This is a genomic window from Teichococcus rhizosphaerae (genome assembly GCF_002631185.1).
GTDB lineage: Bacteria > Pseudomonadota > Alphaproteobacteria > Acetobacterales > Acetobacteraceae > Pseudoroseomonas > Pseudoroseomonas rhizosphaerae.
The window spans coordinates 55,260-109,768 of sequence record NZ_PDNU01000017.1 but is presented as its reverse complement, the minus strand read 5'-3'; the positions used below and the strand labels follow the sequence as shown (position 1 = coordinate 109,768).

General features: G+C 73.3%; 54 protein-coding genes and 1 pseudogene (2 of these 55 cut by a window edge). 26 read left to right on the top strand and 29 right to left on the bottom strand.

Annotated features, from left to right (window positions below):
* The 11 genes from pth to rfaD form a co-directional block, all read right to left on the bottom strand.
* Positions 1-353 carry the 5' portion of an aminoacyl-tRNA hydrolase gene (pth, locus tag CR162_RS11080; protein ID WP_099095614.1) on the bottom strand. It extends 220 nt beyond the left edge of the window, so the window shows 353 of its 573 coding nt (coding positions 1-353); it begins with the start codon at positions 351-353; its stop codon lies off the left edge, out of view.
* A gap of 15 nt (positions 354-368) precedes the next feature.
* Positions 369-1,019 (bottom strand): 50S ribosomal protein L25/general stress protein Ctc, encoded by a 651-nt coding sequence (locus CR162_RS11075; protein WP_099095613.1) that lies wholly within the window; start codon positions 1,017-1,019, stop codon positions 369-371.
* A 196-nt stretch (positions 1,020-1,215) separates the two neighbouring features.
* The gene (locus tag CR162_RS11070) at positions 1,216-1,806 is read right to left on the bottom strand and encodes a histidine phosphatase family protein (RefSeq protein WP_099095612.1); all 591 of its coding nucleotides are present in this window, start codon (positions 1,804-1,806) and stop codon (positions 1,216-1,218) included.
* Positions 1,806-2,426, bottom strand: a complete 621-nt coding sequence (locus CR162_RS11065; protein ID WP_099095611.1) for a glutathione S-transferase family protein — start codon at positions 2,424-2,426, stop codon at positions 1,806-1,808. Before CR162_RS11065 ends, CR162_RS11070 begins: the two co-directional genes overlap by 1 nt.
* 145 nt (positions 2,427-2,571) lie before the next feature.
* The gene (locus tag CR162_RS11060) at positions 2,572-3,099 is read right to left on the bottom strand and encodes a GNAT family N-acetyltransferase (protein WP_099095610.1); all 528 of its coding nucleotides are present in this window, start codon (positions 3,097-3,099) and stop codon (positions 2,572-2,574) included.
* 8 nt (positions 3,100-3,107) lie between these two features.
* Positions 3,108-4,040, bottom strand: a complete 933-nt coding sequence (locus tag CR162_RS11055) for a ribose-phosphate pyrophosphokinase (RefSeq protein ID WP_099095609.1) — start codon at positions 4,038-4,040, stop codon at positions 3,108-3,110.
* Positions 4,041-4,203: 163 nt separating this feature from the next.
* Entirely contained in the window at positions 4,204-5,190 is a 987-nt protein-coding gene (locus tag CR162_RS11050; protein WP_099095608.1) for a hypothetical protein, read from the bottom strand.
* An 83-nt stretch (positions 5,191-5,273) separates the two neighbouring features.
* On the bottom strand, positions 5,274-6,044 hold the full coding sequence (pgeF, locus tag CR162_RS11045) for a peptidoglycan editing factor PgeF (protein WP_099095607.1): 771 nt from the start codon (positions 6,042-6,044) through the stop codon (positions 5,274-5,276).
* Complete coding sequence (locus tag CR162_RS11040; RefSeq protein ID WP_099095606.1) at positions 6,041-7,066, bottom strand: class I SAM-dependent methyltransferase; 1,026 nt, start codon at positions 7,064-7,066, stop codon at positions 6,041-6,043. Before CR162_RS11040 ends, pgeF begins: the two co-directional genes overlap by 4 nt.
* On the bottom strand, positions 7,063-7,869 hold the full coding sequence (gene lgt, locus CR162_RS11035) for a prolipoprotein diacylglyceryl transferase (RefSeq protein WP_099095605.1): 807 nt from the start codon (positions 7,867-7,869) through the stop codon (positions 7,063-7,065). Before lgt ends, CR162_RS11040 begins: the two co-directional genes overlap by 4 nt.
* Positions 7,870-7,884: 15 nt before the next feature.
* Positions 7,885-8,877, bottom strand: a complete 993-nt coding sequence (gene rfaD, locus CR162_RS11030; protein ID WP_099095604.1) for an ADP-glyceromanno-heptose 6-epimerase — start codon at positions 8,875-8,877, stop codon at positions 7,885-7,887.
* A gap of 143 nt (positions 8,878-9,020) precedes the next feature.
* Between rfaD and CR162_RS22815 the strand changes: the two genes are divergently transcribed.
* A complete protein-coding gene (locus CR162_RS22815; RefSeq protein ID WP_245870273.1) occupies positions 9,021-9,632 on the top strand; it encodes an accessory factor UbiK family protein in 612 nt (203 codons plus the stop codon).
* Between the two features lie 161 nt (positions 9,633-9,793).
* On the opposite strand, the gene CR162_RS11020 is transcribed toward CR162_RS22815, so the two are convergent.
* The gene (locus tag CR162_RS11020; RefSeq protein WP_176559814.1) at positions 9,794-10,105 is read right to left on the bottom strand and encodes a hypothetical protein; all 312 of its coding nucleotides are present in this window, start codon (positions 10,103-10,105) and stop codon (positions 9,794-9,796) included.
* 149 nt (positions 10,106-10,254) lie between these two features.
* Complete coding sequence (purB, locus tag CR162_RS11015; protein ID WP_099095602.1) at positions 10,255-11,592, bottom strand: adenylosuccinate lyase; 1,338 nt, start codon at positions 11,590-11,592, stop codon at positions 10,255-10,257.
* Positions 11,593-11,801: 209 nt separating this feature from the next.
* Between purB and CR162_RS11010 the strand changes: the two are divergent.
* Both CR162_RS11010 and CR162_RS11005 read left to right on the top strand, forming a co-directional pair.
* Positions 11,802-12,431, top strand: a pseudogene (locus tag CR162_RS11010) (TerC family protein); the annotation flags it as partial.
* Between the two features lie 485 nt (positions 12,432-12,916).
* Positions 12,917-13,540, top strand: coding sequence for a hypothetical protein (locus tag CR162_RS11005; RefSeq protein WP_099095601.1), 624 nt, complete (start codon positions 12,917-12,919; stop codon positions 13,538-13,540).
* A 52-nt stretch (positions 13,541-13,592) separates the two neighbouring features.
* Here CR162_RS11005 and CR162_RS11000 read toward each other — a convergent pair whose 3' ends face one another.
* From CR162_RS11000 to CR162_RS10985, 4 genes are all read right to left on the bottom strand, one after another.
* Positions 13,593-14,006 carry a hypothetical protein gene (locus tag CR162_RS11000; protein WP_099095600.1) on the bottom strand — a complete coding sequence of 138 codons (414 nt, stop codon included), beginning with the start codon at positions 14,004-14,006 and terminating at the stop codon, positions 13,593-13,595.
* A 4-nt stretch (positions 14,007-14,010) separates the two neighbouring features.
* Positions 14,011-15,018, bottom strand: a complete 1,008-nt coding sequence (moaA, locus tag CR162_RS10995) for a GTP 3',8-cyclase MoaA (RefSeq protein ID WP_099095599.1) — start codon at positions 15,016-15,018, stop codon at positions 14,011-14,013.
* Positions 15,019-15,106: 88 nt separating this feature from the next.
* Complete coding sequence (locus CR162_RS10990; protein ID WP_099095598.1) at positions 15,107-15,862, bottom strand: sulfite exporter TauE/SafE family protein; 756 nt, start codon at positions 15,860-15,862, stop codon at positions 15,107-15,109.
* Complete coding sequence (locus tag CR162_RS10985) at positions 15,859-16,035, bottom strand: DUF3553 domain-containing protein (protein ID WP_099095597.1); 177 nt, start codon at positions 16,033-16,035, stop codon at positions 15,859-15,861. The genes CR162_RS10990 and CR162_RS10985 overlap by 4 nt, the downstream gene beginning before the upstream one ends.
* Before the next feature lie 84 nt (positions 16,036-16,119).
* Here CR162_RS10985 and CR162_RS10980 point away from each other — a divergent pair, with 84 nt between their 5' ends.
* The 6 genes from CR162_RS10980 to CR162_RS10955 all read left to right on the top strand — a co-directional run bounded on the left by CR162_RS10980 (position 16,120) and on the right by CR162_RS10955 (position 22,515).
* Positions 16,120-16,710 (top strand): histidine phosphotransferase family protein, encoded by a 591-nt coding sequence (locus CR162_RS10980; protein WP_099095596.1) that lies wholly within the window; start codon positions 16,120-16,122, stop codon positions 16,708-16,710.
* 72 nt (positions 16,711-16,782) lie between these two features.
* On the top strand, positions 16,783-19,458 hold the full coding sequence (locus tag CR162_RS10975; protein ID WP_099095595.1) for a hybrid sensor histidine kinase/response regulator: 2,676 nt from the start codon (positions 16,783-16,785) through the stop codon (positions 19,456-19,458).
* A 14-nt stretch (positions 19,459-19,472) separates the two neighbouring features.
* Positions 19,473-19,955, top strand: coding sequence for a chemotaxis protein CheW (locus CR162_RS10970; protein WP_099095594.1), 483 nt, complete (start codon positions 19,473-19,475; stop codon positions 19,953-19,955).
* Positions 19,956-19,967: 12 nt separating this feature from the next.
* Positions 19,968-20,360: a response regulator gene (locus CR162_RS10965; protein ID WP_099095593.1), complete on the top strand. Its 393-nt coding sequence runs from the start codon at positions 19,968-19,970 to the stop codon at positions 20,358-20,360.
* Positions 20,361-20,407: 47 nt separating this feature from the next.
* Positions 20,408-21,703 (top strand): chemotaxis-specific protein-glutamate methyltransferase CheB, encoded by a 1,296-nt coding sequence (gene cheB / locus CR162_RS10960; RefSeq protein WP_099095592.1) that lies wholly within the window; start codon positions 20,408-20,410, stop codon positions 21,701-21,703.
* Positions 21,700-22,515: a CheR family methyltransferase gene (locus CR162_RS10955; protein WP_099095591.1), complete on the top strand. Its 816-nt coding sequence runs from the start codon at positions 21,700-21,702 to the stop codon at positions 22,513-22,515. Before cheB ends, CR162_RS10955 begins: the two co-directional genes overlap by 4 nt.
* Before the next feature lie 53 nt (positions 22,516-22,568).
* On the opposite strand, the gene ctrA is transcribed toward CR162_RS10955, so the two are convergent.
* From ctrA to CR162_RS10940, 3 genes are all read right to left on the bottom strand, one after another.
* Positions 22,569-23,333: a response regulator transcription factor CtrA gene (gene ctrA / locus CR162_RS10950; RefSeq protein WP_099095590.1), complete on the bottom strand. Its 765-nt coding sequence runs from the start codon at positions 23,331-23,333 to the stop codon at positions 22,569-22,571.
* 357 nt (positions 23,334-23,690) lie between these two features.
* A complete protein-coding gene (gene cydB, locus CR162_RS10945; RefSeq protein ID WP_099095589.1) occupies positions 23,691-24,755 on the bottom strand; it encodes a cytochrome d ubiquinol oxidase subunit II in 1,065 nt (354 codons plus the stop codon).
* A 13-nt stretch (positions 24,756-24,768) separates the two neighbouring features.
* Positions 24,769-26,214 carry a cytochrome ubiquinol oxidase subunit I gene (locus tag CR162_RS10940; protein WP_099095588.1) on the bottom strand — a complete coding sequence of 482 codons (1,446 nt, stop codon included), beginning with the start codon at positions 26,212-26,214 and terminating at the stop codon, positions 24,769-24,771.
* Between the two features lie 179 nt (positions 26,215-26,393).
* Between CR162_RS10940 and CR162_RS10935 the strand changes: the two genes are divergently transcribed.
* The 3 genes from CR162_RS10935 (at position 26,394) to CR162_RS10925 (ending at position 29,724) form a co-directional block, all read left to right on the top strand.
* Positions 26,394-27,170 (top strand): SDR family NAD(P)-dependent oxidoreductase, encoded by a 777-nt coding sequence (locus CR162_RS10935; RefSeq protein ID WP_099095587.1) that lies wholly within the window; start codon positions 26,394-26,396, stop codon positions 27,168-27,170.
* A gap of 192 nt (positions 27,171-27,362) precedes the next feature.
* Positions 27,363-28,649: a histidinol dehydrogenase gene (gene hisD / locus CR162_RS10930; RefSeq protein WP_099095586.1), complete on the top strand. Its 1,287-nt coding sequence runs from the start codon at positions 27,363-27,365 to the stop codon at positions 28,647-28,649.
* 52 nt (positions 28,650-28,701) lie between these two features.
* Entirely contained in the window at positions 28,702-29,724 is a 1,023-nt protein-coding gene (locus CR162_RS10925; protein ID WP_176559813.1) for a LacI family DNA-binding transcriptional regulator, read from the top strand.
* A gap of 64 nt (positions 29,725-29,788) precedes the next feature.
* On the opposite strand, the gene CR162_RS10920 is transcribed toward CR162_RS10925, so the two are convergent.
* From CR162_RS10920 to CR162_RS10910, 3 genes are all read right to left on the bottom strand, one after another.
* Positions 29,789-31,174, bottom strand: a complete 1,386-nt coding sequence (locus CR162_RS10920) for a GntP family permease (RefSeq protein WP_218014878.1) — start codon at positions 31,172-31,174, stop codon at positions 29,789-29,791.
* A gap of 183 nt (positions 31,175-31,357) precedes the next feature.
* On the bottom strand, positions 31,358-32,299 hold the full coding sequence (locus tag CR162_RS10915; protein WP_099095584.1) for a 3-hydroxyacyl-CoA dehydrogenase: 942 nt from the start codon (positions 32,297-32,299) through the stop codon (positions 31,358-31,360).
* Positions 32,284-33,369, bottom strand: a complete 1,086-nt coding sequence (locus CR162_RS10910; protein WP_099095583.1) for a LacI family DNA-binding transcriptional regulator — start codon at positions 33,367-33,369, stop codon at positions 32,284-32,286. Before CR162_RS10910 ends, CR162_RS10915 begins: the two co-directional genes overlap by 16 nt.
* 218 nt (positions 33,370-33,587) lie before the next feature.
* Here CR162_RS10910 and CR162_RS10905 point away from each other — a divergent pair, with 218 nt between their 5' ends.
* Together CR162_RS10905 and CR162_RS10900 are read left to right on the top strand one after the other, a co-directional pair.
* On the top strand, positions 33,588-34,499 hold the full coding sequence (locus CR162_RS10905) for a Tll0287-like domain-containing protein (RefSeq protein ID WP_099095582.1): 912 nt from the start codon (positions 33,588-33,590) through the stop codon (positions 34,497-34,499).
* Positions 34,496-36,016, top strand: a complete 1,521-nt coding sequence (locus tag CR162_RS10900; protein WP_176559812.1) for a mechanosensitive ion channel family protein — start codon at positions 34,496-34,498, stop codon at positions 36,014-36,016. Before CR162_RS10905 ends, CR162_RS10900 begins: the two co-directional genes overlap by 4 nt.
* A gap of 49 nt (positions 36,017-36,065) precedes the next feature.
* Here CR162_RS10900 and purN read toward each other — a convergent pair whose 3' ends face one another.
* On the bottom strand, positions 36,066-36,722 hold the full coding sequence (gene purN, locus CR162_RS10895; RefSeq protein ID WP_099095580.1) for a phosphoribosylglycinamide formyltransferase: 657 nt from the start codon (positions 36,720-36,722) through the stop codon (positions 36,066-36,068).
* Positions 36,719-37,801 (bottom strand): phosphoribosylformylglycinamidine cyclo-ligase, encoded by a 1,083-nt coding sequence (purM, locus tag CR162_RS10890; RefSeq protein ID WP_099095635.1) that lies wholly within the window; start codon positions 37,799-37,801, stop codon positions 36,719-36,721. The genes purN and purM overlap by 4 nt, the downstream gene beginning before the upstream one ends.
* 76 nt (positions 37,802-37,877) lie before the next feature.
* Here purM and CR162_RS10885 point away from each other — a divergent pair, with 76 nt between their 5' ends.
* From CR162_RS10885 to CR162_RS10850, 8 genes are all read left to right on the top strand, one after another.
* The gene (locus tag CR162_RS10885) at positions 37,878-38,738 is read left to right on the top strand and encodes a hypothetical protein (RefSeq protein ID WP_099095579.1); all 861 of its coding nucleotides are present in this window, start codon (positions 37,878-37,880) and stop codon (positions 38,736-38,738) included.
* A gap of 124 nt (positions 38,739-38,862) precedes the next feature.
* Positions 38,863-39,423: a CDP-alcohol phosphatidyltransferase family protein gene (locus CR162_RS10880; protein WP_245870270.1), complete on the top strand. Its 561-nt coding sequence runs from the start codon at positions 38,863-38,865 to the stop codon at positions 39,421-39,423.
* Positions 39,420-40,598, top strand: coding sequence for an AI-2E family transporter (locus CR162_RS10875; RefSeq protein WP_245870268.1), 1,179 nt, complete (start codon positions 39,420-39,422; stop codon positions 40,596-40,598). Before CR162_RS10880 ends, CR162_RS10875 begins: the two co-directional genes overlap by 4 nt.
* Positions 40,599-41,402: an HdaA/DnaA family protein gene (locus CR162_RS10870; protein WP_141563133.1), complete on the top strand. Its 804-nt coding sequence runs from the start codon at positions 40,599-40,601 to the stop codon at positions 41,400-41,402.
* 9 nt (positions 41,403-41,411) lie between these two features.
* A complete protein-coding gene (locus CR162_RS10865) occupies positions 41,412-43,628 on the top strand; it encodes an RNA degradosome polyphosphate kinase (protein WP_099095576.1) in 2,217 nt (738 codons plus the stop codon).
* A gap of 16 nt (positions 43,629-43,644) precedes the next feature.
* Positions 43,645-45,162, top strand: a complete 1,518-nt coding sequence (locus CR162_RS10860) for a Ppx/GppA phosphatase family protein (protein WP_245870267.1) — start codon at positions 43,645-43,647, stop codon at positions 45,160-45,162.
* A 59-nt stretch (positions 45,163-45,221) separates the two neighbouring features.
* Positions 45,222-45,695: an AAC(3)-I family aminoglycoside N-acetyltransferase gene (locus CR162_RS10855; RefSeq protein ID WP_099095575.1), complete on the top strand. Its 474-nt coding sequence runs from the start codon at positions 45,222-45,224 to the stop codon at positions 45,693-45,695.
* Positions 45,696-45,760: 65 nt separating this feature from the next.
* Complete coding sequence (locus CR162_RS10850; RefSeq protein ID WP_245870266.1) at positions 45,761-46,204, top strand: DUF805 domain-containing protein; 444 nt, start codon at positions 45,761-45,763, stop codon at positions 46,202-46,204.
* Positions 46,205-46,210: 6 nt separating this feature from the next.
* Here CR162_RS10850 and rnd read toward each other — a convergent pair whose 3' ends face one another.
* A complete protein-coding gene (rnd, locus tag CR162_RS10845) occupies positions 46,211-47,395 on the bottom strand; it encodes a ribonuclease D (RefSeq protein WP_099095573.1) in 1,185 nt (394 codons plus the stop codon).
* Positions 47,396-47,692: 297 nt separating this feature from the next.
* On the opposite strand from rnd, the gene aspS reads away from it, so the two are divergent.
* On the top strand, positions 47,693-49,495 hold the full coding sequence (aspS, locus tag CR162_RS10840; RefSeq protein WP_099095572.1) for an aspartate--tRNA ligase: 1,803 nt from the start codon (positions 47,693-47,695) through the stop codon (positions 49,493-49,495).
* Between the two features lie 86 nt (positions 49,496-49,581).
* Positions 49,582-50,577, top strand: coding sequence for an EipB family protein (locus CR162_RS10835; RefSeq protein WP_245870265.1), 996 nt, complete (start codon positions 49,582-49,584; stop codon positions 50,575-50,577).
* Between the two features lie 55 nt (positions 50,578-50,632).
* On the opposite strand, the gene CR162_RS10830 is transcribed toward CR162_RS10835, so the two are convergent.
* The 3 genes from CR162_RS10830 to CR162_RS10820 all read right to left on the bottom strand — a co-directional run bounded on the left by CR162_RS10830 (position 50,633) and on the right by CR162_RS10820 (position 53,622).
* On the bottom strand, positions 50,633-51,643 hold the full coding sequence (locus CR162_RS10830; RefSeq protein ID WP_099095571.1) for an asparaginase: 1,011 nt from the start codon (positions 51,641-51,643) through the stop codon (positions 50,633-50,635).
* Between the two features lie 75 nt (positions 51,644-51,718).
* Positions 51,719-52,189 carry a hypothetical protein gene (locus CR162_RS10825; RefSeq protein WP_099095570.1) on the bottom strand — a complete coding sequence of 157 codons (471 nt, stop codon included), beginning with the start codon at positions 52,187-52,189 and terminating at the stop codon, positions 51,719-51,721.
* A 53-nt stretch (positions 52,190-52,242) separates the two neighbouring features.
* Complete coding sequence (locus CR162_RS10820; protein ID WP_099095569.1) at positions 52,243-53,622, bottom strand: MATE family efflux transporter; 1,380 nt, start codon at positions 53,620-53,622, stop codon at positions 52,243-52,245.
* A 288-nt stretch (positions 53,623-53,910) separates the two neighbouring features.
* On the opposite strand from CR162_RS10820, the gene CR162_RS10815 reads away from it, so the two are divergent.
* Positions 53,911-54,216 carry a hypothetical protein gene (locus tag CR162_RS10815; RefSeq protein ID WP_099095568.1) on the top strand — a complete coding sequence of 102 codons (306 nt, stop codon included), beginning with the start codon at positions 53,911-53,913 and terminating at the stop codon, positions 54,214-54,216.
* 117 nt (positions 54,217-54,333) lie between these two features.
* Positions 54,334-54,509, top strand: the 5' end (the start) of a protein-coding gene (locus CR162_RS10810; protein WP_099095567.1) for an alpha/beta hydrolase. It continues 883 nt past the right edge of the window; 176 of the gene's 1,059 nt are visible here — the first part of the coding sequence; its start codon is at positions 54,334-54,336; the stop codon falls past the right edge of the window.

Here is a 54,509-nt window from a genome sequence, read left to right as displayed (position 1 = left end):
TCCATGTCGCGCAGCCCGTTATGCCCGGCCGCGCCGCCGCCCTTCTTCACCCGGATGCGGCCGGGGGCGAGGTCCAGCTCGTCGTGGAAGGCGGTGATGCCGGCGGGCGGTATCTTGTGGAAGGCGCTCGCGGCCTGCACCGAATCGCCCGAAAGGTTCATGTAGGTCTGCGGCTTCAGCAGCAGCAGCCTTTGGCCGGCGATGCCGCCCTCGGCCAGCAGGCCCTTGTAGCGTTGCCGCCACGGCGTGAAGCCGTGGCGGCGCGCGATGGCGTCGAGCGCCATGAAGCCGATGTTGTGGCGGTGCCGCGCCTGACCCGGTTCGGGATTGCCGAGGCCGACCCAGAGCAGCACGCCAGAACCCCTGCCTTACTTCTTGCCCTTGGCGGCCTTGCCCTTGGCGGGCGCGGCCGGGGTCGCGGCGGGGGCCTGGATCACCACCTCTTCCTCGACGGTCGGCGGCGCGATGGTGACCACCACGAAGTCGCGGCCGACGATCACCGGCTTGGTGCCCTTGGCGTCGGCCACGTTGGACCAGCGCAGGCTGTCGCCGATGGTGGCGGAGGCCATGTCGATCTCGAACTGCTCCGGCACCTGGTCGGGGTCGGACAGCACCTCCAGCTCGCGGCGGACGACGTTCAGCACGCCACCCTCCTTGATGCCCGGCGCGCTCTCCTCGTTGAGGAACACCACCGGCACCTTCACGCGGATCATCTGGCCCGGGGCCAGCCGCTGGAAGTCGACGTGCAGGGGGATGTCCTTCACGGGGTGGAACTGCACCTCGCGCATCAGGCAGCGCTCGGTGGGGCCGCCGGCCACCGCCACCTCGTAGAGGTGCGACTGCCAGCCGCCCTTGTGCAGCTCCTTCATCACGTCGCGCGGGTCGAGCGACAGCAGCGTCGCCTCCTGCTTCGCGCCGTAGATGACCGCGGGGACGCGCCCCGTCTTCCGAGTCGCGCGCGCCGCCCCCTTACCGGCCAACTCGCGCGCCTCGGCCTCGATCCGAATGGTCTGGACCATGTGTCCGTGCTCCGCTTGCTCTGTGGCGCCGCGCCGGCCATGCCGGGGCGCCTGCCAATCCCGCCTCCGGGCCCATGCCCGAAAACAGTTGCGCCGGCCTCCAGGGGTGCCAGCGCGGGGCGGGGCATAGGGCATTTGCGGCCGGGAGGCAATCATTAGCGGGCGCTCTCCCGCCCGCTCGCGGCGCGCGCGCCGCTCAGGGCAGGGGCAGGGGCTCGAACCGCCAGGCAGCCTCGCCGGCGGCGGGGGGCGTCACCCACATCGGCAGGGCGTTGGGCGTGCGCACATTGGCCGGCAGCCCCGCCTCGGCGCGGAAGGCGCGCCACAGCGCGCCATGCGCCACCACCAGCACCGGCCCGGGCCGCGCCAGGCAGTGGTTGATGGCGGCCACCGTGCGCTCCCGCAGCCGGGCGAAGCTCTCGGCCCCCTCGGGCGTGAAGCGGCCCTCGACCCAGTCGTCGAACCAGTCGGCCATGGGCTGGCCTTCCTGCACGCCGAAGGAGACCTCGCGCAGCGCGTCGTGGATCTCGACCGGCAGGCCGAGCAGCTTCCCCACCGCCGCGGCCGTGTCGCGCGCGCGGCCGAGGGGGGAGGCCACGATGGTGGCGATCTGCCGCCCCGCCTGGCCGTCCAGCAGCGCCCGCGCCGCGCGCTCCGCCTGGGCGATGCCGATGGCGTTCAGCGGGATGTCCACATTGCCCTGGGACAGGCCGCGTGCGTTCCAGTCCGTCTCGCCGTGGCGGAGGAACCAGAAGGGCGCGCGGCTCAGGCGGCCGTCACCCCCCATCAGGCCAGCCCCTCGGTGGCCAGGGCGCGCTGCACGGCGGGGCGGGCCAGCATCCGCTCGAAATGCGCCTGCAGCCGCGGCGGCAGCGACATCCCCATCCGCTTCACCGCCCAGAATTCCACGAAGAACAGCGCCGCGTCGGCGACCGAGTAGCCGGAGGGCAGGGCCCAGTCGCCGCCCTTCCACATCCTGTCCACATCGGCGAAGCCCTTGGCGGCGAGGGCCGCGCCCTGCTCCTTCACCTTCGGGTGGTCGGCCTCGCTGGGGGCGAAGCGGGCCTGGTTGAACAGGCGGGAGAAGCCCTGCATGTGGATGCTGCCGGTGGCGAAGTCGACGATCTCCAGCGCCCGCGCCTGGCCTTCCGGGTCGGCCGGCAGGAGGCCGGCGCCGGGGTTGGCGGCGCCCAGCCAGAAGGCGATGGCGGTGAACTGCGTCAGCACCGAGCCGTCGTCGCGCACCAGGGTGGGCACCTTGCCCTTGGGGTTCAGCGCCTGGAACTCGGGCGTCTGCAGCGCGCCTTCCTTGATCGGCGAGCGCACCGCCTCGAAGGGCCGGCCGATCTCCTCCAGGATGACATGGATGCCGAGCGAGCAGGCGCCGGGGGAATAGTAGAGCTTCATGAGGGCGGGGTTCCGGTCCGTGGAAGGTCGGGCCGGAGGATCGGCGGGGCGGCGGGGGGCGCGCAAGCGGGGCGGCGGATGAATTCTCCGGGGCGGCCGGGTTTTCCGGCGGGCGGGCCCGCGCCGCCCCTCCCGGCCCCTGCTTTCAGCCCAGCCGCCGGATCATGGTGTGGCTGTAGGGGACGAAGCCGGCGCGGCGATAGGTGGCCTCCGCCCCGTGATTGCCCGCCACCAGCCCGATCAGCAGGCGCCCGAGGCCCCGCGCGCGGGTCAGCCGTTCCGCCTCGGCCAGCAGGGCGCGGCCGATTCCCTGGCCGCGCCAGGGCTCGCGCACGAACAGGTCGGCCACCAGGCCATGGTCGCGCTCGGCCACGAAGGGCGGGTGCCGCTCGAAGCACAGCACCATGTGGGCGATGATGGCGGCCGTGCCGGCGGCCTCGGCCACCAGCACATGGCCGCCCGTTTCCGCCGCGCGGGCGAGGACGGCGCCGAGCGATTCGCGGGCGCCCTCCAGCTCCGTCCGGCGGTCGCCGGCGATGGCGTGCTCGAAGCGGTTGAGGCCCAGCATCTGCTCCAGCAGGGCCTCGCGGTCCGCCGCCGTGGCGGGGCGGATCGCGAAGCCGCCGGCGGGCGCCGGCGGGGCTTGCCGGGGGGCTCGGGGCGGCGCCTCCACGGGCCGGCTCAGTTGAACAGGGTGGAGACCGAGCTTTCCTCGGAGATGCGGCGCACCGCCTCGGCCAGCAGGGGCGCGATGGTGAGCTGGCGGATGTTGGAGGAGACGCGCACCGCCTCGGTCGCCTGGATGCTGTCCGTCACCACCATCTGCTCGATGCTGGCGGCGCCGATGCGGGCCACCGCGCCGCCCGAGAACACGCCATGCGTGACATAGACGCTGACCGACTTGGCGCCGTTCTTCAGCAGCGCGTCCGCCGCGTTGCACAGCGTGCCGCCCGAATCGACGATGTCGTCCACCAGGATGCAGTCGCGGCCGTCCACGTCGCCGATGACGTTCATCACCTCGGAGACGCCGGCGCGGGGGCGGCGCTTGTCGATGATGGCGAGGTCGGTGTGCAGGCGGGCGGCGATGGCGCGGGCGCGGACCACGCCGCCGACATCGGGGCTCACCACCATCAGGTCGCGGCCCTTGTAGCGCTCCAGGATGTCGCGCGCGAAGAGCGGGGCGGCGAAGAGGTTGTCCACGGGGATGTCGAAGAAGCCCTGGATCTGCCCGGCATGGAGGTCGAGCGTCAGGACGCGGTCGGCGCCCGCCTCGGTGATGAGGTTGGCCACCAGCTTGGCGCTGATCGGCGTGCGGGGGCCGGACTTCCGGTCCTGCCGCGCATAGCCGAAATAGGGGATCACCGCCGTGACGCGCCGCGCCGAGCCGCGCTTCAGCGCGTCGAGCGTGATCAGCAGCTCCATCAGGTTGTCATTGGCGGGGTAGGAGGTGCTCTGCACCACGAACACATCCTCGCCGCGGACGTTCTCGTGGATCTCCACGAACACCTCCATGTCCGCGAAGCGGCGGATGGAGGCCTGTGTCAGCGGCAGGTTCAGCGCGGCGGCGACCGCCTCGGCGAGGGGGCGGTTGCTGTTGCAGGCGACGATCTTCATGGGGCGCGGCATCTCCGGGCAGCGGACCCAGGGAGAAGTCGGGCCCGGCGAGGAACGGGCGCGTGGTAGCAACGTGACAGCCTCGTGTCTATCGCCGCCGGGCCTTTGGCATGGCTGGCGTGCAATTCCTCACGGCGCGGGGGCCCGGCGGCCCATGGCCCGCTCAGCGCGCGGGCGCCTCCGCCCGTGCCGGGGCCGGGGTTGGAGCCGGGGCCGGGGCCGATGGGGCGGCTGGCGGGGCGGCCACGTCCAGCTCCGGCTGGGCGGCGTTCTGCAGCACCTCGCGGATGCCGCTGGCCGCCTGCTCGGCCGCCACATAGGCCACGTCGCCCCACAGCCCGTTCAGCGAGCCGCGCGGCACCTCGTTGATCTGCACCACCCGGCCGAGCTCATAGCCGTCGCGCCGGCTGACGATCCATTGCAGCTCGATGCGCTGCTTGTTGTCCGGCGCCGGCACCGCCTGCACCTCGGCATGGACGGCATAGGTGGCGCCCTCGGCACCGTCCTGCGGCAGGTAGCCGAGGCGGGTGAGGAACTCGCCCAGCCGGTCGCGCAGGCTCTTGTTGCCGTCGCCCGGGGCGCCCGTCACGCCGGCCAGGCGGACGCGCAGGGGGCCGCGCCCGGCCAGCGCCGCCGGGTCGCTGGCCTTGCGGGAGGCTTCCACCGCCTCCAGCAGCGCGGCCACGCCGGGGGCGTCGCGCGTCGCCACCTCGCGGAACACCGCCTCCTCCTCCATGCCCCAGCCCCGCAGGGGGGCGGGCTTGCCCTCGGTGGCGCCGAGCGAGGCGCCGTCGGCGTCGAACAGCTCGTAGCGGGGCAGCACGCGGCCGCCCTCGCGCCGGGCGGTGACCACCAGCGGCCAGTCCAGCGGCTGGGCGGGGTTGGCCGAGGCCGGCACCTCCGCCCCCCGCAGCGCCTCCGCCAGCGCCCCCGCGAAGCGCTCCGCCCCCGCATCGGTCAGCAGCGCGCCCGTGGGGGTGGGCACGGCGATGCGGTAGGCGGGCGGCAGCGCCAGCCGGCGCGCCTCGCCCCCCGGATTGCCCCTGTAGGGCCGCAGGTCGGCGCAGGCGGCCAGGAACAGGAGGGGCAGCAGCAGGAAGGGCAGCCACCGGAAGGCGGCGCCGGGGCGGCCGCGGTCAGAGCAGCGCAAAACAGGACACCAGCATGGTCAGGACGAGGAGCAGCAGGAAGATCACCATGTAGGGCATGAGGTTGGCCCTCCGGTTGGGCGGATCAGGCCGGCAGGGCGATGGCCGAGAGCTGGTGGCCGATCGGTCCCTCGCCGGCCAGGGTGCGGCGGCGGTGGCTGAAGAAGCGGTCCGGCTCGGCGCAGGTATCGGCCGGGATCACGGCCACGCGGCCGGTTCTTGCCGCCACCAGCCGCGCGGCGCAATAGCCGGCGAGGTCGAACTGCCAGTGCGCCTCGCGCCGGCCGGCGACGAAGAAGCGCGCATCGGCCGCCTCGCGCGCCAGCACCGCGTCGCGCAGGTCGTCCCCCACCTCGTAGGAATCCTGCCGGATGCAGGGGCCGACCACGGCGGTGATGGCGTGGCGGCTGGCGCCCAGCCGCTCCATGGCCAGCAGCGTTTCCTCCAGGATGCCCGCCAGCGCGCCGCGCCAGCCGGCATGGGCGGCGCCCACCACCCCCGCCGCGCGGTCGGCGAACAGCACGGGGCCGCAATCGGCGGTGACGACGCCGAGCGCCAGGCCCGGCCGGCTGGTCACCAGCGCGTCGGCGGTGGGGCGGGCCTCGTTCGGGATGGGCGCGTCCACCACCGCCACGGCCGCGCCGTGCACCTGGTGCGCGCCGGACAGGGCGGCGGCGGGCAGGCCCAGCGCCGCCATCGCGCGGGCGCGGTTGGCGGCCACCGCCCCGGGGTCGTCCTGCCCCGAGAGCGAGCAGTTCAGCGTGGCGAAGCCGCCCTGCGAGACGCCGCCGCGGCGGGTGAAGAAGCCGTGCGGCAGGCCGGCGAGAAGGTCGGTGGAAAGGTATTCGGCGGTCATGCGGCCTCGAAGCCCGGCGGGGTGGGCAGGTCAGGGTGGCAGATCGCCAGCGCCTTGAACAACCGCCCCATTCCTTCCGGGGCGATCAGCCGCTGCGCGGCGGAAAGCTGGTGGCCCGCCGTGGCGGGGGCGGCGCGGGCCAGCATGGCGGCCCGCGTCACCAGCCCCAGCGCCTGCAGGAACAGCCCCTGCGGCACTGGGCCATGGGCGGCGGCGCCGGCCGCGCGGGCGGCGGCGGCGAGGGCGGCGAAATCGACATGGGCGGTGATGTCCACCTCCCCCGGATCGGCCAGCGGGTCGGCGGCGCGGTGGCCCCGGAGGGCCTGCAGCGAGTCGCCGAAGCCGCTCGCGGCCGGGCCGTAGTCGAGGAACAGCGCGGCGCCGCCCTGTGCCGCCAGCCGCGCCGCCAGCGCCGCCACCAGCCCGCGCGCCGCCTCGGAGACCTCCTGCACCGCGCCATCCGGCGCCGCCGCCGGCAGGGCGGGACCCGCGACGTCCCCGGCGGGCTGTTCCACAAAGGCGCCGGCCTGCACATACCGCTCCATCCATGCCCCGCCCCGGCGGACGAACTGCCGCACCGGCAGCGCGTCCAGGAACTCGTTGCCGAGCAGCAGCAGCGGGCCGTCCGGCAGGGTGGAGAGGTCCTCGTGCCAGGTGGCGCCGTCCTGGTCCAGGAGGGGCTCCACGGCCTGGGCCTGGGCGGCGCGGAGCACCGGGCTCTGTTCCACCAGATGCACCCGCAGCGCGGCGCGGAAGGCGGGCATCACCTGGCCGATGGCGCGCAGCGCGTCGGCCATCAGCGTGCCGCGCCCGGGGCCGGCCTCGGCCAGCAGCACCGGCGCGGGGCGGCCCATGGACTGCCACGCCACCGCCGCCCACAGCCCCAGACACTCGCCGAAGGCCTGGCTGATCTCGGGGGCCGTGGTGAAGTCGCCGCGCGCGCCGAACGGGTCGCGCCCGCCGTAATAGGCGGCGGCGGCGCGGGCCATGAAGCGGTCCAGCCGCTCCGGCGCCTCCGTCATGCCGGCGTCCCGCGGTCCCGCGGGGCGAGCAGCATCAGGGCGAGGCCGGCCAGGATCATCGGGACCGAGAGGAGCTGGCCCATGGTGGCGCCGCCCCACAGGAAGCCGAGCTGCGCGTCCGGCTGGCGGAACAGCTCGCCGATGACGCGCGCCACGCCGTAGCCGGCCAGGAAGGCGCCGGCGGTGAAGCCGCGCCGCTCCCGGATGGCGGGGATGCGGACCAGCACCTGCAGCAGCACGAACAGGCAGAGCCCCTCCATCGCCGCCTGGTAGAGCTGGCTCGGGTGGCGCGGCTCCGGCCCGCCATGCGGAAAGACCATGGCCCAGGGCACGTCCGTGACGCGGCCCCACAGCTCGCCATTGATGAAGTTGGCCAGCCGGCCGAAGAACAGGCCGATCGGCACCACCGCCGTCAGCCGGTCGCCGAAGCGGCGGAAGCTGAGGCCGTGCTTCCGGCAGAACAGGAACATGGCCAGGATCACCCCCGCCGCGCCGCCATGGAAGGACATGCCGCCGCGCCAGAGGTAGAGCGCCTCCCAGGGGGCGGACAGGTAGTGGTCCGCCTGGTAGAACAGCACATAGCCGAGGCGGCCGCCCAGGATGACGCCGAGCACCGCCCAGGTGACGAAGTCGTCCACCTGCTCCGCGCTGGCCGCCACCGGCCGCAGCGCCACCAGGCGGCGCATCAGCCGCCAGCCCAGGATGATGCCGGCGATATAGGCCAGCGCGTACCAGCGGACCGCCAGCGGGCCGAGCTGGATCAGCACCGGGTCGATGGCGGGGAAGGGCAGGGCGAGGAGCATGCGGGGCGCGCGCCTTCAGCGATACGGGTCGGGGCGGGTGAGGAAGTCCTGCACGTAGCGCCGCACCCCGTCCTCCAGGCTGGTGGCGGCGCCGGTGAAGCCGGCCGCGCGCAGCCGCTCCATCCGGGCCTGGGTGAAGTACTGGTACTTGCCCGCCAGATCGACCGGCATCTCGATGAAGGCGATCTCCGGCGTCTTGCCCAGCGCGGCATAGACCGCCCGCGTCAGGTCGAGGAAGGAGCGCGCCGTGCCGGTGCCGACGTTGAACAGCCCGCTGGCCTGCGGGTTGTCCAGCAGCCAGAGCATCACCTCCACGCAGTCGTCCACATGCACGAAGTCGCGCAGCTGCTCGCCATCGGCGATGCCCTCGCGGTCCGAGCGGAACAGGGTGGCGGGGGTGCCGGCCATGATCTGGCGGAACTTGTGCAGCGCCACGCTGGCCATGCGGCCCTTGTGGAATTCATTGGGACCGTAGACGTTGAAGAACTTCAGCCCCGCCCATTGCGGCGGCGCCGCGCGGCCGCGCGCCAGCAGGTCGGCGATGCGCCGGTCCGTCGCGTGCTTCGACCAGCCATACAGGTTGAGCGGGCGCAGCGCGGCCAGGGCGGCGGGGCTCGCATCGTCGTCGAAGCCCAGCGCGCCGTCGCCATAGGTGGCGGCGGAGGAGGCGTAGATGAGGCGCACCCCGTGCTCGGCGCACCAGGCGTAGAGGCGCAGCGTCAGGGAAAGGTTGTTCTCCGCCACCAGGTCGCCGTCGCGCACCGTGGTGTCGCTGATGGCGCCGAGGTGGAAGATCGCCTCCGGCCGGGGCGCGTCCTCCAGCCAGTCCCACAGCTTCTCGGGCGGCAGGATGCCGGCGATGGGGTGGTGGGCCAGGTTGCGCCACTTCTCCCGCCCCGGCTCGCCGCCGCGCAGCCGGTCGCAGACCAGGACTTCCGCGCCCCGCTCGCAAAGTGCCGCGACGAGGTTGGAGCCGATGAAACCGGCGCCGCCAGTGACCAGATACATGCGCGAGCCTTCCGCGACGATGGACAAGCGGGAGGGAATGGTCGCCCGCCGGGCGGGCCGGGTATAGGCGGCGTGCGCCGGCCCCGGCAACCGCCCCCGTTCGAGCCGCCGGCCCACAGGTGCCGCAACAAGGAGAGTTCATGATGGAATCGGGTTCTGAGAGCGGTGCCGGCAATGGCCCTGGCCGCCGCGGCCGCCTTTTCGACGATCTGGCCGGCCTGGCCGGCGGCGCCTTCTCCATGGTCTCGGGCCTGCGCGCCGAGGTGGAGGCGATGGCCCGCTCCCAGGTGGAGATGATGGTGCAGCGGCTGGAGCTGGTGCGGCGCGAGGACCTGGACGCCGCTCTGGAGGTGGCCCGCCGCGCCCGCGAGGAAAGCACCGCGCTCGCCGCCCGCGTGGCCGCGCTGGAGGCGAAGCTGGGCGGCGGGAATGGCGGCACCGGCTCCGCCGGCGGGACTTCCGAGCCCGGTGCCCCGGGCGCGGTCTTTGGCGCCGGCTCCGCCGAGGGGATCCTGGGCGCCGGCCCCACCACCGGGGCTTCCGCCGGCGCCTCGGCCAGCCCGGCCGGCGCGGCGCCGCTCACGCCCGCGCCGGAGCCCACCCAGTCGGCCGAGCCGCCCCTCCATGCCGGCGGCCCTCGCCTGGCCGACGAGGCGGCGGACAAGGGCGGCGAGGGCGCGCCGCCGGCCGGCACCGAGCCGGGCCGGGCCGCGGGCTCCGGTGGCGGCGACTCGCACCCCGCGAAGCCGCTCTGACCCACGGCCCCGCTTCCGGGGCGGCCAGGCGGCCGCTCCGGGCATGACTGAGGGCCGGCGTGGCGAAACGGAAAAGGGCCGGGGGAAGGCATTCCCCCGGCCCTTTCGCCATTGGCGGCGGGCGCGCCGTTCTGGGCACGCCGTCTCGGGCGCCCGGAAGATCAGAACCCGAAATAGATGCCGGCGCGCGGCGGCGGGCGGTAATAGCGGGGCGGCGGCGGCGGATGGTAGTAGCGCACCGGCGGCGGGTGGTAATAGCGCGGCGGCGGCGCGTAATAGCGCGGGCGCGGCGGCGGGCCGTAGTAGCGCGGGTGATGGCCGCGATGGTGGCGCCAGCCGCGATGGTCATGCACCAGCACCACCTCCTCCGCCCGGACGGGCGCGGGGGCGGCGGTGAGGCCGAGCATCAGCCCGATGGCGGCGAGCCCGGCCAGGACCAGTCGGCGCGGAGCCAGTCGATGCAAGCCTGGCATGGTTCGGTCCCTCCTCGACATGGCGCGAGTGTCATGCCGGCATGGGGCAGAACCATGGCGAGGGGCGGGCGGCGATGTGGCCGCCCTACACCTTCCTGTGTGCCGCGCCGCCCGCCCCGGCACAGGGCGGGCGGCGCCGCGCGGGTGCCTCAGCCGGCGGCGAAGACGCGGGCGAAGATGGTCTCCACATGGCGGAAGTCGCGCTGCGGGTCGATCACCTGGTCCAGCGCCGCGGCATCCAGCTTGCCGGCCACCTCGGCATCGGCCAGCAGGTTGTCGCGGAAGCCGCGCGCGTCGGGGCGGCCCAGCGCCTCCCAGGTGGCCATGGCGGCGCGCTGCACGGCGCGGTAGGCGCCCTCGCGCGACAGGCCGGCCTGGGTGAGGGCCAGCAGCACCTTCTGGCTGTGCACCACGCCGCCCAGGCTTTCCAGGTTGGCGGTCATCCGCTCGGGATAGACGGTGAGCTTGTCCATCATGCCCGTCAGCCGCGCCAGGGCGAAGTCCAGCGTGATGGTGGCGTCCGGCCCGATCACCCGCTCCACCGAGGAGTGGCTGATGTCGCGCTCATGCCACAGCGCCACGTTCTCCAGCGCCGGCATGGCGTAGCCGCGCACGACCCGCGCCAGGCCGGTGAGGTTCTCGCTCAGCACCGGGTTGCGCTTGTGGGGCATGGCGGAAGACCCCTTCTGGCCGGGGTGGAAATACTCCTCCGCCTCGCGCACCTCGCTCCGCTGCAGGTGGCGCACCTCGGTGGCCAGCCGCTCGATGCCCGAGGCGATGACGGCCAGGGCGCAGAAGAAGGCGGCGTGGCGGTCGCGCGGGATGACCTGGGTGGAGACCGGCTCCACCTTCAGCCCGAGCCTGGCGGCGACGAACTCCTCCACCCGGGGGTCCACGGCGGCGAAGGTGCCGACGGCGCCGGAAATGGCGCAGGTGGCGATCTCGTCACGCGCGGCCACCAGCCGGGCGCGGTTGCGCATGAATTCTGCGTAATGTCCCGCAAGCTTGAGACCGAAGGTCGTGGGCTCGGCGTGGATGCCGTGGCTGCGGCCGACGGTGGGGGTGTATTTGTGCTCCTCGGCGCGCCGCTTCAGCGCCGCCAGCAGCCGGTCCAGCTCGGCGATCAGCAGGTCCGCCGCGCGCGCGAGCTGCACGGAAAGGCAGGTGTCCAGCACGTCCGAGCTGGTCAGGCCCTGGTGCATGAAGCGCGCCTCGGGCCCGATGCCCTCGGCCATCCAGGTGAGGAAGGCGATGACGTCATGCCGCGTCTCGCGCTCGATCTCGTCGATGCGGGCGATGTCGGCGGCGGAGATGGCGGCGGCGCGGGGCGCGCCCTTCTCGCGGATGACGCGGGCCGCCTCGGCGGGGATGGTGCCGAGCTGGCCCATCGCCTCGGCCGCCAGGGCCTCGATCTCGAACCAGATGCGGTAGCGGGATTCGGGCGACCAGATGGCCGTCATCTCGGGGCGGCTATAGCGCGGAACCATGCGCGATCCTCCTGCGGGGGCGCCAGCGGGGGCGCCGGCGGGAGCGAAGGCCGGCACGCGGACGGCCCGGAAGGCGCCGGGAATGGCGGCAGAGGCCAACCGCGTCAACCGCCTGAACATGTCAAAAAAGTAACCCGAGCGACACAGATGTTGTGTCATGCCAAGTGTCGCTCTATGCGCCGCTTTCCACCGGGAATGGGAACGGGTTCATGGATTTGGCTGCCTTCATGCCAGAGTTGATCGCTCTCGGTCAGGTTCTCTTCATTGACCTCGTGCTGGCGGGCGACAATGCCATCGTGGTCGGCATGGCCGCTGCGGGCCTGCCGTCGGACCAGCGCCGCAAGGCGATCTTCTGGGGCATCGTGGCCGCCACGGTGATGCGCATCGGCTTCGCGGCCATCACGACGCAGCTCCTGGCCATTGTCGGCATCACCCTGGCGGGCGGCGTGCTGCTGCTGTGGGTCTGCTGGAAGATGTTCCGCGAGCTGCGCGAGGGCGCCGGGCATGGCGACCAGGAAGAGGGCGTGGAGGCGATCGAGGCCGCCAATACCGACGCCGCCGCTCCGGGCGCTCCCCGCAAGACGCTGCGCCAGGCCATCATCCAGATCCTGGTGGCCGACATCTCCATGTCGCTCGACAACGTGCTGGCCGTGGCCGGCGCGGCCAAGGACCACCTGTGGGTGCTGGTCGTCGGCCTCGCCGTCTCGGTGGTGCTGATGGGCGTCGCCGCCACGCTGATCGCGCGGCTGCTCGACCGTCACCGCTGGATCGCCTGGCTGGGCCTGCTGGTCATCCTCTACGTCGCCATCACCATGATCCTGGGCGGCACGGCGGAAGTGACCCAGGCGGTGCCGGAGGCCTACATGTACCTGGCCCTGCCGCTCGGCTACCTGGCGCTGCCGGGGGTGTTCCCCACCTGGCTGTGGGTCGGCGCCACGCTGCTGCAGCTGGTGGTGGTGACGGTGCTGGTCGCGGCCATCGGCACCAGCATCCGGCAGGCGCTGGAGCGCCAGCGGACGCACTGAGCCGCGCGCCGCGCGGAGCTTCCGGGCGCCCCGCCTCGCGCGGGGCGCCCTTTTTCGTGCCCATGCGGCGGGCCTGGCCATCCCGCCGCCGCACGCCCCCCCCCCGCATCGCCTGTGGCGCCGCCCGCTGGCGAAGCCGTGCGGCGAGGTTCCGGCCAAGCTGCTGGATTGCTTCAGGATCATCGCCTATGTCGGCGGGTGCTGACCGCCGCGCTCGGCGTACAACTGCTCTGGGAGGTCCTGATCATGGCGAATGCGACGCTCAACCCCGCTTCCGGCCGGCCCGGGGTGAGCCATTGATGCGCGCCGGACTCGGCTTGGCGCTGGCCGCCCTGCTGGCCGGCTGCGCGGCGCAGCCGGAGGGCGCGGGCGGCCCCCTGGCGGCGCGGCCGAGCCTGGATGCGGTGCTGGCCCGGCTGCCCGAGGAGGCGGCCGGCTTCACCCGCGGCCTGACGGCCGACCTGGAGGCCTCCCAGCCCGGCCAGGGGCGCGCGGTGGACTATGCCACCCCCGCCTATGCCGGCGTGGCGGCGCGGGCCGCCATCGCCTCCGTCATCGTCTATGACAGGGGCCTGCCGCCGCTGCCGCCCGAAACCCCGCCGGCGGTGGTGGACGCCCAGCTGAACGAGGGCGTGGCCGAGGCGCTGGCGCCGGCCCCCGGCCGCCAGATGGCCGAGGCTGGCCGCCGCGTGCTGGAGGTGCCGGGCGGCGCGCCACTGCAATGCGCGGTGCTGGACGGCACCTATGGCCGCACCGAGATGTGGCAGCAGCTCTGCGTCGGCATCGCTGCGGGGCGCTTCCTGAAGGTGTTCGTCGCCGTGCCGGTGCGCCAGCGCGACCTGCTGGCCATGGATGCGGACGGCTTCACCCGCGCCATCGCCCAGGCGGCGCGCAACGCCGGCCCGGTGCCGCCGCCCCGCTGAGCGTCCGGAAAGGGAGGAAGGGCCGGGGAGATCCTTCTTTCCGGCCTTTTGCTTATCGCTGGCGCGGCCAGTCCAGCTTCGGCTCGGCCCGCGCCGGGCCGCGCGCGCGGCCATCCGGATAGGCGGCCGGCGGCGGCACGGGCGGCACGATGCGCGGCGCGGCGTCGCGCCCGGCCGGGGGGCGGGCGGCCAGGGCCGGCGGCTCGGCCCAGTCGTCCGACACGCTGGCGGGGCGGCGCGTCATGGCCGGGTCCTGCAGCCGGAGCGCCAGGCTGCGGATCTCGTGCTGGATCTCGTCGAGCTGCACCTCCAGCGCCTCCAGCCGCGGCTTCACCCCGAACACGCTGAAGGGCATCAGCAGGAAGGCCGCGGCGCAGAGCAGCACCAGCGCGAGCAGCAGCAGCCCCGTCCATTCCGGAAAGCCCGGCAGGGACAGGGCGGCGATCAGGGTGCGCATCTCGTTCATGGGATCAGCCGCCTGTCACGCTCATGTGGCGCCCGACCGCCGGGCGGTTCTGCCGCCGGTCGATGACGAAGTCATGGCCCTTCGGCTTGCGCGCGATGGCGGCCTCGATGGCCTCGCGCAGCCCCGCCTCGTCCACCGCCGGGTCGCGCAGCACGGCGCGCAGGTCGGCCGCGTCCTCCTGGCCCAGGCACATGTAGAGGGTGCCGGTGCAGGTGAGGCGCACGCGGTTGCAGCTTTCGCAGAAATTGTGCGTCATCGGCGTGATGAAGCCGAGGCGCCGGCCTGTCTCGCGGATCGTCATGTAGCGGGCGGGGCCGCCCGTCGCGTAGTCGGTCTCCTCCAGCGTCCAGCGCTCGCGCAGGCGGCGGCGGACCACGGAAAGCGGCAGGTACTGGTCGGTGCGGTCCTCGTTGATCTCGCCGAGCGGCATGGTCTCGATCAGGGTGAGATCGAAGCCGTGCTCGCCGCACCAGGCGATCATGCGGTCGAACTCGTCCTCGTTGACGCCCTTCATGGCCACCGCGTTGATCTTGACCGCGAGGCCGGCGGCGCGGGCGGCGAAGATGCCGTCCAGCGTCTTCTCGATGTCGCCCCAGCGGGTCAGCGCCTTGAAGCGGCCCGGGTCGAGCGAGTCGAGCGAGACGTTGATGCGCCGGACGCCGGCGGCATAGAGCCCCTCGGCGTGCTTGGTGAGCTGGGTGCCGTTGGTGGTGAGGGTCAGCTCCTTCAGCCCGCCCCCCTTTTCCCCCTGGTTTCCCAGCCGCTCGCCGAGCGAGCGCACGAGGCGCATCACGTCCTTCCGCACCAGCGGCTCGCCGCCGGTCAGGCGGATGCGCTCCACGCCCAGGCCGACAAAGGCGCCGCACAGGCGGTCCAGCTCCTCCAGCGAGAGGATCTGCGCCTTGGGGAGGAAGGTCATGTCCTCCGCCATGCAGTAGACGCAGCGCAGGTCGCACCGGTCGGTGACGGAAACGCGCAGGTAGCTGATCCGCCGGCCGAACGGATCGATCATGCGGGCAACTCCCTTGCTCAGGCGGTGAACGGCGTGACCCCCATTTGGGCCGCCGCCCCCCTGGCGCGCAAGGGCCTGCCGCGGCGGCTCAGCCCAGCAGCGCGAATCCGCCGGCGCCCATCAGCGCCAGCAGCGCCAGCCGCCGGTACCAGGCGACGGGCAGCACATGGAACATCCGGGCGCCGACCGGCACGGCCAGCAGCAGCACCGGCAGCATCAGCGCCGTCATCACCAGCGCCGGCAGGCCGATCAGCCCGCCCCAGAGCGGCGGGATGACGGCGACGATGCCGATCAGCCCGAAATAGAGGATGAGGTTGGCGCGGTGCTGGGCCACCGCCTCCGGCCCCGAGAGCAGGTAGAGGATGACCGGCGGGCCGGACATGCCGGTGGCGCCCTTCATCAGCCCCGAAACGGTGCCGATGGCCAGGTTCAGCCCCAGCGGCCGCCGCCCGTGATAGCGCCAGGGCGACATCAGCAGCAGGCCGAACACCAGCACCAGCAGCCCGATCGCCCGCCGCAGCGTGGCGCCATCCGCCACGAACAGGATGTAGGCGCCGAAGGGCGTGGCCAGCATGGCGGCGCCGCCGAGGGAGAAGATGACGCGGCGGTTGGCGAGTGCCACCGCCTTGGGCAGCAGGTAGGCCGAGACGAACAGCTCCATCAGCAGCATCACCGGCACGCCGACCTTGGGCCCCCACAGCGTGGAATAGACCGGCGCCAGCAGGATGGCGGTGCCGAAGCCCGAATAGCCGCGCATCAGCCCGGCGATCAGCGTGGCCAGCACCGCCACCCCCACCTCCCAGGCGCCGAGCAGCCCGAGCGCCTGCTGCCAGGCGGCGCTCATGGCGCCTCGTCCACCGGCTCCAGCGCCACCTGCGCGGCGTTGATCAGCAGCTTGCCGGCATGCTCGAAATTCACCGTCACCCGGCTGCCGACGACGGACTGGACCTGGCCGATGCCCCAGTCGGGGCGGCCGGGGTGGCGGACATGCATGCCGGGCTCGAGGGGATTGAACATCTGGACGCCAGGGTGGCCGCAGGACGGCTTCCGGGCTAGGCTGCGTCGCGATCACGGATTCGTGAACTGACCTGGAGGGCGGCGATGGAAGGCGAGACGAGCCTGGCACAGGACCTCTGCGCCCGGCTGTGCCACGACATGGTGGGGCCGCTCGGCACCATCGGCACGGCGCTGGAGCTGCTGGAGGATGAGCCGGACGCCCCCGGCCTGGCGCGGGACGCGGCGGCGGAGCTGCGGCGGCGGCTGCGGTTCTGGCGCGCCGCCTGCGGCGCCGGCACCGGGCCGCTTTCGCCTGCGGAGCTGGCGGCGCTGCTGGATGGCATGCTGTCCGGCGGCCGGGCGGCCCTGCTGCTGGAGGCGATGCCGGCCGACCGGGTGCTGCCCGCGCCGGTGGCGCCGCTGCTGCTGCTGGGCGCCCTGCTGGCGGGCGATGCGCTGCCGCGCGGCGGCACGGTGGCGCTGGCCCCGCTGGCGGAAGGCTATGCGCTGCGGCCGGCGGGGCCGGTGCTGGCCTGGCCGCCGGCGCTGCCGGCCCTGTTGCGGGGCGAAAGGCTGGAAGGCGCCCGCCTCGCGCCCGCGCAACTGCTGCTGCGGCTCGCCGGTGCGGCCGGGTGGCGGGTGACGCTGGAGGACGGCGCCGCGCCCGCCGCCCTGCGAGTCGCGCCAATGGCGTGACGGCACCGGATTTACCTTTCCTTCGCCCCGCGGCCCCCAGGCTGAGCCGAACCCAGCCTGCCGGGGACCGCGATGGACGATCTTCTCGCCGACTTCCTGACTGAAACGAACGAAGGGCTGGCCGCGCTCGATGGCGCGCTGCTGAAGCTCGAGAAGGCCCCGGACGACCGGCAGACGCTGTCGGAGATCTTCCGCAACGTCCACACGATCAAGGGCACCTGTGGCTTTCTCGGCCTGTCGCGGCTGGAGAAGGTGGCGCATGCCGCCGAGAACGTGCTGGGCAGGTACCGCGACGGGTCGCTGAAGGTGACGCCCGCGGGCATCACCCTGATCCTGTCCGCGCTGGACTGCCTCAAGGGCATCGTCTCGGGGCTGGAGGGCACGGGCAGCGAGCCGGCGGGCGACGACACGGCGCTGATCGCGGCGCTGGACGCCGCCTGGCGCGGCGCGGCGCCGGGGACACCCGCCGCCGCCCCTCCCGCCGCGCCGCCGGAGGCCGACCCCTTCGAGCTGCCGGCCGGGGAGCCGGTGGCGGCCGCGCCCCCCGCGCCGCAGGCTGCCGCCCCCGAGCCGCCGCCCGCTGCCAGCGCGCCTTCCGCCAGCGCGCCGCCTGCCGCGCCCGCCCACGCCTCCCGCGGCAGCGACCACGAGGGCGAGGCCGCCGGCGCAAGCGGCGGTGGCGGCGCCAGCGGCCCGATCACGCCGGCGCAGACCATCCGCGTCTCGGTCGATGTCCTGGAAGACCTGATGACGCTGGTGAGCGAGCTGGTGCTGACCCGCAACCAGCTTCTGCAGCTCGTCCGCGCCCGCAGCGACGCGGCGCTGACCGTGCCGCTGCAGCGCCTCTCGCACATCACCTCCGAATTGCAGGAGGGCGTGATGAAGACGCGCATGCAGCCCATCGGCAATGCCTGGCAGAAGCTGCCGCGCATCGTGCGCGACCTCGCCAACGAGCTCGGCAAGAAGATCGAGCTGGTGATGAAGGGCGCCGACACCGAGCTGGACCGGCAGGTGCTGGAGCTGATCAAGGACCCGCTGACGCACATGGTGCGCAACAGCGGCGACCACGGGCTGGAAACGCCCGAGCAGCGCCGGCAGAGCGGCAAGCCCGAGACGGGCCGCATCCTGCTCAACGCCTATCACGAGGGCGGCCACATCATCATCGAGATCGGCGATGACGGGCGCGGCCTGCCGGCGGAGAAGATCAAGCAGAAGGCGCTGGCCCAGGGTCTGGCGACGGAAGCCGAGATCGCCGGCATGGGCGAGCGGGAGATCCAGCACTTCATCTTCCGCGCCGGCTTCTCCACCGCCGCCGCCGTCACCTCCGTCTCGGGGCGCGGCGTCGGCATGGACGTGGTGAAGACCAATGTCGAGAAGATCGGCGGCACGATCGAGCTGCGCTCGGTCGAGGGCCGCGGCACCACCTTCTACATCAAGATCCCGCTGACGCTGGCCATCGTCTCGGCGCTGATCGTGGAAGCCGGCGGCGAGCGCTTCGCCATTCCGCAGATCGGCGTGGTGGAGCTGGTGCGGGCGGGCGGCAGCGCCGAGGGCGCCCAGATCGAGCGCATCCACGACACGCCGGTGATGCGGCTGCGCGACCGGCTGCTGCCGCTGGTCTCGCTGTCCCGCCTGCTGGAGCTGCCGCAGGCGGCCGATGAGGGGCGGCGGGACGCGGGCTTCGTGGTCGTCACCCAGGTCGGCGCCAACGTGTTCGGCATCATCGTGGACAAGGTGTTCGACACGGAGGAGATCGTGGTCAAGCCGGTGGCGCCGATCCTGCGCCACGTCGCCATGTTCAGCGGCAACACCATCCTGGGCGATGGCAGCGTCATCATGATCCTCGACCCGAACGGCATCGCCCGCGCCACGGGCGTCGGCGCCGACGGGCCGAGCGAGGACGCGGCGCGCGGGCCGGAGGGCCTGCGCGGCCACCGCTCCACCGAGCGGACGGCGCTGCTGCTGTTCCGCGCGGGCGACGGCACGCCCAAGGCGGTGCCGCTCGGGCTGGTGGCGCGGCTCGAGGACCTGCCGGGCGAGAGCATCGAGCATTCGGGCGGCAAGACGCTGGTGCAGTACCGCGGCAAGCTGATGCCGCTGGTGGCCATGGCCGGCGGCTGGGCGCCGCCCGAGCCGGGCCGGCGGCAGGCGGTGCTGGTGTTCAACGACCGCGACCGCGCCATGGGCCTGATGGTCGATGCCATCCTGGACGTGGTGGAGGAGCACCTGCTGATCGAGGGCGCCAGCGAGCAGCCGGGCTTCCTCGGCAGCGCCGTGATCTGCGGCAAGGTGACGGACGTGATCGACTGCGCCTGGTGGCTGCACCAGGCGGGGGACGACTGGTTCCGCGGCAACGGCCAGGATGCCGTGCGCCGGCGCGTGCTGCTGGTGGAGGACAGCGCCTTCTTCCGCCACCTGCTGGTGCCGGGCCTGACCGCCGCCGGCTACGACGTGACGGCGGTGGACACCGGCATGCAGGCGCTCAGGCTGCGCGAGCAGGGCGCGGCCTTCGACGTCATCATCTCGGACATCGAGATGCCGGACCTCGACGGCATCGGGCTGGCGCGGGCGGTGCGCGAATCCGGCGCCTGGCAGCCCCTGCCGATGATCGCCTTGAGCGGCAAGGTCGAGGCGGAGCAGGTGCGGCGCGCGCGTGAAGCGGGCTTCAACGAATATGTGGGCAAATCGGAGCGCGAGGCGCTGCTCGCGGCGCTGAGCGAATGCCTGGCCACGCCGGCCATCAACTGAGGACAGGGAAGGCCATGCAGACCGAAATGCGCCCCAGCACGCAACGCGCCGTCGCCGTGGTGACGGAAAGCGCCGCCGCGATGTTCCTGACCCTCACCGTGGCGGGGCAGCTCTGCGGCGTGCCGGTCCTGGCGGTGCGGGACATCCTGGCCGCGCAGGCCATCACGCGCGTGCCGCTGGCGCCGCGCGAGGTGGCGGGCAGCCTCAACCTGCGCGGCCGCATCGTCACCGCGATCGACCTGCGCCGCCGGCTCGGCCTGCCGCCGCGCGAGGCGGGCGCGCCGCCGCCGATGAGCGTGGTGGTGGAGCAGAGCGGCGAGCTCTACAGCCTGCTCTCGGATTCGGTGGGCGAGGTGCTGGCGCTGCCCGAGGAGGGCTTCGCCGCCAACCCGCCGACGCTCGACCCGGTGTGGCGGGACGTCTCGCGCGGGGTCCACAAGGAGGATGAGCGGCTGCTCATCGTCCTCGACGTGGACCGCATCCTGGCGATCGGCTGAGGGGAGGGGACGATGGGCGAGGCCGTGAGCTGCCTGGTGGTGGATGACAGCCGCGTGGTCCGCAAGGCGGCGCGGCGCATCCTGGAGCGCCATGGCTTCGAGGTGCGCGAGGCGGAGGACGGGCGGAAGGCGCTCGATGCCTGCCGCGAGAGCCTGCCCCGGCTGGTAATGCTGGACTGGAACATGCCGGTGATGGACGGGCTGGAATTCCTCCGCGCCGCCCGCGCCGAGTTCGGGCCGGACGAGCCGCTGATCATGCTCTGCACCACGGAAAGCGAGTTCGACCGCATCGTCACCGCGCTGGCTGCGGGCGCGCAGGAATACATCATGAAGCCCTTCGACGACGAGATCGTGACGGGCAAGCTGGTGCAGCTCGGCCTCCTGGGCGAGGACGCCGAGCCGTGAGGAGCCTGCCGCCCAGCGGGGCGGCGGGCAACCGGAGGGTCCGCGTCATGCTGTGCGACGACAGCACGACCGTGCGCTCGGCCTATGCCCGCATCCTCGAATCCGATCCGGACCTGCAGCTCGTCGGCGGCGTCGGCGACGGGCGGCAGGCGCTCGACGCGCTGATGGGCCTGCCGCGCGAGGCACGGCCGCACGTGCTGCTGCTGGACCTGGAGATGCCGGTGATGGACGGGATGACGGCGCTGCCCCTGCTGCTGCGGACGCACCCCAACCTGGCGGTGATCGTCTCCAGCGCGCAGAACGAGAGCGGCGCGGCGGCGGCCATGGCGGCGATGCGCGCGGGTGCCGCGGACTACGTGCCAAAGCCCAGCGCCGCCGCCGGCGGCATGAACGATGCGGGCTTCCGCGCCGATCTGGTGGCCAAGGTGAAGGGCTGGGCGCGGATGCGCGGCTTCGCGCCGGGGGGCGCGCCGCCCCCGGAGGCAACAAGAGCCCCGCCGGCATCGCAGCAGCCGGCGCCATCGCCCGCCCCGGGCGTGCCCGCAGCACCCCTGGCGGGAATGGCGGCCGCCCCCGCACCCGCCCCTGCGCCCCTGTCCGCCCTGGTTCCGCCGCCCCTGCCGCCTGCGCAGGCGCGTGCCAGGAGCGCCGGCCCCGTGGCGCCCGCAACCGCAACAGCGCCTGGACCCTCGCTCCTGTCGGGGCCGGTGGTGCTGCGGCCGGTGCCGGCGGTGGTGCCGCGGCCGCGCCTGCTGGCCATCGGCTCCTCCACCGGGGGGCCGCAGGCGCTGGCCGCCTTCGTGCGGCGGCTGAAGGCGCCCCTGCCGGTTCCGGTCGTGGTGGTGCAGCACATGCCGGCGGGCTTCACCGCCATGCTGGCCGACCATCTGGGACGGCTGGGCGGGCCGGCGGCGGAGGAGGCGCGGGAAGGGGAGGTGCTGCGGCCCGGCCGGCTCTACGTGGCGCCCGGCGACCGCCACCTGCGGGTGGAAGGCGGCGGCGGCGGGCTGGTCGCGCGGCTCAGCGCCGATCCGCCGGAGAATTTCTGCCGCCCCGCCGTGGACCCGATGCTGCGCAGCGCGGTGGCGGCCTGCGAGGGGCGGGTGCTGGCGGTCATCCTCACCGGCATGGGGCAGGACGGCATGCTGGGCTGCAAGGCGGTGGCGGCCGCCGGGGGGCTGGTCCTGGCGCAGGACGAGGCTTCCAGCGTGGTCTGGGGCATGCCCGGCGCGGTGGCGAAGGCGGGGTTCGCGCAGTTTCTCGCGCCTCCCGGGCCGCTGGCCGACAAGGCTTTGGCGTATCTTGGAAAGGCGGGCCACGTCCCGGCCGGAGGAGTGGCATGAACACGGAAAGCTTCGCCGCGATCGCGGGCCTGGTGAAGGCGCGGTCCGGCATCGTGCTGACGCCGGACAAGGGCTACATGCTGGAAACCCGCCTGGCGCCGCTCCTGAAGCAGGAAAGCATCCCCTCGCTCGACGCGCTGGCCACCCGGCTGCGCGACCCGCGGGTGGAAAGCCTGGCGCGGGCCGTGACCGAGGCGCTGACGACCAACGAAAGCAGCTTCTTCCGCGACGGCAAGCCCTTCGACCATCTGCGGCGGCTGCTGCCCCGGCTGCGGGCGGCCCGCCCGGCCACGCACCGGCTGCGGATCTGGTCCGCCGCCTGCTCGACGGGGCAGGAAGCCTACTCGGTGGCCATCATCCTGCGCGAGCTCGGCATCCAGAACGCCGAGATCCATGGCAGCGACCTGTCGCGCGAGGTGGTGGAGCGGGCACGCGAAGGCAGCTTCACCCAGTTCGAGGTGCAGCGCGGCCTGCCGGTGCAGATGCTGGTGAAGCACTTCCGGCAGGAGGGCAGCCGGTGGCGCGTCTCGCCCGAGTTGCGCGCCATGACGCGGTTCGAGGAGCGCAACCTGCTGGCCGACCACCGCTCGCTGGGGCGCTTCGACATCATCTTCTGCCGCAACGTGCTGATCTATTTCGACCCGCCCACCAAGGGGCGGGTGATGAACGCCCTGGCGGCGCAGCTCGCGCCGGACGGGGTGCTGTATCTGGGCGGGGCGGAGACGGTGCTCGGCCTGACGGACCGGCTGGTGCCGGTGGCGGGCGAGCGGGGCGCCTATGCGCTGGCCGGGGCGGCCGGGGCGGCCAGTTGAGCAGGGCGGGCGCGGGCCGGGGCATCATGGCCCCGGCCCGCATGCTCGCCCTCTCAGGCCGGCACCACGCTGCGCGGCCGGGCGATGGCGGCCTGGGTGGCGGACGGCTGCGCCAGTTCCGGCAGGGAGAAGCGGGTGCCCATGCCCACCGGGTCGCGCAGCACATAGCCGCGGCCCCACACCGTGCCGATCAGCTCGCCCGCGCCGGCCTGGGCCAGCTTCTTGCGCAGCTTGCAGATGAAGACGTCGATGATCTTGGCCTCCGGCTCGTCGATGCCGCCATAGAGGTGGTTCAGGAACACCTCCTTGGTGAGCACCAGCCCCTTGCGGAGCGTCAGCAGCTCCAGGATGGCGTATTCCTTGCCGGTCAGGTGCACCTCGCGCTCGTTCACGCGCACCTCGCGGGAGCCGAGGTTCAGCATCAGGGGGCCGACGGAAAGGGTGGGCTGGCTGAAGCCCTTGGCGCGGCGGATGATGGCCTGGATGCGCGCCATCAGCTCCTGCTGGTCGAAGGGCTTGGTGATGAAGTCGTCGGCGCCCATGCCGAAGGCGCGCACCTTGGCCTGGGGGCGGGACAGGCCGGACAGGATCAGCACCGGCGTCTCCACGCGGTTGCCGCGCAGCCGGCGGACCACCTCGTAGCCCTCCATGTCCGGCAGCATGATGTCCAGCACGACGATGTCGTAGTCGTAGAGGGCGGCGAGCTCGAGCGCTTCCTCGCCGGTGCCGGCCACATCCGCGATCATGGACGAGGCCTTCAGCATCATGGCGATGCCGCGGGCGGTGGTCAGATCGTCCTCAACCAGAAGCACGCGCATCCTTTGGTCCTCCGCAATCTATGCGTGCATTCTTACCACTTATGCGCGAGTGCGGAAGATGTTTTTCATCTTTGAGACGTATCAAGAAGCGATCTACCGTTTAAAAAACAGAGAACGCCGTGCCGCTTTCCGTGCCCCGCCACAAGGCTGCAGGATTAAGTTATTGATAAATCTTGCAAAAAATTGCCGCCAGAGAAGGAAAAGATTTTCCCGGCCAGGTGGCGCTGTGCGCTCAGCCCTGCCCCAGTGCCCAGCGGATCAGCCCGGCAACCACTGTCAATGCCGCCACCCCTGCAACCCAAAGTAGCATGAACCAGCCGAGCTGGCGCAGCAGGGGCCGGCGGGGCGGGGGCGGCATCAGTGATAGCCCGCGCCCACGCGCACCTTGCCGCGGAACAGCCAGTACACATAGGCCGTGTAGGACAGGATGATCGGGATCAGCACCGCGGCGCCGACCAGCAGGAACTTCTGCGAGGCGGGCGAGGCGGAGGCCTCCCAGATGCTCACCGAGGGCGGCACGATGTTGGGCCACAGGCTGATGCCCAGGCCTGTATAGGACAGGAAGAACCAGCCCAGGACGCACAGGAAGGGCGCGCCGTCCCGCCAGCGGAAGTTGCGCCCCGTGGGATCGTGGGGGGCGGACGCCTCGCGCGCCTCGGTGGCGGGAATGGCGCGGAAGAACAGCCCGGCCAGCACCGCCAGCAGCACCGGCACGGGCGCGGCGTAGAGCATCCAGGGCAGGGCCAGCCAGCGCTCGCGAAAGGCGGATTGCAGGAAGGGCATGATCAGGCTGATGGCCGCGATGCAGGCCAGGGTGCCGATGCCGAGCAGCCAGGCATGGCGCCGCGCCTTGCGCGCCAGCGCCCCCTCCGTGCGCCAGATCAGCCAGCAGGCGCCGAGCAGCCCATAGCCCACCAGCAGGGCGAGGCCGGTGAGCAGCGAGAAGGGCGTCAGCCAGTCCCACCAGCCGCCGGCATAGGCGCGGTTCTCCACCCGGATGCCCTGCACCAGCGCGCCGAGCGCGATGCCCTGGCAGAAGCCCGCCACGTAGCTGCCCCAGCAGAAGGCGCGGTCCCACCAGAGCTGGGAGCGGGCGTTGTGCGCCTTGAACCGCATCTCGAAGGAGACGCCGCGGAAGATCAGCGCCAGCAGCATCAGGATCAGCGGCATGTAGAGGGCGGGGAAGATGGTGGCGTAGGCCAGCGGGAACACGGCGTAGAGCCCGGCGCCGCCCAGCACCAGCCAAGTCTCGTTGCCGTCCCACATGGGCGCCACCGAGTTCACCATCACGTCGCGCTCGTCCTTTTCCGGGAACCAGGGAAAGAGGATGCCGATGCCGAGGTCGAAGCCGTCCATCACCACATAGAGGAACACGGCGGTGGCGATCAGGACGGCCCAGATCAGGGGCAGGTGCTGTTCCATCGCGCGTCCCTCCTCAGTGCCGCTTCGCGGGGTCGCCATGGGTCGCGCCATGCGGCCCGGCATGGTGCATGGCGGGGCCGGGCGTGATGCCGCTGGTGCGGATGGGCTCCATCTCCTCCGGCCCTTCCTCGGCCATGTGCGGCGGCTGGGAGAACAGGCGGAACAGGAACCAGATGCCGGCGCCGAACACGACGAAATAGACCAGGATGAAGGCCAGCAGCGAGGCGCCCACCGCTGGCGCTGCGATCGGCGAGACGCTGTCCGCCGTGCGCAGCAGGCCGTGCACGGTGTAGGGCTGCCGCCCCGCCTCGGTGGTGATCCAGCCCGCCGTCACCGCCACCAGCCCGGCCGGGCCCATGAGCAGGGCGGCGCGGAGGAACCAGCGCGTGTCGTGGAGCCTGCCGCGCCAGCGCAGCCAGAGCGAGAGCAGGCCGAGCGTCGCCATCGCCGTGCCCAGCCCCACCATCACGCGGAAGGCCCAGAACACCAGCGGCACGTTGGTCGGGCGCTCCTCCGGCGGCACGTCCTTCAGGCCAGGGGTCTCGCCATCCCACTCATGCGTCAGGATCAGCGCGGACAGGCGCGGGATCTCCAGCAGCACATGCGTCTCCTCCGCCGCCATGTCCGGCTGGCCGAGCAGGATCAACGGCGCGCCGCGCTGCCGCTCCCAGTGGCCCTCCATGGCCGCCACCTTCTGCGGCTGGTGCTCCAGCGTGTTCAGCCCGTGGAAGTCGCCGATGACGATCTGGACCGGCGCCACGATCGCGGCCATCCACATCGCCATGGAGAACATGGTGCGGCTGCGCTCGTTCCGGCTGTCGCGCAGCAGGTGGAAGGCGGCGACGCCGCCGACGATGAAGGCGGTGGTCAGGTAGGCGCCCGTGACGGTGTGCGCGAGGCGGAAGGGGAAGGAGGGGTTGAAGACGATCGCCCACCAGTCCTCCGGCATGAAGCGGCCATCGGGCAGGATGCTGTAGCCGGCGGGCGTGTGCATCCAGCTGTTGGCGGACAGGATCCAGAAGGCCGAGATCAGCGTGCCGATGGCGACGAGGCAGGTGGCGGCGAAGTGCAGCTTCTTGCCGACGCGCTCCAGCCCGAACAGCATGATGCCGAGGAAGCCCGCCTCCAGGAAGAAGGCGGTCAGCACCTCGTAGCCCATCACCGGCCCCAGCACGTTGCCCGTGCGGTCGGCGAAGACCGACCAGTTGGTGCCGATCTGGTAGGACATCACCACGCCCGAGACGACGCCCATGGCGAAGGCGATGGCGAACACCTTCAGCCAGTACCGGAACACGTCCAGGTAGACGGCGCGGCCGGTGTAGAGCCACAGCGCCTCCAGCACCGCCAGGAAGCTGGCCAGCCCGATGGTGAAGGCGGGAAACAGGAAGTGGAAGGTGATGGTGAAGGCGAACTGGAAACGTGCCAGGTCAAGCGCGCTCGGCAGGAAGTCCCAGGTCATCACCGATCTCCATCAGGCCCCGGCGGGGCAGGGGTGCCGCGGCCTCAACCGCGGCCATGGCCGCGCGTTCCGCGCCGCCGCTCCGGCCGGCCGAGTTTGCTCCAGGAAGCGGCGGGAGGCTAGCAAGAACGGCCGAGCGTTCCTGGCGCCTTGCGGGCGCCTTCCGGAAGGAGAAACGAATGACCCAGCCCCTTACCCTGCCGCGCACGCCCTCCCTCAGGCTCGAGGGGCGGCGCGCCCTCGTGACCGGCGCCGGGCGCGGCATCGGCCTGGCCGCCGCCGCCGCTCTGGCCGAGGCGGGGGCGCATGTGGCGCTGGTGGCGCGCAGCGGCGGCGAGATCGAGGCGGCGGCGGAGGCCATCCGCGCGGCCGGCGGCAGCGCCGAGGCGCTGGCGCTCGACGTTTCGCGCCCCGAGGCGCTGGAAGCCGCGCTGGCGGCGCGCGAGCCCTATGACATCCTCGTCAACAACGCCGGCACCAACCGCCCCGCCCCCTTCCTGGAGGTGACGCCGGAGGATTTCGACGCGGTGATGGCGCTGAACCTGCGCGCCGCCTTCTTCGTGGCCCAGGCGGTGGCGAAGCGGCTGGTGGCGGCGGGCCGCCCGGGTTCCATCATCCAGCTTTCCTCGCAGATGGGCCATGTCGGCGGTCCGCGCCGCAGCGTCTATTGCGCAAGCAAGCACGCCATGGAGGGCATGACCAAGGCCATGGCCATCGAGCTCGGCCCGCACAACATCCGGGTGAACACCCTCTGCCCCACCTTCATCGAGACGCCGCTGACCCGGCCCTTCCTGGAGGACGCCGACGTGCGCGACTGGGTGCTCTCCAAGATCAGGCTCGGCCGCGTGGGCCAGGTGGAGGACCTGATGGGCGCCGTGCTGTTCCTCGCCTCCGACGCCAGCGCCCTGATGACCGGCAGCGCCCTGGTGGTGGACGGGGGCTGGACCGCCGGCTGATCCACGCGGCGGCAAGCCCTTCCGCACCAGGCACCCCGCACCAGGGCCCCCGCACCAGGGCCCCCGTACCAGGGCCGCGGCAGCGCCCGGGGCAGGGACGCTCGCCAGCCTGTGTTGCATACGGATGCAGAAGCGCTCTTGCATCCGTATGCACATGCTTCCACTCTCCGCCGCCGCAGAAGGAGGGACGCGATGATCCGCTATCTGAAGAAGGGCGCCGAGGCCGCCGAGACGGCCGAGTACGACCGCAAGGTGCGCCAGACCGTCGAGGGCATCCTGGCCGATGTCGAGGCGCGCGGCGACGCGGCGGTGCGCGAGCTGTCCGAGAAGTTCGACAAGTGGTCGCCCGAGAGCTTCCGCCTTTCGCCGGAGCAGATCCAGGCGCTGATCGACAGCCTGGCCCCGCAGGTGATCGAGGACATCCGGTTCGCCCAGGCGCAGATCCGCCGCTTCGCCGAGGTGCAGCGCGCCTCGATGCAGGATGTCGAGGTCGAGACGCTGCCGGGCGTCACGCTGGGCCACAAGCACATCCCCGTCGAGAGCGTCGGCTGCTACATCCCCGGTGGCCGCTACCCGATGGTGGCGAGCGCGCACATGTCCGTGCTCACCGCCAAGGTGGCGGGCGTGCCGCGCGTCATCGCCTGCACGCCCCCGCTGAACGGCCAGCCGCCGGCCGCCACCGTGGCCGCCATGGCGATGGCGGGCGCCGACGAGATCTACCTGCTGGGCGGCATCCAGGCCGTGGCGGCGATGGGGATCGGCACCGAGACCATCAGGCCCGTGGACATGCTGGTGGGCCCGGGCAACGCCTTCGTGGCGGAGGCCAAGCGCCAGCTCTATGGCCGCGTCGGCATCGACCTCTTCGCCGGCCCGACCGAGACGCTGATCATCGCCGACGACACGGCCGACGTTGAGATCTGCGCCACCGACCTGCTCGGCCAGGCCGAGCACGGCCCGACCTCGCCCGCCGTGCTGCTCACCACCTCGAAGAAGATCGCCGAGGGCATCGAGGCCGAGGTGCAGCGCCAGCTCGCCGTGCTGCCGACGGCCGACATCGCCTCCGTCGCGTGGCGCGACCACGGTCAGGTGATCCTGTGCGACACCGACGAGGAGATGCTGCAGGTGGCGGACGAGATCGCCTCCGAGCATGTGCAGGTGATGACGGCCAATCCGCGCTGGTTCCGCGACAACATGCGCAACTACGGCGCGCTGTTCCTGGGCCAGGAGACGAACGTCGCCTATGGCGACAAGGTGATCGGCACCAACCACACCCTGCCCACCAAGAAGGCGGCGCGCTACACGGGCGGCCTCTGGGTCGGCAAGTTCATCAAGACCTGCACCTGGCAGGAGGTGAAGCCGGAAGCCTCCGCCATGGTGGGCGAGTATTGCTCCCGCCTCTGCGCCATCGAGAACTTCGCCGGCCACAAGGAGCAGGCGGATCTCCGCGTGCGTCGCTATGGCGGCAAGAACGCCGCCTGACCCGGGGGGCGGGGAGGGCTCCCCGCCCTCGGCGCCGGCCAGGCCCGGAGCCATGTCCCCGGGCGCGTATCCGGGGGCACCGGGGGGCGCGGTGACGGCGCGGGACCTGGCGCGGCATCTCGGCGTGTCGCAGTCCATGGTCTCGCGCGCCTTCAGCCCCGGCGCCTCCATCGCGCCCGGGATGCGCGCCCGCGTGCTGGCGGCGGCCGAGGCCATGGGCTACCGGCCCAACTTCATCGCCGCCTCGCTGTCCCGCCGGCGCTCCAGCCTGGTCGGCCTGGTCATGGGGGAGCTGGCCAACCCCTTCTACCCCGCCGTGCTGGAGCGGCTTTCCCAGGCGCTGCAGGCGGAGGGCTTCCAGACGCTGCTCTTCACCGAGCCGCCGGGGCAGGAGGCGGATGCCTGCCTGCCCCTGCTGCGCCAGTACCATGTGGACGCGGTGGTGGTGACCTCGGCCAGCCTGTCCTCGGCCGGCGCGGCGCACTGGCTGGGCGATGGCCGCGCCGCCGTGCTGTTCAACCGCGCCGCCGCGGGCGACACGCCGCTCGACAGCATCGCCTGCGACAACGTGGCGGGCGGGCGCATGGCGGCCGAGGCGCTGCTGGCGCGCGGCCGGCAGCGCCCGGCCTTCATCGCCGGCCGCGCCGACACCTCCACCAGCCGCGAGCGCGAGGCGGGCTTCTTCGCGGCCTTCGCCGAGCGCGGCCTGCCGCCGCCGCGGCGCCTCGACGCCGCCGACTACAGCTACGGCGCCGGCCACCGCGCCGTGCTGGCGGCGGCGGAGGCGAAGCCGGACGGGATGTTCTTCGCCAACGACATCCTGGCGCTGGGCGGGCTCGACGCGCTGCGCCACGGCCTGGGCCGGCGCGTGCCGCGGGATGTGTCCGTCATCGGCTTCGACGACATCCCCATGGCCGCCTGGCCGGCCTACGACCTGGCCACGCTGCGCCAGCCCGTGGCGGAGATGGTGGCGGCGACGGTGGCGCTGCTGCGCGCGCGCCTGTCCGGCGCCGCGGGAGGGCCGCCCCACAGCGAGCGGCTGGCGGCCACGCTGGTCGCGCGCGGCTCGCTCTGAGAGCCCGCTCGGGAATGGAAGGGCGGGAGAAAGGAGGCGGCCTCCTTTCCCCGCCCCCGCGCGCTTAGAAGGCGCCGAACATGGTGCCCAGCACGATCACCGTGACCAGCGCCAGCACCGGGATGAGCAGGTTCACCACGAAGATGTCCCCGTAGGAGGATTTGTGGGTGAGCCCGGTGATGGTCAGCAGCGAGATCACCGCGCCGTTGTGGGGCAGCGAGTCGAAGCCGCCCGAGGAGATGGTGGCGATGCGGTGCAGCAACTCCGGGCTGATGCCCAGCGCGTTGGCGCGCTCCAGATAGGTGCCGCCCAGCGTGTCGAGCGCGATGGACAGGCCGCCCGAGGCCGAGCCGGTGATGCCCGCCAGCGCGTTGACGGCGATGGCCAGCGAGATGGTGGGCGTGTCGGGGGCGATGCCGACGACGAAGTCCCGCACCACCACGAAGGCCGCCAGCGAGGCGATGACGGCGCCGTAGCCCACCTCGCTCGCCGTGTTGAAGATGGGCAGCATGGAGCCCGCCGTGCCCTCGTTCAGCGTCTTCTGCGGGTCGCGCAGGTAGCGGCGCTGGAGGACGAGCACGGTGAGGATGGCGCCCAGCAGCGCCACGATCAGCGCCCAGGTGCCGATCACGGCGGTGGGCGAGACGTTGCCATAGGCCTGCTGCGCCAGGTAGCCGAGGTCGAGGCGCGGGAAGACCACCAGCGAGAACAGCGCGTTCAGCCCGATCACCACGACGATGGGCAGCATGGCCAGCGCGAAGCCGGGGCGCTCGGCCTCCTCGAAGCGCGGCAGGTTCTCCTGGTGGTCGCCATAGCCCTCGCCGGCCGCCTGGGCCTTGCGGGCGCGCATCTGCAGCCAAGCCAGGCCGCCGAACAGCATGATGCAGCCGGCGATGATGCCGAGCCCCGGCGCCGCGAAGGTGGTGGTGCCGAAGAAGCGGGTCGGGATCGCGTTCTGGATCGCCGGCGTGCCGGGGAAGGCGGTCATGGTGAAGGTGAAGGAGCCGAGCGCGATGGCGCCGGCGATGAGGCGCTTGGGCACCTGCGCCTCGCGGAACAGCGCGGCCGCGATCGGGTAGATGGCGAAGGCCACGACGAAGAGCGAGACGCCGCCGAAGGTCAGCACGCCGCAGGCCAGCGTCACGGCGGTGATGGCGTGGCCCGCCCCCAGCCGCTGCATGATGGTATGGGCGATGGTGGTGGAGGAGCCGCTGTCGGCCATCAGCTTCCCGAAGATCGCGCCCAGCAGGAAGATCGGGAAGAACAGCACGACGTAGCGGCCGAGGCTGGTCATGAAGATCTGGGTGTAGGTGGCCAGCACCGGCCCGCCCTGGGCCACCAGCACGGCGAGGGCGGCCAGGACCGGGGCCAGGTAGAGCACGCTGTAGCCGCGATAGGCGAAGTACATCAGCCCGGCGAGCGAGAGGATGATGGCGAGGGTGCCAGTCAAGAGGCGTTTCCTTTCCGGAGCATGGGCCGCCCTGCCCGGGCGGGCGGGCGGCGGCGGCCGGGGCGGGCATGCCGCCCCGGCGGAGGATCGGTTCGGCCGCGCGCGGCCCGCTCGCCCCGCGCGGGGCGGCGTCGCTTCGGCCATGCGCCCGGCCGCGTCACCCTGGCTGCGCGCGCGGATGCGTCACTTCGGCTGGGCACGCAGATGCGCGACGAGCGCCATCAGCCGGCGGTTGCGCCAGTCGGTGCGGGCCTGGAGCCGGTCGGCCGGCAGGGTTTCGCGCAGCTCCGCCTCGGCGCTCCGGATCGCCTCCTGCGACCAGGGCTTCGGGTCGCGGCGCGAAAGGGCGATGTTGTGGTAGAGCGGCGCGAGGCGCGCCGAATAGTCGGCGATGCCGCCCGGCGCGTTCAGGTCGATCGTCTCGAACGGCCCCATGAAGGCCCAGCGCAAGCCGAGCCCCTGGCTCACCGTGCGGTCGATGTCGGCGGCGGAGGCGAGGCCCGCCTCGTAGAGCGCCCAGGCCTCGTTCAGCAGCGCCCCCTGCAGGCGGTTCAGGATGAAGCCCTCGATCTCGCCCTTCACCTCGATCGGCGCCTGGCCCCAGCCTTCCATGGCGGCGCGCAGCGCGGGGATGATGGCCGGGTCCGTCCAGGGGGCGGGCACCAGCTCCACCAGCGGCACGAGGTGCGGCGGGTTCACCGGATGGGCGACCAGGAAGCGGCCGCGCTTCGGCAGCCCCGCCGTGAAGGCCGAGGCCGGAATGCCGGAGGAGGAGGAGCCGACGATGGCGTCGTCGCGCATCGCCGCGTCGATGTCGGCGCAGGCCGCCTGCTTCACCTCGACCCGCTCCAGCACGGATTCCTGGATGTAGTCGGCATCCCCCACCGCCTCGGCCAGCGTGGCGCAGACGGTGATGCGGGCGAGCACCGGCTCCACCGCCTCGACCAGCCCCGCGCCCCGCATGTCCTCCAGCATGGTGCGCAGCCGCGCCAGGGCGCCGGCGCGGATGGATTCGCTGGCGTCGAAGAGGCGGACGCTGGCGCCCCCGCGCGCGAAGACCAGTGCCCAGCCCGAGCCGACCAGCCCGGCGCCGACCACGGCCACTGTGTTCAGGGCATGCTGCATGAGGTTTCCTTCTCGAGATGCGTGTCGCGGGAAAAGGCGGGCGTGCTGCCGCGCGCCACCAGCGTGCCGGCCAGGCGCAGCGGGGCGGCGGGAAAGGGGATGCCCTGGCCGAGGCGGCCGATCCAGTCGAGCGCGGCGTCGAACATCGCCTCCACCGGCTGGCGCAGCGTCGTCAGGTCGTGCGCCGGCCAGGCGGCCATGGGGATGTCGTCGAAGCCGGCTATGGCCAGCTCCCGCGGCACGCGCAGGCCGAACTCGTCGCGCGCCACTTCCTGGAAGCCGATGGCCAGGATGTCGTTGGCGCAGAGCACCGCCCGGGGCGGCGCCGCCTGCCCCAGCAGGGCGCGCGCCGCCTGCTGCCCGGCGGCGTAGGTGAAGGCGCCCTCCCGCCCCTCGGGCGGCCATTCGCACGGCGCCGGGAGGCCCCGCTCGGCGCAGCGGGCCAGGAAGCCGGCCCGGCGCTCGGCATTGGTCGAGGCATCGGCGCGGCCGCCCACAAAGGCCAGCCGCGTCGCGCCGCCGTCGATCAGGTGGTCGGCCATGGCCGCGCCGCCCCGCGCGTTGTCGCAGACGATGGCGGCGGCCTCCGGGTCGCCGGGGTGGCGGTTGAGGAAGAGCAGCGGCGTGCCGGCCTCGCGGCAGGCCCGGCTGGCCGCGCTGCTGAGGGTGGTGGCGAGCACGATGGCGCATTCCGGCTGGTAGGAAAGCAGCAGCCGCAGCGCCGCCGCTTCCGAGGCCGCCGCCGCCCCTTCCGGCTCGGTCACCACCAGCATGACGTTGTAGCCGGCGCGCTGCAGCCGGCTGGTGAGCCGCTCCAGCGCCGCCGGGTAGAAGGGGTTGGCGAGGTCGGACACCACGACGCCGACGATGCCGGTACGGCGGGTGATCATGCCGCGCGCCAGGGCGTTGGGGTGGTAGCCCATCTCCTCGGCCCGGCGCAGCACGGCGGCCCGCGTTCCGGGCGCGATGGCGCCGCCCGGGTGGAAGGCGCGCGCCACGGTGGCCACCGACATGCCGAGCCCGCGCGCGAGGTCCTTGATGGTGACACGGGGCGCGCGGCTAGCGGGCATGGGCCCCGCCCCGGGCTGGTTTCGCGCTGTTGCGCATGCGCTTCCTCCTCACGCGGCCATGTTCTGGCTCGTCTTGCTTGGGTGAGAACGTTCTCAGTCGCATGCCGAGGCTCCGCTCGCAATCCCGCACTTTTTCGTGTTCAATGCGCGCGGCTTGATCTGGGCGGCTGGCCGCAAGGGCGGCGGCGGTAGCATCGTTGCGGGATCGGAGGGAGCGCGTGCAGGTACCGGGCATAAGGCGCACCGTCTCGCGCATCCTGGCCATGGTGTTCTGCCTCGGCCTGCTGGCGGGGCTCGGCGGCTTCTACCTGCTGCTGCAGGACCGCGCCCTGCGGCAGGCGGCCTCCGAGGCGCGCATCCTGCTGCGCTCGGCGCTGGCCATCCGCGGCTACACGGCCGACCACATCTTCCCCAAGATTTCCCGCCTGCCGGACGGCGAGTTCCACGCCGAGACGGTGCCCTCCTACGCGGCGCAGACCGTGTTCCGCATGGTGGCGAGCGATTACGGCGCCTACACCTACCGCGAGCCGGCGCTCAACCCGACCTCCAGCGCCGACCTTGCCACGCCCTTCGAGGTGGAACTGCTGCAGCGCTTCCGCGCCGACCCCGCGCTGCAGGAGCTGAGCGGCGTGCGGCCCACCGAGACGGACCGCCTGTTCTATCTCGCCCGCCCCATCCGCATCACCCAGGAGGGGTGCCTGAGCTGCCACAGCACGCCCGCGCGCGCGCCGCCCGCCATGCTGGCGAAGTACGGCACCGGCGGCGGCTTCGGGTGGGAGATGAACGAGGTGGTGGCGGCCCAGGTGCTCACCGTGCCGGTGACGCAGGGGCTGAAGGGCTCGCTGGAGCTGGTCGGCGTGCTGGGGCTCGGCCTCGCCGTGATCTTCGGCCTGGCCTATGTGGCGCTGGTGCTGGCGCTGGACCGCATGGTGATCCGCCCGCTCGGCGCGCTCAGCCGCGCCGCCGACGCCGCCAGCCAGAGCGGCGACCCGCGCCTCGGCCTGCCGCGCGCCGGCGCCGGCGAGATCCGCCGCCTGGCGGAATCGATCGACCGGCTGCGCATCTCCCTCGGCAAGGCCATGGGCCGGCTGGGGCGCGAGCCGGCGGCGCGCCCGGAAAGCGGCGATTGAGCCCCCGCGCGCCCGCGGGGCAGCCCGGCGGCTTCTGGGCGCTGGCCGTCCTGGCCACGCTTTGCGCCGGCCTCTGGCTGCTGAGCTGGCTGGCGGAGGACCACCTGCTGCTCGGCGGCGGGCCGGTGCAGTCCGGGCTGCGCGTCGCCGCCACGCTGAGCACCGCGCTGCTGGTGGTGCTGGGGGGCGGCCGCGCCGTGCTCGGCCTCGGCCTCAGCGCCGGCCTCGGCGTCGAGCCCACCGGGCTGCAGCGCGCCATCGCCTACAGCGTGCTCACCTTCGCCGCCTCGGCGGTGGTGCTCGCCTCGCTCGGCTTCGACATCACGGCGGTGCTGACCACCTCGGCCATCCTCACCGCCGCGGTCGGCCTCGCCCTGCAGCCCACGCTCGGCAGCCTGATCTCGGGCGTCGCGCTGCACATGGACCGCGTCCTGCATGTGGGCGACGCCATCGTGCTGGACGGGCAGAAGGTGGAGATCCTGCGGCTGGACTGGCGCACCGCCATCGCGCTGCGGCGGGACGGCGCGCTGATCGTCATCCCCAACGCCCGCATCTGCAACGAGACGGTGGTGATGCACCGCGGCGGCCAGCCGGTGCGGCAGGATTCGCACTTCCCGGCGCCGGCCAGCCTGCCGCCGCAGCGCATCTCCGATCTGGTGACGGCGATGATCACCGACTTCCCGCAGGTCGACGTGTCGCGCCCGGTGATGGTCATGCTGGAAGGCTACGAGCCCGGCACCGCGCTGGCGCGCTACAACGCCCGCTACTGGGTGCGCAACATGTGGGACGGGCCGGAGATCGGCAGCGAGGTGCTGCGCCGCGTCTGGTACGTCTATCAGCGCCACGGCATTCCCTGGCCGGTCTCGCGGCTCTACGGCGCCGGGCAGCGCGCGGTGGACGAGGTGGCGGTGCTGGCTCCCGGCGGCCGCCCGGTGGCCGAGACGCTGGCCATGCTGCTGCCGCCGGGGCCGGACCGCGAGGCGCGGGCGCGCCGCCTGGCCGAGGCCGGGCGCCTGCTGCTCTTCGCGCCCGACGAGCGGCTGATCCTGCCCGAGGCGCATGCGGAGGCCTGCTGCCTGCTGCTCGCCGGCCATGCGCTGGCCGAGACGGAAGGGGCGGGGATGCTGGCCGAGGTGTCGCCGCCGCCGCCGCTGCGGCTGCAGCGCCTGGGCCGCGCCGCGACGCTGCGTCGCATGGCCGACGCGCTGGCGCGCCACATCGGCCCCTATGCCGAGCACGCGGTGCGCCAGGCGGCGGCCCGCAGCGCCAGCCTGGCCGAGCTGTGCCGCGACGTGGCGGAGGAGATCCCCGACCCCGCGCGCCGCGCCGCCTTTCTGGCCGGGCTCGACACCGCCGAGGAGGCAGCGCACGGGCCCGGCCACCGTTTCCGCGTTTGCCGGGACGCCGCCGGGCGCCTGGTGTCGGACCCGCCGCTGCGCGCGGTGGACGAGGTGGCGGTGCTGGTGCTGCCGGGCGCGATGGAGGGGCTGCTGGGCCGGGCGGCCAGGGCCGGCTGATCCCTCCTCCAGCCTCCGGGCGGGCGCGCCGGAAGCGGCCGGGGCGGGATCAGCCCGGGTTGCGCAGCCGCTCCCCGCTGGGCGGCGGCGGCGCCTCCAGCCGGACCAGCCTGCCTTCCAGCGCCACCCGCCCCGACGCCACCCAGGCCAGCGCCGCCGGGTAGAGCCGGTGCTCCTCGGCCAGCACGCGGGCGGCGAGGCGGGCCTCGTCGTCGCCCGGCAGGATGGGCACGGCGGCCTGCGCCAGGATCGGCCCCTCATCCACGCCCGGGGTCACGAGATGCACGGTGCAGCCATGCAGCTTCACCCCCGCCGCCAGCGCGCGGGCATGGGTGTCGAGCCCCGGAAAGGCGGGCAGCAGGGAGGGGTGGATGTTGAGCATCCGCCCTTCCCAGCGGGCGGTGAAGCCTTCCGTCAGCACGCGCATGAAGCCCGCGAGCGCGATCAGCTCCACCCCGTGCCGCGCCAGCTCCGCCTCCATCGCCGCCTCGAAGGCCGCGCGGTCGCGGCCGAAGGGGCGGGATTCCACCACCGCCGTCGGGATGCCCGCCTCCGCCGCGCGGGCGAGGCCGGCGGCATCCGCCCGGTTGGACAGGACAAGGGCGATCTCGGCCGGGTAGGCGGGGTCCGCCGCCGCGGCGAGCAGGGCGGCCATGTTGCTGCCCCGCCCGGAGATGAGGATGGCGGTGCGCCGCCGCAGGCTCATGCGGCGGGCCAGCGCGGGCCGAGATTCTCCACCCGCACCTCGGGCGCCGCGCCCTCGCCGCCGGCGGCGATGGTGCCCAGGCGGAACACCGTCTCGCCCTTGTCGGACAGCAGGTCGGTGGCGGCGGCGACATCCGCCTCGCGCACCACCACGCACATGCCGATGCCGCAGTTGAACACGCGCAGCATCTCCTCCGGCGCCACCTGGCCGGCCTGGGCCAGCCAGGCGAAGACGGGCGGCAGGGTCCAGGCCTGCGCGTCCAGCACCGCGACCGTGCCCGGGGGCAGCACGCGCGGCAGGTTGCCCGGCAGGCCGCCGCCGGTGATGTGCGCCGCCGCCTTGACCAGCCCGGCGCGGTGCAGCGCCAGCACCGAGCGCACATAGATGCGGGTCGGCGCCAGCAGCGCCTGGCCCAGCGTCTGCGCGCCGGCCTCCGGCGTGGCGAAGGGGGCGGGGCTGTCCACCCCCTGGTCGGCCGCCTCGAGGATGCGGCGCACCAGCGAGAAGCCGTTGGAATGGACGCCGGAGGCGGCGAGGCCCAGCACCACGTCGCCCGGCGCGACGTCCGGCCTCGGCAGCAGCGCGCCGCGCTCGGCGGCGCCGACCGAGAAGCCGGCGAGGTCGTAGTCGTCCTTGGCGTACATGCCCGGCATCTCGGCCGTCTCGCCGCCGACCAGCGCGCAGCCCGCCTGCCGGCAGCCCTCGGCGATGCCGGCGACGACCGCCCGCGCCTGCTCCAGCCGCAGCTTGCCGGTGGCGAAGTAGTCGAGGAAGAACAGCGGCTCGGCGCCCTGCACCACGAGGTCGTTCACGCACATGGCAACCAGGTCGATGCCCACGGCGTCATGCATGCCGCAGTCGATGGCGAGGCGCAGCTTGGTGCCGACGCCATCGGTGGAGGACACCAGGACGGGGTCGGCGTAGCCGGCCGCCTTCAGGTCGAACAGCGCGCCGAAGCCGCCGAGCGACCCCATGGTCCCGGGGCGGTCGGTGGAGCGCGCCAGCGGCTTGATGGCATCCACGAGGGCGTCGCCGGTTTCGATGTCAACGCCGGCGTCGCGGTAGGTCAGACTGGTCATCAGGGGGCCCGATCGGCTATGCGCAAAGGCCCGGATAAGGAGATCGATCACCATGCCGGGCATCCAAGGGGGCGGAATGCAACATTTTCGGCGCTTCGCCGCAACCGTTGTCGTGGGCAGCCTGATCGGCGCCGCCCTCGGGGCTGCCGGGTTCGGGGCCGGGCAGGGGGCGCATGCCCAGGCGCTGCCGCCGGCCGAGGCCGCCGCCACGGGTAACCCCTATGTGCAGCGCGGCGTGCCGGCCGAAGCCACCGCCGAGAACGCCGTGGTGGCCCGCACCCGCGCCCTCGCCGCCGCGCAGCGCACCGCCTATGAGCGCATGGCGGGCGAGCTCGGCCTCCCGCGCGGGCTGAGCGATTCCCAGATCGATTCGCTGGTCTCCTCCATCATCGTCGAGGAGGAGCGGACCACCCGCAACGGCTACAATGGCCGGCTGACGGTGAACTTCAGCCAGAGCCGCGTGGCCGCCCGCAGCGGCGGCGTGGCGGGCGGCCCGTCCACCGGCCCATCCCCTGGCCTGCCGCCGGGCGGCGACGCCGCGCCGCCGGTGGTGCCCGCCGCCCAGCAGGCGGCGGGCTTCATCCAGGCCGAGGCGCGCTTCGGCGGCCAGCGGGAATGGCTGGAGCTGCGCCGCCGCCTGCTGACCAGCCCCGAGATCGCCTCGGTGGACATCCAGGCCATCGCGGTGGACGGCGCGCGGCTGCGCCTCGGCCTGCGCCAGGCGCCGCAGCAGGCCATGCAGGCGCTGCCCGCCACCGGCCTTGTCCTGGTGCCGCCCGCCCCCCTCGCGCCCAACCCCTTCGCCGCTCCCGCGGCGCCGGGCATGCTGGCCCCGCCCGTGCGCGTCGGCGCGGCGCCCAATCCGGCGGCCGTCGTCCCGGATGGCGCCGGCGCTTCCTCCGGGCCATGGCAAATCGGCCTTGCCGGGCGGATCTGAGCCGCCGCGCCCGCCCACGGGTCCGCCCGCGGGCCTGCCTGGGGGGGCGCCCGCGGGCCCGCCGGCTGCCCCGCCGGCCGGGGCCTTCACCCTGCCCAACGCCATCACCCTGGCGCGTCTCTGCATGGTGCCCGCCACCATCTGGCTGGTGATCCACGAGCGGCTGGACATCGCCTTCTTCGTCTTCGTGGCGGCCGGCGTGTCGGACGCGCTGGATGGCTGGCTGGCCCGGCGCCAGGGCAGCCATTCCCGCCTCGGCGCCATGCTCGACCCGGTGGCCGACAAGGCGCTGCTGATCTGCACCTATGTGGCGCTGGCCGTCATCGGCGTGCTGCCGGACTGGCTGGCCCTGCTGGTGGTGTTCCGCGACGTGCTGATCATGGGCGGCGTCACGCTGTTCACCCTGCTGGGCACGCCGCCGCGCATCCAGCCGCTGCTCGTCTCCAAGGCCAACACCGTGGCGCAGATCGGCCTCGCCGGGCTGGCGCTGCTGCTGGCGGGGTTCGGCCTGCGCGGCGCCTGGCTGCTGGACGTCATGGTGGCGGTGGTGGCGCTCACCACCCTGCTTTCGGGCCTGGCCTACCTGGCGCCGCTGCTGCGCCCGGAGCGGGGAGGGGGCCAGGGAGGCGGGGGCCGGAAAGGCGGCGGCACGGGCGGCGATACGGGCGGCGGCGCGGGGCCATGAGCGCGATGACGCCGCGACCCGAGCTGCCCGACCCGCCGCCGCCCCTCCGCCGCGACCCCCGCCTGCCGCCGCCGCCGCCCCCCCGCGCCGGGCCGCGCACCGCCACGCGCAACCAGCGCCTGACCATGGTGCTCGGCCTGCTGGCCGCCGCGCTGTTCCTGCTGTGGCTGTTCTCGGCGATCCTGACGCCTTTCGTGCTGGCCGCCTGCGTGGCCTATTTCCTCGACCCCTTCGCCACCCGGCTGAACCGCCTGGGCCTCGGGCGCGGCGTGGCGGCGCTGCTGCTGGTGACGGCGCTGATGGCCCTGGCGCTGCTGGCGCTGCTGCTGCTCTACCCGCTGATCATCGCCCAGGTGGCCACGCTGCTGGCGCGGCTGCCGAGCTATGTGGCCGGCGTCGGCGCGGCGATGCAGGAGGCGCTGACCGCGCTGGAGGAGCGCTTCGGGCCGGAGATCTTCGACACCCGGCTGCGCGACCTCGCGGTGAGCCAGATCGGCGCCATCCTTTCCTTTCTCGGCACCTCGGCCACGCGGCTCATCGGCGGCGGCTACGCGCTGTTCAGCGTGTTCACCCTGGTGGTGGTGACGCCGGTGGTGGCCTTCTACCTGCTGCGGGACTGGCCGCGCATCATCGGCCGCATCGAGAGCTGGCTGCCGCGCCGCTCCGCCGCCACGCTGCGCCAGCTGGCGCGGGACACCGACCGGGTGCTGTCCGCCTGGATGCGCGGCCAGCTGCTCTGCTGCGCCCTGCTGGCCGGCTACTACGCCATCGGCCTTTCGGCGGTGGGGCTGGAGCTGGGGCTGATGGTGGGTCTGGCCTCGGGCTTCCTCACCTTCATCCCCTATGTCGGCTCGATGACGGGGCTCGCCACGGCGCTGCTGCTGGCGATCGGTCAGTTCGGCACCTGGAACGGCGTCGGGCTGGTGGCCGCCATCTTCGTCGCCGGGCAGGTCATCGAGGGCTACATCATCTATCCCCGCCTGCTCGGCGGCCGGGTGGAGCTGCACGCGGTGTGGGTGATCTTCGCGCTGTTCGCGGGCGGCGTGGCCTTCGGCTTCCTCGGCGTGCTGCTGGCGGTGCCGATGGCGGCGACCCTGGGCGTGCTGGCGCGCTACTGGCTGCGGCGCTATCTGGAAAGCCCGCTCTATCTCGACCCGCCCCGAACCGGTGTGTGAATGCCCGCCCACCCGCACAGCCCCGGGCCTCCTCCCGCCGCACCCCTCCCGGCGCCCTCGCCGCTGCGCCAGCTCGCCTTGCCGCTGGACCTGCCGCCCGTCTTCCAGGGCGAGGTGATGCCCGACCGCTCCAACGCCGAGGCCCGCGCCTGGCTGGCGCGGGTCTCGGCCTGGCCGGCGCAGCGGCTCGCGGTGTTCGGCCCCGAGGGGGTGGGCAAGTCGCACCTGCTGCGGCAGGAGGCGGTGGCGCGGGGCTGGCGGCTGCTCCAGGGCCCGGCGCTGCGCGGCGTGCCCGAGCCCGCCCCCACCGCGCTGGACGACGCCGACTGCGTGGCCGAGGAGGCGGCGCTGTTCCACCTGATCAACGCCTGCGCCGCGCAGCGCCTGCCGCTGCTGATGGCCGGGCGGCAGCCCCCCGCCCGCTGGCCGGTGGCGCTGCCCGACCTCGCCAGCCGGCTGCGCGCCACGGCGGCGGTGGGCATCGGCGAGCCGTCCGACGCGCTGCTGGCCCGGCTGCTGGCGCGCCACTTCGCCGAGCGGCAGCTGCGCGTGCCGGAGGCGGTGCAGGAATGGCTGCTGGCGCGGCTGCCGCGCGAGGCCGGCGCCATCGCCGCCGCCGCCGCCCGGCTGGACCGCGCGGCGCTGGCGGCCGGCGGCGCCGTGACCCGGGCGCTGGCCCGCGCGGCGCTCGCCGACTGGCCGGGCTTCGAGGCGCCGGCCGACTGGACCGGCCTCGAACCTCTCGATGACGTTTCGATGGAACCCGCGGGCGCGGCCTCCCTGTCCACGCCGGCCTTGCTGTAGTCTCGGGCCATGGACGCCACCGACGCCAATCCCGCCTCCGCCCAGGCCGAGCTGTCCCGCCCGGCCATCGCCATGAACGCGCCGGAGCGGTTCATCAACCGCGAGCTGTCCTGGCTGGACTTCAACCAGCGCGTGCTGGAGGAGGCGGCCAACCCGAACCACCCGCTGCTGGAGCGGCTGCGCTTCGTGGCCATCTCCGCCTCCAACCTGGACGAGTTCTATTCGGTCCGCGTCGCCGGGCTGGTGGGGCAGGAGCGGGCGGGCATCATTCCCTCCTCGCCGGACGGGCTGACGCCGGGGCAGCAGCTCACCGCCATCCATGCCCGCGCCGCGGCGCTGATCGAGGAGCAGCAGGCGAGCTGGCGCAGCCTGCGGCAGCAGGCGCGCGAGGCGGGCGTCTCGGTCTGCGCCGTGGAGGAGCTGTCGGAGGCGGATCGCGGCTGGCTGGAGACCTGGTTCCTGGAGCGCGTCTTCCCGGTGCTGACGCCGCTGGCGGTGGACCCGGCGCACCCCTTCCCCTTCATCAGCAACCTGGCGCTCTGCATGGTCTTCAAGCTGGTGCGGGAGGAGGATGGCGGCACCATGCGCGCCCTGCTGCCGCTGCCCAGCCAGGTGGAGCGCTTCATCCGCCTCCCCGCCGCCGAGGACGCGCCGCAGATCACCCCCGGCACCGGCCCGATCCGCTTCCTGCTGCTGGAGGACGCGGTCACGCTGTTCCTGCCGCGCCTCTTTCCCGGCTTCATCAATGCCGAGCAGGGGCTGTTCCGCCTGATCCGCGACACCGACGTGGAGTTCGAGGAGGAGGCGGAGGACCTGGTCCGCTCCTATGAGAGCGCGCTGAAGCGCCGCCGCCGCGGCCGCGCCATCCAGCTCTCGGTCGACGGGCGCATGGCGGCCGACCTGGTGGACTTCGTGGTGGAGGAGCTGGACGCGCCGCGCGCCGAGATCTTCGTGGTCGATGGCCTGCTGGGGCTGGCCGACCTGAAGCAGCTCATCGTCGATGACCGGCCGGACCTGCTCTTCACCCCCTACACGCCGCGCTTCCCCGAGCGCATCCTCGATTTCGGCGGCGACTGCTTCGCCGCCATCCGCGCCAAGGACATCGTCGTCCACCACCCCTATGAGAGCTTCGACGTGGTGGTGCAGTTCCTGCGCCAGGCGGCGCGCGACCCCTCGGTGGTGGCCATCAAGCAGACCCTCTACCGCACCAGCCGCGACAGCCCGATCGCCCGCGCGCTGATCGAGGCGGCGGAGATGGGCAAGTCCGTCACCGCCATGGTGGAGCTGAAGGCCCGCTTCGACGAGGAGCGCAACATCGCCCTCGCGCGCGAGCTGGAGGCGGCGGGGGTGCAGGTGGTCTATGGCTTCGTGGACCTCAAGATCCACGCCAAGGTCAGCCTGGTGGTGCGGCGCGAGGGCGGCACGCTGCGCTCCTACGCGCATTTCGGCACGGGCAACTACCACCCCATCACCGCCCGCATCTACACCGACCTCAGCTTCTTCACCGCCGACACGGCGCTGACGCGCGACGCGCAGAAGCTGTTCAACTACATGACCGGCTATGCCCGGCCCGAGACGATGGAGAAGCTGGCCTTCGCCCCGCTCACCATCCGCCCCGCCATGCTCGGCCTGATCGAGCAGGAGATCGCCTTCGCGCGGGAAGGCAAGCCCGCCCACATCTGGCTCAAGATGAACAGCCTGGTGGACAACCAGCTGATCGACGCGCTCTACCGCGCCAGCCAGGCGGGGGTGAAGGTGGATTGCGTGGTGCGCGGCATCTGCTGCCTGCGCCCCGGCGTGCCGGGCCTGTCCGACCACATCCGGGTGAAGTCCATCGTCGGGCGCTTCCTGGAGCATTCGCGCATCTACGTCTTCGGCAACGGGCACCGGCTGCCCTCGCGCCGGGCGCGGGTCTACATCGCCTCGGCCGACTGGATGGCGCGCAACATGGACTGGCGGGTGGAGACCATGGTGCCGGTGGAGAACCCCACCGTGCACGCCCAGATCGTCGACCAGATCATGGCGGTGAACCTGAGGGACACCGCCCAGTCCTGGCAGCTCCACGCCGATGGCGGCTGGCGCCGCCTGCCGGCGGGGGCGCAACCCGTGTCGGCGCATGAGTATTTCATGACCAACCCCTCCCTTTCCGGCCGGGGCAGCGCCCTGCAGCGCGCGCCCGGACGGGCCGCCGCGCGCCGCCGGCAGGACCGCGTCTCCCAGGACTAACATCGAGGATCTCCGCTTGGACCTTCCCGACAGCCATGCCAGCCTTGGCCTCGCGCATCCCCACCGGGCCGGCATCGTCGATCTCGGCTCCAACTCGGTGCGCCTCGTGGTGTTCGAGGGGCGGGGGCGCAACCCGCTGGCCATCTTCAACGAGAAGGCGGTGCTGGGCCTCGGCCGCGGCCTGCAGAACACCGGCAGGCTGAACGAGGAGGCGGTTCCCCAGGCGCTGACGGTGCTGGAGCGCTACCACGCCATCGCCCGCGCCATGGGGGCCGCGCCGCTGGAGGTGCTGGCCACCGCCGCGGTGCGCGACGCCGAGAACGGCCCGGCCTTCGCCGCCGCCCTGGCCGAGCGCATGCCGGGCGTGCCGATCCGCATCCTGCACGGCGAGGAGGAGGCCGCCTTCTCGGCCGATGGCGTGCTGCTGGGCTTCCCCCAGGCGGACGGCATCCTGGGCGATCTCGGCGGCGGCTCGCTGGAGGTGGTGGAGCTGAACCAGGGCCGCGCCGGCGCCACGGAGTCGCTCCCCCTCGGCGCCATCCGCCTGGCCGACCGGGCGGGCGGCGAGATCGCCCGCGCCCGCGCCATCGCCGAGGCCGAGCTGGCGCGGCTGCCCTGGCTGGCGCATGGCAAGGACCGCGACCTCTACCTCGTCGGCGGCGCCTGGCGGGCGCTCGCCAAGATCCACATCGCCCAGACCGCCTACCCGCTCTCCATCGTGCACCACTACGTGCTGCGGCGGGAGGAGGCGCGCGACCTCTGCGCCGTACTGATGACGGCCACCCGCCGCACCCTGGAGCGGCTGCCCGGCGCCCCCTCCAAGCGGCTGCAGGACCTGCCCTTCGCCGCCGTGGCGCTGCGCCGCCTGCTGCGCGCCACCGGCGCCCGCCGCGTGGTGTTCAGCGCCAACGGCCTGCGCGAGGGCTGGTACGCCCGGCGCCTGTCCCCCGAGGTGCGGCGGGAGGATCCGCTGCTGGCCGCCGGGCGCGAGATGGCCGCGCGCTATGGCCGCGACACGGCGCTGCCCGCCGCCCTGTCCAGCTGGACGGCGCCGCTCTTCGCGCCCGAGACGCCGGATGCGGCGGCGCTGCGCCAGGCCGCCTGCTGGCTGTCCGACATCGGCAGCCACGACCACCCCGACTACCGCGCCGAGCAATCCTTCCTGCGCGTGCTGCGCCAGCCCGGCATCGGGCTCGACCACCACGAGCGGGCCTTTCTCGCCCTGGTGGTGGCGCTCCGCTACGAGCCGGAGCTGGACGCGCCCTGGCTCGGCACCGCCCGCATGCTGCTCGATGCCGGCACGCTGCGGCGGGCGGAGGTGCTGGGAGCGGCGCTGCGGCTGGCCTACACCCTTTCGGGCGGCACGCCGGGCCTGCTGGCCGGCACCGCGCTGGTGCGGGAGAAGGAAACCCTGACGCTGCGGCTGGTGGAGGGCGGCGGCGTCTTTGCCGGCGATTCCGTGCAGCGCCGGGTGGAGGCGCTGGCCGCCACGCTGGGCCTCACGGCCAGCGTGCAGGTGGCGCCGCCGGGCTGAGCGGCTGGCCGGGATGTGAGGCGGCGCGGCATGCCCGCCGCCCTTATGCTGGCCAGGCCATGCCCTTTCCCGCCGCCGCCATCCGGCGCCTCGCCGCCGGGGATGCCCCGCTGGCCCGCCAGCTCAACGCCCTGTTCGGCGAGGCCTTCGCGGACCCTGGAACCTATGGCGCGACGCCGCCCCCGGATGCCTATCTGGAGGCCCTGCTGGCCAGGGAGCACGTCATCGCCCTGGTGGCGGAGGAGGCGGGCAGGGTGGTGGGCGGCCTCGTCGCCTATGAGCTCGACAAGCTCGAGCGCATGCGGCGTGAGATCTACATCTACGACCTCGCCGTGGAGGCGGCGCAGCGGCGGCGCGGCATCGCCACGGCGCTGGTCGGGCGGCTGCGCGGGATCGCCGCGCGGCGCGGCGCCTGGATCATTTTCGTCCAGGCCGACCATGGCGACGGCCTGGCCATCGCCCTTTACGAGAAGCTCGGGCTGCGCGAGGAAGTGCTGCACTACGACATTCCCGTGCCGGCGCCGGGGCCCTGAGCGCCCCGCCTCCCGGCCGCCACATTGCCGGGCCCGCCTCCTGGCCGGCCCTGGGGAGACCGGACGTGTTGCTTCTGCGCTGGATCAGCTTCTCGGGCCGCATCTCCCTGGGGCGCTTCTGGCTGGCCTATGTGCTGCCGCTCATCGGCCTGCAGCTGCTGGCCCTGGCGGTCGATCTCGCGCTGTTCGGCTGGTCGGGCTGGAGCATCCGCCGCGGCCTCGTGCCGTCCGCCGAGGCGGCCGAGGGGCAGGCGGTGTTCTATGTCGCCAGCTTCTCGGGGCCGGTCAGCGCGGCATGGTCCTGGCTGTCCCTGGTCCCGGGCTTCGCCGGCATGACCAGGCGGTGGCACGACCGGGGCCGCAGCGGCTGGTGGAGCCTGCTGCTGCTGGTGCCGGTCATCGGCTGGCTCTGGGTGTTCTTCAGCCTCTTCTGCCGCGACGGGCAGCGCGGCCCCAACCGCTACGGCCCCGATCCTCTGGAAGCGGGCCCGCCGGAAGCGCGGGGCTGAGCCCGCTCAGCTCTGGATCAGCTTCACCTTGCGGCCCTCGACGCCGAGGGCCAGCCGCCCGCCCTTGAGCGCCAGCGCCGCCTGGCCGAAGATCTGGCGCCGCCAGCCATGCAGGGCGGGAATCTGCGGCTCCGCCTCCGTGGCCAGCCGCTCCAGCTCGTCGGCGCTGGCGATCAGGCGCGGCGCCACATGGTGCTCCTCCGCCTTGGCCGCCAGCAGCACCTTCAGCAGCGCGATCAGCGCCGGCGAGGCGGGCGGACCCTGGCGGCCATCGCGCGAAGGCTCGGGGAGGGCGGATTCGGGCAGCTCGCGCGCCGTGGCGAGCGCCGCCAGCAGCCCGGCGCCGGTCTTGCCGTCGGCGAAGCCCTTGCTGATGCCCCGCGCGCGGGACAGCTCGGCCGCCGTGGCCGGGCCGGTGGCGGCGATCTCCAGCAGCGTCTCGTCGCGCACCAGGCGCTGGCGCGGGATGTTCACACGCTGCGCCTCGCGCTCCCGCCAGGCGGCGGCGGCGCGCACGGCGGCCAGGAAGCGGCGGTTGCCGGAGCGGGGCTTGAGGCGCTCCCACGCCGTTTCGGGGTCCTGGCGGTAGGTGGCGGGGTCGGTCAGCTCCGCCATCTCCTCGGCCACCCAGGACAGGCGCCCCTCCTCCGTCAGGCGCTCCACCAGGGCGGTGTAGACGCGGCGCAGATGCGTCACGTCGGCGGCGGCGTAGTTGATCTGGGCCGGGGACAGGGGGCGCGCGGCCCAGTCGGAGAAGCGGTGCGCCTTGTCGATCTGCGCGCCGGCCAGCGCCCGCACCAGGCTGTCATAGCTCGCCTGGTCGCCGAAGCCGGCCACCATGGCGGCCACCTGGGTGTCGAACAGCGGGCGCGGGGGGGCGCCGAAGCGCAGGATGCAGATCTCCACGTCCTGGCGGGCGGCGTGGAACACCTTGGTCACGGCCGGGTCGGCGAACAGCGCGCCGAGGGGGGCGAGGTCGATCCCCTCCGCCAGCGCGTCGATCACCGCCACCTCGCCGGCGCCGGCGAGTTGCACCACGCACAGCTCGGGCCAATAGGTCCGCTCCCGCATGAACTCGGTATCGACCGTGACGAACGGCTCCTGCCGCAGCCGGTCGCATAGCGCGGCGAGATCCTCGGTGGTCGTGATCAGGATCGGATCGGCGTCCTGCGCCTGGATGCGTCGGCTCATTGTGTGGAGTGTTCTAGCGAAGCTGGGGCAAGCCGCAAAGCCTGCCCCCCGAAGCGGAGGGGTGCCCGGGGCATGGCGGGGCGGGGGAGGGGCAGGGGGAGGGGCAGGGGGAGGGGCAGGGGAAGGGGCAGGGGAAGGGGCAGGGGAAGGGGCAGGCGGAGGGGCAGGCGGAGGGGCCGCCCGCCACCGTGGCTTTCCGGCCGCGCCCGGGCCGCAGGATGCGCTCCGCCCTTGACACCGGGGCCTCCGGCGCCCCTTCTGCGGCCCTTTCCGTCCGAGCCTCGGGGTTTTTCATCGATGCACGCCTACCGCACCCATTCCTGCGGCGCGCTGCGCGCCAGCGACGCGGGGCAGACCGCCCGCCTCTCCGGCTGGGTGCACCGCAAGCGCGACCATGGCGGCCTGCTCTTCATCGACCTGCGCGACCATTATGGCGTGACGCAATGCGTCATCCCCGCCGGCTCGGATGTCTTCGCCCAGGCTGACGCGATCCGCCCCGAGAGCGTGATCACCGTCACCGGCGAGGTGGTGGCCCGCGAGGGCGCCACGGTGAACGACAAGCTGCCGACCGGTGCCATCGAGCTGCGGGTGAAGGCGCTCGAGGTGCAGTCCCATGCCGAGGTGCTGCCGATCCAGGTGGCGGGCGAGCAGGAATTCCCCGAGGAGCTGCGGCTGCGCTACCGCTTCCTGGACCTGCGGCGGGAGAAGCAGCACCGCAACATCATGCTGCGGGCCGGCGTCATCGCCTCCATCCGGCGGCGGATGATCGAGCAGGGCTTCACCGAGCTCCAGACGCCGATCCTGACGGCGAGCAGCCCCGAGGGCGCGCGGGACTTCCTGGTCCCCTCCCGCAACCACCCCGGCACCTTCTACGCGCTGCCGCAGGCGCCGCAGCAGTTCAAGCAGCTGGCCATGGTGGCGGGCTTTGACCGCTACTTCCAGATCGCCCCCTGCTTCCGCGACGAGGCCTCCCGCGCCGACCGCTCCCCGGGCGAGTTCTACCAGCTCGACTTCGAGATGAGCTTCGTCACCCAGGAAGACGTCTTCGCGGCCATCGAGCCGGTGATGGAGGGCGTGTTCAACGAGTTCGGCAATGGCCGCAAGGTGACGCCGGCCCCGTTCCCCCGCATCGCCTATGACACCGCGATGCTGGAATACGGCTCGGACAAGCCGGACCTGCGGAACCCGCTGAAGATCACGGATGTGACGGAAGCCTTCCGCGATTCCGGCTTCGGGCTGTTCTCCAAGGTGGTGGCCTCGGGCGGCATCGTGCGCGCTATCCCCGCGCCGGGCGCCGCGGACCGCCCGCGCGGCTTCTTCGACAAGCTGAACGAATGGGCCCGCGCCGAGGGCGCCGGGGGCCTGGGCTACATCCAGTTCGCGGCCGAGGGCCCCAAGGGCCCGATCGCCAAGAACCTGGAGGCCGAGCGCGTCGAGGCCATCCGGAGCGCCTGCGACCTGCAGCCGGGCGATGCCGTGTTCTTCGCCGCCGGCAAGAAGGATGAGACGCCGAAATTCGCCGGCAAGGTCCGCACCCGGCTGGGCGAGGAGCTGAACCTCATCGAGCAGGGCGAGTTCCGCTTCTGCTGGATCGTCGACTTCCCGATGTACGAACTGAACGAGGAGACCGGGAAGGTCGATTTCAGCCACAACCCCTTCAGCATGCCGCAGGGCGGGCTGGAGGCGCTGAACACGATGGACCCGCTGGAGATCAAGGCCTTCCAGTACGACATCGTCTGCAACGGCATCGAGCTGTCCTCCGGCGCCATCCGCAACCACCGCCCCGACATCATGATCCGCGCCTTCGAGATCGCGGGCTACACGGCCCAGGATGTCGAGGAGCGCTTCGGCGGCATGCTGAACGCCTTCCGCTACGGCGCGCCGCCGCATGGCGGCTCGGCGCCGGGCATCGACCGCATGGTGATGCTGCTGGCCGACGAGCCCAACATCCGCGAGGTCATCCTGTTCCCGCTGAACCAGCAGGGCCAGGACCTGATGATGGGGGCGCCCGCGGCGGTGGAGCCCGCGCGGCTGAAGGAGCTCTCCATCAAGCTCGATCTGCCGCCCGCCAAGGGTGCGGCCGGGCCCAAGGCTTCCTAACTCTGCCGGATGGCGCGCGGGGCGGGGGTTCCGCCGCGCGCGCCCCGGGCCATACTCGGGCCCGGACCCTCGAGAAGGATCATCCCATGCGCCTGCGCGATCTCCTGGCCGGACCCCGGACCCTCCCCGCACTCGCCCTGCTGGCGGCGCTGGGAGCGGCGGGCGGCATGGCCGGGCCCGTTGCCGCCCAGGCGCCGGGCGCGCCGCCCGAGGCCGCGCCCGGAAAGGCCGCGTCCGGGAAGCCGGCGCCCGGCAAGGCCGAGGGAGGCAAGGCCGAGGGAGGCAGGGCTGAGGGAGGCAGGGCTGAGGGAGGCAGGGCCGAGGCTGGCAAGGCCGAGGCTGGCAACGGGGCGCTGGAGATGGCGCCGCACCGCGCCGCCTACCGGCTGACGCTGGACCGTGCCCGCCAGGGCGGCGAGGTGATCCAGGCCGAGGGCGCCATGCTGTTCGAGGTGATGGATGCCTGCGACGGCTGGACCACCCGCCAGCGCCTGCAGCTGGTGGTGGCGGACCGCGCCGGCCAGACGGTGGAGACGTCCTCCGACTACTCCACCTGGGAAAGCAAGGATGGCAGGCGCCTGCGCTTCACCCTGACCCAGGCCGCCCAGGGCGCCGTGACCCAGCGCATCAGCGGCGAGGCGGAGCTGGATGGCGCCAGCGGCGGCAGCGTGACCTATGAGGCGCCCAGCGCCACCCGGCTCCGCCTGCCGCCCGGCACGCTGCTGCCCATGGCGCACACCATCCGCGCCCTGCAGATGGCGCGCGCCGGCCAGCGCATGCTGGTGACGCCGCTGTTCGACGGCACCGGCGAGGATGGCGCGCAGGACAGCACCACCATCCTCTCCCCCTGGACGCCCGCCCCCGCCGAGCCGCGCTTCCCCCTGATGGCGGGGCAGGCCAGCGCGCGCATGCGCATCGCCTTCTTCGGCAAGGAGGCCGCGGCCGGCGCCAGCGCCCCGGAATACGAGGTGGGGCTGCGCTACTACGCCAATGGCGTGGCCGACGAGATGAAGATGGATTTCGGCGACTTCGCCGTGGACGCGGCGATGGAAAGCCTGGACCCGCTGCCCGGGCATTGCTGAGCGGAACGGGGCGGGGGGTTGATCTTCCCCGCCCCCTTCCGCCTCCGGCCGGCCCTCAGTAGGTGTCGAAGATCCGCGTGATCTCGGCCGGGTCCCGCGTCACCGTCAGCGCCATGGCGAGCAGGATGCGCGCCTTCTGCGGCGTCAGGTTGTCGGCGGCGAGCAGCCCCTGCCGGACCATCTTCTCGCCCCGCACCACCCGCCCGCTGCCGACGCGGGTGGACTGCACCACCACCACACCCGCCTTCACCGCCTCCGCCAGCGCGTCCGCCTCGGCCGGCGTGGGCGAGCCGGGCGCGAAGCCGGCGCTGACGATGCCGCGCGCCCCCGCCGCCACGAAGGCGCGGATCGCGGTGGCGTCGGCATCGGCGTGGGAATAGGCGATGTCCACCCGCGGCAGGGTGTCGATGGCGCGGAGGTCGAACTCGGTGTCGGGCATCACGCGGCGGGTGGGGCGGCGGTAGAACGCCACGCGGTCGGCGTCCGCCTGGCCGAGCACGCCGAAATCGGGGGTGCGGAAGGTCTGCATCCGCCAGGTGGCGGTCTTGCTGACCTCGCGCGCGGCGTGGATCTCGTCGTTCAGCAGCAGCAGCACGCCAAGGCCGCGCGCCCCGGGGCTCGCCGCGGTGCGCACCGCGTTCAGCAGGTTCATCGGCATGTCGGAGGAAAGGCCCGAGGCGGGGCGCTGGGCGCCCACCATCACCACGGGGACGCCGACCTTGAGGCCGAGGTTCAGGGCGTAGGCCGTCTCCTCCATGGTGGAGGTGCCGTGGCCGATGACGATGCCGGCGAGCCCCGGGATCTCCGCCGCCGCGCGGTGGCACTCCAGGGCGATGGCCTTCCAGTCCCGGAAGCCGATGCGGCTGGAGATGACGGCGCTGTAGGGGCGGGGGATGACCTCGGCCACCCGCGCCAGCTCCGGCACGCGGGCCAGGATGGCCTCCGCCTCCATCACCCGGCCGTGGCGGCCGTAATCCTGGATGTCCAGCGCGTCCTGGCCGAGCGAGGCCATGGTGCCGCCGGTGCCGATGAAGGCGATGCGGGGCAGGGCGGGCGAATTGGGCATCGGCGCGGGCTCCTGTGCAGGCGTCCGCGCCGCTTTAGACCATCCGCCGCGCCTCCGGAATCGGCCGCGCCGCGATCAGGCGGCGTGCAGGCCGCCGGTGGGGTGGGCGGTGGGGGTGTTGGTGGGGTTGTCGGGCGACTTCCAGGGCAGGCTGTCCGCCCGGGTGACGACCAGCGTGCCGAAGCTGGCCGATTGCGGCACCTGCCGCAGCAGCCGCGCCGGCTCGCCCCGATGGAAGACCAGCAGGGCGGCCTCGCCTTCCGGTGCCTCCTCCTCCGGGCCGGCCCGGCCGATCTCCAGCACCATCCCCCCGCTCAGCGCAGCGAGCGGCGTGGTGGCGTGGCGCAGGCGCCATGGCCCGGCCCGCACCGCGCCATCCTCGCCGGTGAAGGCGCCGAGGGCCTGCCGCCACAGGGGCGGCGGCGGCAGGAGGCGCAGCAATTGCCGCGCATCCTCGGCGGGAAACACATCCTCCGCCCCATGGATGATCCGGTCCACGAGGGCGGCGACGAGCATGCGGTCGGTGACGCCGGGGGGGAACGTCATTGGCTGGCTGCTCCTGGCCTGCTGGGAACCGGTGCAGTGTGGCAACGGAGCGGCTATTTCTCCACAAGTCCCAGTCCAGAAGTTGAGAAACTTTCCGTGTTCTGGGGCGCTGCCGGCGCCGCATGGCCGTGCCGGGCCATCCTTGCCCAGCGCAGCGTCATCAGCACCGCGACGATGGCGAGGCCGCTGGCAAGCCCGACCCAGACGCCGAGCGGCCCCCATCCGGCCGGGAAGCCGAGGCCGAGGCCGATCGGCAGCCCCAGCCCCCAGTAGCCCAGCGCCGCGATCAGCATCGGCACGCGCGTGTCCTTCAGCCCGCGCAGCGCGCCGGCGGCCACCGCCTGCACCCCGTCGGCCAGCTGGAACAGCCCGGCCATCATCAGCAGGGTGACGGCGAGCGCCCGCGTCTCGGCCAGCTCCGGCGCCAGGAACAGGGCGGCGATGCGGTGGGGCACGCTCAGCAGCACCGCCGCCGCCAGCAGCATGAAGCCGGCGCCGAGGCCGATGGCCGTCCAGCCCGCGCGGTGGGCGCCGGCCGCGTCATGCGCGCCGGCCGCCAGCCCCACCCGCGCCGTGGCCGCCTGGCCGATGCCCATGGGCACCATGAAGCTGGCGCTGGCCACCTGCAGCGCCACCGCATGCGCCGCCACGGCGCCGGGGCTGAACCAGCCCATCACCAGGGCGGTGGCGCTGAAGATGCCGATCTCCAGCAGCATCGTGCCGGCGATGGGCAGGCCGATCACGACGATCTCGCGCATCCGCCGCCAGTCCGCCCGCCAGAAGCGGCCGGCGAGGCGGAAGCGGGACAGCCGCCGGTCGAGCGCCACCCACAGCGCCAGCCCGGTGAACATGCTGCCATTGGCGACCGCGCTGGCGATGCCGGCGCCCAGCACGCCATGGGACGGCAGGCCGAAGCCGCCCCCCACCAGCGCGTGGTCGAGCACCGCGTTCAGCCCGATGGCCCCCATCGAGACGCAGAGCGCCGGCCCGGGCCGCTCCAACGCCGCCAGGAAGCCGCGCAGCAGCAGGAAGCCGTAGAACGGCACCATCCCCCACAGCAGGGCCCGGTTGTAGGTCTGCGCCGCCTCGGCCAGGGCCGGGTCCTGGCCGGTGGCGCGCAGGATGGCGCCGGTGTGCCACAGCGCGAGGCCCAGCACGGCGAAGAGCGGCACGATCAGCCAGGCGCCCTGGCGCACGGTGCGGCGCATCTCGCGCATGTGGTGGCGCACCCGGCCGCGCTCCTGCGCCAGCATGGCGGCGGTGGCGAAGGCCAGGCCGAAGGGCAGCGCCATGGCGATGAAGTAGAGGTTGCCGCCCAGCGTGGCGGCGGCCAGCGGCACCTCGCCAAGCTGGCCGAGGAACAGCGTGTCGGTCAGCACCAGCGCGACCTGGGACAGGTTGGTCAGGGCCAGCGGCCAAGCGAGCGCCAGCATGGCGCCCAGCTCCCGCGCCCATCCTGCGCGCGGCAGCGGCCTCCTTGGGTTCTCTTGCATGATGCGGCGCTCCTTAGCGCAGGACGTGCCGCCTGGCTCGCGACGATGCCGTGTAGGCGGCCCCGCGCAGGAGGCGCGCGCAAGAGGCCCGCGCAGGCGGGGCCGCCCGCCCGGCCGGTGCCAAAGGTGCAGCCCGGCGCCGCCTGCCGCGTTAGCCCCGCGACAGAGGCCCCGCGCCCCGCCCCGACCCGCGCCGGGGGGAGCGGGCCGGCACAGGAAAGGCGCCCCATGACCGACACCGCCCTGCTGACCGAGGACTTCATCCGCCAGGCCGCCGGAACGCTCGCCACGGACGGCTTCCTCACCGACCGGCACGACTTCGTGCCGCCGGGCCAGTCCGTCGCCGGGCGCTGCGGCGAGGTCCAGGCGGCGCTGGAAAAGGCCGGCCACGCCCTGCCGCTCGGCGAGGTGCCGATCAAGCACATGTCCCAGGGCACGCTGGTCTGCCTCTACAACACCGCCATCTTTCCGCGGAAGGCGGAGGCCTACCAGGCCATCCACAACTGGCTGGACACGCGCTTCGAGCAGTCCTGACCGCCGCGGCCCCGTGCCAGGCGGGGCGCCGGGGGGATTCCCGAGGGCGCGCGATCTGCTCTAGGCTGCGGCGAATCCAGGGCCCGCGAATGGGCGGGCCGGCTTCGGGAGAACGCCATGCGACGCCGCGCGCTGCTCGCCGCCCCGCTCCTCGCGCCCCCGCTGCTCAGCCTCGCCGCCGCGCCCGCCGTGGCGCAGCCGGCCGGCGTCGCGATGGACGAGGTGATGATCCCCGGAGGCGATCCGGGCATCCAGCTCTACCTGCGCAACAAGCGGCCCGAGCAGGCCGCCGC

Excerpts from the sequence above, each read along its gene's own strand:
- CR162_RS11075 (WP_099095613.1), bottom strand. The coding sequence starts at position 1,019 with ATGGTCCAGACCATTCGGATCGAGGCCGAGGCGCGCGAGTTGGCCGGT.
- CR162_RS11070 (WP_099095612.1), bottom strand. The coding sequence starts at position 1,806 with ATGGGGGGTGACGGCCGCCTGAGCCGCGCGCCCTTCTGGTTCCTCCGC.
- CR162_RS11065 (WP_099095611.1), bottom strand. The coding sequence starts at position 2,426 with ATGAAGCTCTACTATTCCCCCGGCGCCTGCTCGCTCGGCATCCATGTC.
- CR162_RS11055 (WP_099095609.1), bottom strand. The coding sequence starts at position 4,040 with ATGAAGATCGTCGCCTGCAACAGCAACCGCCCCCTCGCCGAGGCGGTC.
- pgeF (WP_099095607.1), bottom strand. The coding sequence starts at position 6,044 with ATGACCGCCGAATACCTTTCCACCGACCTTCTCGCCGGCCTGCCGCAC.
- CR162_RS11040 (WP_099095606.1), bottom strand. The coding sequence starts at position 7,066 with ATGACGGAGGCGCCGGAGCGGCTGGACCGCTTCATGGCCCGCGCCGCC.
- lgt (WP_099095605.1), bottom strand. The coding sequence starts at position 7,869 with ATGCTCCTCGCCCTGCCCTTCCCCGCCATCGACCCGGTGCTGATCCAG.
- rfaD (WP_099095604.1), bottom strand. The coding sequence starts at position 8,877 with ATGTATCTGGTCACTGGCGGCGCCGGTTTCATCGGCTCCAACCTCGTC.
- CR162_RS22815 (WP_245870273.1), top strand. The coding sequence starts at position 9,021 with ATGGAATCGGGTTCTGAGAGCGGTGCCGGCAATGGCCCTGGCCGCCGC.
- CR162_RS11020 (WP_176559814.1), bottom strand. The coding sequence starts at position 10,105 with ATGCCAGGCTTGCATCGACTGGCTCCGCGCCGACTGGTCCTGGCCGGG.
- purB (WP_099095602.1), bottom strand. The coding sequence starts at position 11,592 with ATGGTTCCGCGCTATAGCCGCCCCGAGATGACGGCCATCTGGTCGCCC.
- CR162_RS11005 (WP_099095601.1), top strand. The coding sequence starts at position 12,917 with ATGCGCGCCGGACTCGGCTTGGCGCTGGCCGCCCTGCTGGCCGGCTGC.
- CR162_RS11000 (WP_099095600.1), bottom strand. The coding sequence starts at position 14,006 with ATGAACGAGATGCGCACCCTGATCGCCGCCCTGTCCCTGCCGGGCTTT.
- moaA (WP_099095599.1), bottom strand. The coding sequence starts at position 15,018 with ATGATCGATCCGTTCGGCCGGCGGATCAGCTACCTGCGCGTTTCCGTC.
- CR162_RS10990 (WP_099095598.1), bottom strand. The coding sequence starts at position 15,862 with ATGAGCGCCGCCTGGCAGCAGGCGCTCGGGCTGCTCGGCGCCTGGGAG.
- CR162_RS10985 (WP_099095597.1), bottom strand. The coding sequence starts at position 16,035 with ATGTTCAATCCCCTCGAGCCCGGCATGCATGTCCGCCACCCCGGCCGC.
- CR162_RS10980 (WP_099095596.1), top strand. The coding sequence starts at position 16,120 with ATGGAAGGCGAGACGAGCCTGGCACAGGACCTCTGCGCCCGGCTGTGC.
- CR162_RS10975 (WP_099095595.1), top strand. The coding sequence starts at position 16,783 with ATGGACGATCTTCTCGCCGACTTCCTGACTGAAACGAACGAAGGGCTG.
- CR162_RS10970 (WP_099095594.1), top strand. The coding sequence starts at position 19,473 with ATGCAGACCGAAATGCGCCCCAGCACGCAACGCGCCGTCGCCGTGGTG.
- CR162_RS10965 (WP_099095593.1), top strand. The coding sequence starts at position 19,968 with ATGGGCGAGGCCGTGAGCTGCCTGGTGGTGGATGACAGCCGCGTGGTC.
- cheB (WP_099095592.1), top strand. The coding sequence starts at position 20,408 with ATGCTGTGCGACGACAGCACGACCGTGCGCTCGGCCTATGCCCGCATC.
- CR162_RS10955 (WP_099095591.1), top strand. The coding sequence starts at position 21,700 with ATGAACACGGAAAGCTTCGCCGCGATCGCGGGCCTGGTGAAGGCGCGG.
- ctrA (WP_099095590.1), bottom strand. The coding sequence starts at position 23,333 with ATGCGCGTGCTTCTGGTTGAGGACGATCTGACCACCGCCCGCGGCATC.
- cydB (WP_099095589.1), bottom strand. The coding sequence starts at position 24,755 with ATGGAACAGCACCTGCCCCTGATCTGGGCCGTCCTGATCGCCACCGCC.
- CR162_RS10940 (WP_099095588.1), bottom strand. The coding sequence starts at position 26,214 with ATGACCTGGGACTTCCTGCCGAGCGCGCTTGACCTGGCACGTTTCCAG.
- CR162_RS10935 (WP_099095587.1), top strand. The coding sequence starts at position 26,394 with ATGACCCAGCCCCTTACCCTGCCGCGCACGCCCTCCCTCAGGCTCGAG.
- hisD (WP_099095586.1), top strand. The coding sequence starts at position 27,363 with ATGATCCGCTATCTGAAGAAGGGCGCCGAGGCCGCCGAGACGGCCGAG.
- CR162_RS10925 (WP_176559813.1), top strand. The coding sequence starts at position 28,702 with ATGTCCCCGGGCGCGTATCCGGGGGCACCGGGGGGCGCGGTGACGGCG.
- CR162_RS10915 (WP_099095584.1), bottom strand. The coding sequence starts at position 32,299 with ATGCAGCATGCCCTGAACACAGTGGCCGTGGTCGGCGCCGGGCTGGTC.
- CR162_RS10910 (WP_099095583.1), bottom strand. The coding sequence starts at position 33,369 with ATGCCCGCTAGCCGCGCGCCCCGTGTCACCATCAAGGACCTCGCGCGC.
- purN (WP_099095580.1), bottom strand. The coding sequence starts at position 36,722 with ATGAGCCTGCGGCGGCGCACCGCCATCCTCATCTCCGGGCGGGGCAGC.
- purM (WP_099095635.1), bottom strand. The coding sequence starts at position 37,801 with ATGACCAGTCTGACCTACCGCGACGCCGGCGTTGACATCGAAACCGGC.
- CR162_RS10885 (WP_099095579.1), top strand. The coding sequence starts at position 37,878 with ATGCAACATTTTCGGCGCTTCGCCGCAACCGTTGTCGTGGGCAGCCTG.
- CR162_RS10880 (WP_245870270.1), top strand. The coding sequence starts at position 38,863 with ATGGTGCCCGCCACCATCTGGCTGGTGATCCACGAGCGGCTGGACATC.
- CR162_RS10875 (WP_245870268.1), top strand. The coding sequence starts at position 39,420 with ATGAGCGCGATGACGCCGCGACCCGAGCTGCCCGACCCGCCGCCGCCC.
- CR162_RS10870 (WP_141563133.1), top strand. The coding sequence starts at position 40,599 with ATGCCCGCCCACCCGCACAGCCCCGGGCCTCCTCCCGCCGCACCCCTC.
- CR162_RS10865 (WP_099095576.1), top strand. The coding sequence starts at position 41,412 with ATGGACGCCACCGACGCCAATCCCGCCTCCGCCCAGGCCGAGCTGTCC.
- CR162_RS10855 (WP_099095575.1), top strand. The coding sequence starts at position 45,222 with ATGCCCTTTCCCGCCGCCGCCATCCGGCGCCTCGCCGCCGGGGATGCC.
- rnd (WP_099095573.1), bottom strand. The coding sequence starts at position 47,395 with ATGAGCCGACGCATCCAGGCGCAGGACGCCGATCCGATCCTGATCACG.
- aspS (WP_099095572.1), top strand. The coding sequence starts at position 47,693 with ATGCACGCCTACCGCACCCATTCCTGCGGCGCGCTGCGCGCCAGCGAC.
- CR162_RS10835 (WP_245870265.1), top strand. The coding sequence starts at position 49,582 with ATGCGCCTGCGCGATCTCCTGGCCGGACCCCGGACCCTCCCCGCACTC.
- CR162_RS10830 (WP_099095571.1), bottom strand. The coding sequence starts at position 51,643 with ATGCCCAATTCGCCCGCCCTGCCCCGCATCGCCTTCATCGGCACCGGC.
- CR162_RS10825 (WP_099095570.1), bottom strand. The coding sequence starts at position 52,189 with ATGACGTTCCCCCCCGGCGTCACCGACCGCATGCTCGTCGCCGCCCTC.
- CR162_RS10820 (WP_099095569.1), bottom strand. The coding sequence starts at position 53,622 with ATGCTGGCGCTCGCTTGGCCGCTGGCCCTGACCAACCTGTCCCAGGTC.
- CR162_RS10815 (WP_099095568.1), top strand. The coding sequence starts at position 53,911 with ATGACCGACACCGCCCTGCTGACCGAGGACTTCATCCGCCAGGCCGCC.